Source organism: Pseudomonas typographi, assembly GCF_014694385.1.
Taxonomy (GTDB): domain Bacteria; phylum Pseudomonadota; class Gammaproteobacteria; order Pseudomonadales; family Pseudomonadaceae; genus Aquipseudomonas; species Aquipseudomonas typographi.
The window spans coordinates 115,344-160,270 of the sequence record NZ_JAAOCA010000012.1; the positions used below are offsets into that span (position 1 = coordinate 115,344).

At 63.6% G+C, this 44,927-nt stretch carries 40 protein-coding genes (1 of these 40 only partly in view); 14 read left to right on the forward strand and 26 right to left on the reverse strand.

Annotated features, from left to right (window positions below):
* Positions 1–963, forward strand: the 3' portion of a protein-coding gene (locus tag HAQ05_RS11410) for a phytoene desaturase (RefSeq protein WP_190420505.1). 519 nt of this gene lie to the left of the window's left edge; 963 of the gene's 1,482 nt are visible here — the last part of the coding sequence; its start codon lies off the left edge, out of view; the stop codon is at positions 961–963.
* Positions 960–1,886: a 15-cis-phytoene synthase CrtB gene (gene crtB / locus HAQ05_RS11415; protein ID WP_190420507.1), complete on the forward strand. Its 927-nt coding sequence runs from the start codon at positions 960–962 to the stop codon at positions 1,884–1,886. The genes HAQ05_RS11410 and crtB overlap by 4 nt, the downstream gene beginning before the upstream one ends.
* Here crtB and HAQ05_RS11420 read toward each other — a convergent pair.
* From HAQ05_RS11420 to HAQ05_RS11450, 7 genes are all read right to left on the reverse strand, one after another.
* The gene (locus HAQ05_RS11420; protein ID WP_190420510.1) at positions 1,883–2,389 is read right to left on the reverse strand and encodes a hypothetical protein; all 507 of its coding nucleotides are present in this window, start codon (positions 2,387–2,389) and stop codon (positions 1,883–1,885) included. The genes crtB and HAQ05_RS11420 overlap by 4 nt on opposite strands.
* A gap of 46 nt (positions 2,390–2,435) precedes the next feature.
* Positions 2,436–2,696 (reverse strand): hypothetical protein, encoded by a 261-nt coding sequence (locus tag HAQ05_RS11425; RefSeq protein ID WP_190420512.1) that lies wholly within the window; start codon positions 2,694–2,696, stop codon positions 2,436–2,438.
* Between the two features lie 74 nt (positions 2,697–2,770).
* The gene (locus HAQ05_RS11430) at positions 2,771–3,265 is read right to left on the reverse strand and encodes a sterol desaturase family protein (protein WP_190420519.1); all 495 of its coding nucleotides are present in this window, start codon (positions 3,263–3,265) and stop codon (positions 2,771–2,773) included.
* 62 nt (positions 3,266–3,327) lie between these two features.
* A complete protein-coding gene (locus tag HAQ05_RS11435) occupies positions 3,328–3,969 on the reverse strand; it encodes a hypothetical protein (RefSeq protein ID WP_190420521.1) in 642 nt (213 codons plus the stop codon).
* A gap of 6 nt (positions 3,970–3,975) precedes the next feature.
* Entirely contained in the window at positions 3,976–5,067 is a 1,092-nt protein-coding gene (locus HAQ05_RS11440; protein WP_190420523.1) for an HBL/NHE enterotoxin family protein, read from the reverse strand.
* 2 nt (positions 5,068–5,069) lie between these two features.
* Positions 5,070–6,110: a hypothetical protein gene (locus HAQ05_RS11445; protein ID WP_190420525.1), complete on the reverse strand. Its 1,041-nt coding sequence runs from the start codon at positions 6,108–6,110 to the stop codon at positions 5,070–5,072.
* Positions 6,111–6,189: 79 nt separating this feature from the next.
* Positions 6,190–6,813, reverse strand: a complete 624-nt coding sequence (locus HAQ05_RS11450) for a hypothetical protein (protein ID WP_190420527.1) — start codon at positions 6,811–6,813, stop codon at positions 6,190–6,192.
* A gap of 91 nt (positions 6,814–6,904) precedes the next feature.
* Between HAQ05_RS11450 and crcB the strand changes: the two genes are divergently transcribed.
* The gene (gene crcB / locus HAQ05_RS11455; protein WP_190420529.1) at positions 6,905–7,282 is read left to right on the forward strand and encodes a fluoride efflux transporter CrcB; all 378 of its coding nucleotides are present in this window, start codon (positions 6,905–6,907) and stop codon (positions 7,280–7,282) included.
* Positions 7,283–7,289: 7 nt separating this feature from the next.
* Here the strand turns inward: crcB and HAQ05_RS11460 are convergent, their stop codons facing one another.
* A complete protein-coding gene (locus HAQ05_RS11460; RefSeq protein WP_190420531.1) occupies positions 7,290–8,198 on the reverse strand; it encodes a helix-turn-helix transcriptional regulator in 909 nt (302 codons plus the stop codon).
* A gap of 415 nt (positions 8,199–8,613) precedes the next feature.
* On the opposite strand from HAQ05_RS11460, the gene HAQ05_RS11465 reads away from it, so the two are divergent.
* From HAQ05_RS11465 to HAQ05_RS11480, 4 genes are all read left to right on the forward strand, one after another.
* Positions 8,614–9,948 carry an MFS transporter gene (locus tag HAQ05_RS11465; protein ID WP_190420533.1) on the forward strand — a complete coding sequence of 445 codons (1,335 nt, stop codon included), beginning with the start codon at positions 8,614–8,616 and terminating at the stop codon, positions 9,946–9,948.
* An 80-nt stretch (positions 9,949–10,028) separates the two neighbouring features.
* A complete protein-coding gene (locus tag HAQ05_RS11470; protein ID WP_190420535.1) occupies positions 10,029–10,280 on the forward strand; it encodes a PepSY domain-containing protein in 252 nt (83 codons plus the stop codon).
* 171 nt (positions 10,281–10,451) lie between these two features.
* Entirely contained in the window at positions 10,452–11,024 is a 573-nt protein-coding gene (locus HAQ05_RS11475; protein WP_190420537.1) for a type 1 glutamine amidotransferase domain-containing protein, read from the forward strand.
* A gap of 384 nt (positions 11,025–11,408) precedes the next feature.
* On the forward strand, positions 11,409–15,995 hold the full coding sequence (locus HAQ05_RS11480; protein ID WP_190420542.1) for an autotransporter outer membrane beta-barrel domain-containing protein: 4,587 nt from the start codon (positions 11,409–11,411) through the stop codon (positions 15,993–15,995).
* Positions 15,996–16,038: 43 nt separating this feature from the next.
* Here the strand turns inward: HAQ05_RS11480 and HAQ05_RS11485 are convergent, their stop codons facing one another.
* The 5 genes from HAQ05_RS11485 to HAQ05_RS11505 form a co-directional block, all read right to left on the reverse strand.
* Positions 16,039–16,443: a response regulator gene (locus HAQ05_RS11485; RefSeq protein ID WP_190420544.1), complete on the reverse strand. Its 405-nt coding sequence runs from the start codon at positions 16,441–16,443 to the stop codon at positions 16,039–16,041.
* A 320-nt stretch (positions 16,444–16,763) separates the two neighbouring features.
* Positions 16,764–17,648, reverse strand: coding sequence for a DMT family transporter (locus HAQ05_RS11490; protein ID WP_190420546.1), 885 nt, complete (start codon positions 17,646–17,648; stop codon positions 16,764–16,766).
* A 131-nt stretch (positions 17,649–17,779) separates the two neighbouring features.
* A complete protein-coding gene (locus HAQ05_RS11495; RefSeq protein WP_190420548.1) occupies positions 17,780–18,799 on the reverse strand; it encodes a helix-turn-helix domain-containing protein in 1,020 nt (339 codons plus the stop codon).
* 3 nt (positions 18,800–18,802) lie between these two features.
* Complete coding sequence (locus HAQ05_RS11500) at positions 18,803–19,345, reverse strand: cysteine hydrolase family protein (protein ID WP_190420550.1); 543 nt, start codon at positions 19,343–19,345, stop codon at positions 18,803–18,805.
* 151 nt (positions 19,346–19,496) lie between these two features.
* Positions 19,497–20,396 (reverse strand): LysR substrate-binding domain-containing protein, encoded by a 900-nt coding sequence (locus HAQ05_RS11505; RefSeq protein ID WP_190420552.1) that lies wholly within the window; start codon positions 20,394–20,396, stop codon positions 19,497–19,499.
* A 106-nt stretch (positions 20,397–20,502) separates the two neighbouring features.
* Here HAQ05_RS11505 and HAQ05_RS11510 point away from each other — a divergent pair, with 106 nt between their 5' ends.
* Positions 20,503–21,291: a HalD/BesD family halogenase gene (locus HAQ05_RS11510; protein ID WP_190420554.1), complete on the forward strand. Its 789-nt coding sequence runs from the start codon at positions 20,503–20,505 to the stop codon at positions 21,289–21,291.
* A 99-nt stretch (positions 21,292–21,390) separates the two neighbouring features.
* Positions 21,391–22,248 (forward strand): transporter substrate-binding domain-containing protein, encoded by an 858-nt coding sequence (locus tag HAQ05_RS11515; protein ID WP_190420556.1) that lies wholly within the window; start codon positions 21,391–21,393, stop codon positions 22,246–22,248.
* 83 nt (positions 22,249–22,331) lie between these two features.
* Here HAQ05_RS11515 and hutG read toward each other — a convergent pair whose 3' ends face one another.
* The 10 genes from hutG to HAQ05_RS11565 form a co-directional block, all read right to left on the reverse strand.
* Positions 22,332–23,135, reverse strand: coding sequence for an N-formylglutamate deformylase (hutG, locus tag HAQ05_RS11520; RefSeq protein ID WP_190420558.1), 804 nt, complete (start codon positions 23,133–23,135; stop codon positions 22,332–22,334).
* Positions 23,128–24,351 (reverse strand): imidazolonepropionase, encoded by a 1,224-nt coding sequence (hutI, locus tag HAQ05_RS11525; RefSeq protein ID WP_190420560.1) that lies wholly within the window; start codon positions 24,349–24,351, stop codon positions 23,128–23,130. Before hutI ends, hutG begins: the two co-directional genes overlap by 8 nt.
* A gap of 9 nt (positions 24,352–24,360) precedes the next feature.
* Positions 24,361–25,884 (reverse strand): histidine ammonia-lyase, encoded by a 1,524-nt coding sequence (gene hutH / locus HAQ05_RS11530; RefSeq protein ID WP_190420562.1) that lies wholly within the window; start codon positions 25,882–25,884, stop codon positions 24,361–24,363.
* Positions 25,871–27,325, reverse strand: a complete 1,455-nt coding sequence (locus tag HAQ05_RS11535) for a purine-cytosine permease family protein (protein ID WP_190420565.1) — start codon at positions 27,323–27,325, stop codon at positions 25,871–25,873. Before HAQ05_RS11535 ends, hutH begins: the two co-directional genes overlap by 14 nt.
* Positions 27,326–27,407: 82 nt before the next feature.
* Positions 27,408–28,199 carry an ABC transporter ATP-binding protein gene (locus tag HAQ05_RS11540; protein ID WP_190420567.1) on the reverse strand — a complete coding sequence of 264 codons (792 nt, stop codon included), beginning with the start codon at positions 28,197–28,199 and terminating at the stop codon, positions 27,408–27,410.
* A 16-nt stretch (positions 28,200–28,215) separates the two neighbouring features.
* Complete coding sequence (locus HAQ05_RS11545; protein ID WP_190420569.1) at positions 28,216–28,953, reverse strand: ABC transporter permease; 738 nt, start codon at positions 28,951–28,953, stop codon at positions 28,216–28,218.
* A 15-nt stretch (positions 28,954–28,968) separates the two neighbouring features.
* Positions 28,969–29,691 (reverse strand): ABC transporter permease, encoded by a 723-nt coding sequence (locus HAQ05_RS11550; RefSeq protein ID WP_190420571.1) that lies wholly within the window; start codon positions 29,689–29,691, stop codon positions 28,969–28,971.
* Positions 29,692–29,753: 62 nt separating this feature from the next.
* Positions 29,754–30,611, reverse strand: a complete 858-nt coding sequence (locus tag HAQ05_RS11555; RefSeq protein ID WP_190420573.1) for a transporter substrate-binding domain-containing protein — start codon at positions 30,609–30,611, stop codon at positions 29,754–29,756.
* A gap of 131 nt (positions 30,612–30,742) precedes the next feature.
* Positions 30,743–32,422, reverse strand: a complete 1,680-nt coding sequence (hutU, locus tag HAQ05_RS11560) for a urocanate hydratase (protein WP_190420575.1) — start codon at positions 32,420–32,422, stop codon at positions 30,743–30,745.
* A gap of 363 nt (positions 32,423–32,785) precedes the next feature.
* A complete protein-coding gene (locus tag HAQ05_RS11565; RefSeq protein ID WP_190420577.1) occupies positions 32,786–33,364 on the reverse strand; it encodes a HutD/Ves family protein in 579 nt (192 codons plus the stop codon).
* Between the two features lie 262 nt (positions 33,365–33,626).
* Here HAQ05_RS11565 and HAQ05_RS11570 point away from each other — a divergent pair, with 262 nt between their 5' ends.
* The gene (locus HAQ05_RS11570) at positions 33,627–34,991 is read left to right on the forward strand and encodes a formimidoylglutamate deiminase (RefSeq protein WP_190420579.1); all 1,365 of its coding nucleotides are present in this window, start codon (positions 33,627–33,629) and stop codon (positions 34,989–34,991) included.
* A 141-nt stretch (positions 34,992–35,132) separates the two neighbouring features.
* Entirely contained in the window at positions 35,133–35,459 is a 327-nt protein-coding gene (locus HAQ05_RS11575) for an NIPSNAP family protein (protein ID WP_190420581.1), read from the forward strand.
* A gap of 89 nt (positions 35,460–35,548) precedes the next feature.
* On the opposite strand, the gene HAQ05_RS11580 is transcribed toward HAQ05_RS11575, so the two are convergent.
* A complete protein-coding gene (locus HAQ05_RS11580; protein WP_190420583.1) occupies positions 35,549–37,255 on the reverse strand; it encodes an amidase in 1,707 nt (568 codons plus the stop codon).
* Positions 37,256–37,549: 294 nt separating this feature from the next.
* Complete coding sequence (locus tag HAQ05_RS11585) at positions 37,550–38,851, reverse strand: hypothetical protein (protein WP_190420585.1); 1,302 nt, start codon at positions 38,849–38,851, stop codon at positions 37,550–37,552.
* A gap of 626 nt (positions 38,852–39,477) precedes the next feature.
* Here HAQ05_RS11585 and HAQ05_RS11590 point away from each other — a divergent pair.
* Both HAQ05_RS11590 and cobF read left to right on the forward strand, forming a co-directional pair.
* Entirely contained in the window at positions 39,478–39,780 is a 303-nt protein-coding gene (locus tag HAQ05_RS11590; RefSeq protein ID WP_238935108.1) for a con-10 family general stress protein, read from the forward strand.
* Between the two features lie 245 nt (positions 39,781–40,025).
* Positions 40,026–40,790 (forward strand): precorrin-6A synthase (deacetylating), encoded by a 765-nt coding sequence (cobF, locus tag HAQ05_RS11595; protein ID WP_190420587.1) that lies wholly within the window; start codon positions 40,026–40,028, stop codon positions 40,788–40,790.
* 76 nt (positions 40,791–40,866) lie between these two features.
* On the opposite strand, the gene HAQ05_RS29070 is transcribed toward cobF, so the two are convergent.
* Positions 40,867–41,001, reverse strand: a complete 135-nt coding sequence (locus HAQ05_RS29070) for a hypothetical protein (protein WP_274601964.1) — start codon at positions 40,999–41,001, stop codon at positions 40,867–40,869.
* A 231-nt stretch (positions 41,002–41,232) separates the two neighbouring features.
* Between HAQ05_RS29070 and HAQ05_RS11600 the strand changes: the two genes are divergently transcribed.
* Positions 41,233–44,927 (forward strand): glycosyltransferase family protein (locus HAQ05_RS11600; protein ID WP_476705387.1); only part of this gene is annotated, 3,695 nt, incomplete at its 3' end.

Below are 44,927 nucleotides of genomic sequence, written 5' to 3' on the forward strand. Positions count from 1 at the left end.
ATCGAAGAAGACCATTTGCGCCAAGCATTTTCGTTTCACTCACTGTTGGTGGGTGGCAACCCCTTCGCCACCTCATCGATCTACACGCTGATCCACGCGCTGGAACGGGCTTGGGGGGTGTGGTTCCCGCGTGGGGGCACCGGTGCGCTGGTCCAGGCTTTGGTGCGCTTGTTCACCGACTTGGGCGGGCAACTGCAGCTCAACGCCAAGGTCGAGCGGCTGGAACTCGACGAGGGCCGCGTGTGCACCGCGCACGTGGTCGGTGGGCAGCGCATCGATGTAGAGGCGGTGGCATCCAATGCCGATGTGGTGCACACCTATGCCACCTTGCTTGGGCACCACCGCCGCGGTGCGGCGCAGGCTGCCGCGCTCAAGCGCAAGCGTTCGAGCAACTCGCTGTTCGTGTTGTACTTCGGCCTTAACCAGCGGCACGAGCAATTGGCCCACCATACGGTGTGTTTCGGCCCGCGCTATCGTGGGCTGGTCCACGACATTTTCCACCGCGACCGGTTGCCGGAGGACTTTTCGTTGTACCTGCATGCGCCCTGCGTAACCGACCCGTCGCTGGCACCGCCGGGGTGTGGGGCCCATTATGTGCTTGCGCCGGTACCGCACCTGGGCAACGCGCCGCTGGATTGGGCCGAACAGGGCCCGCGCCTGCGCGAGCGTATCTTCGATTACTTGGAGCAACGCTACATGCCCGGGCTGCGCCAACAGTTGGTGACCCAGCGGATGTTCACCCCGTTCGACTTTCGCGACCAGCTCGGCGCCCACCTTGGCTCTGCCTTTTCACTGGAGCCGATTCTCACCCAGAGCGCCTGGTTCCGCCCGCACAACCGCGACCGTGACATCCCCAACCTGTACCTGGTGGGCGCCGGCACCCACCCGGGCGCCGGCGTGCCTGGGGTGATCGGCTCCGCCAAGGCCACTGCGGGCTTGATGCTGGAGGCACTGCTGCGATGAACCCTGCTTTGCTCGAACACGCCACCCATACCATGGCCGTGGGCTCGAAGAGCTTTGCCAGCGCCGCGAAACTGTTCGCCCCGGCAACCCGCCGCAGTGCGCTATTGCTCTATGCGTGGTGCCGGCACTGTGACGACGTGGTGGATGGCCAGGTGCTGGGCGTGGCCGCTGCCAGTACCGATGCGCGCACCCCGCAGCAGCGCTTGGCATACCTGGAACGGCAAACACGCTTGGCCTATACCGGGGCGCCGATGGCCGAGCCTGCCTTCGCCGCCTTGCAGGCAGTGGCGAAGGCCCACCAGATTCCCCTGCAGTTGGCATTGGACCACTTGGAAGGCTTCGCCATGGATGTGCGCGGCGAGCACTACCCGCGTTTGCACGACACCCTGCGCTACTGTTACCACGTTGCCGGCGTGGTGGGGCTGATGATGGCGCAAGTGATGGGGGTTCGCGAACAGGCCGTGCTTGACCGTGCCTGTGACCTGGGGCTGGCGTTCCAGCTCACTAACATGGCCCGGGACATCGTCGAAGATGCCGAGGCCGGGCGTTGCTACCTGCCACGCTGCTGGCTGGCCGAGGCAGGGATCGACCCAACGCGCCTGGCCGACCCTACCCAGCGGGCGGCGCTGGCCCAGGTGGCAGCACGCCTGGTGAGCGAGGCCGAACCCTACTACGCCTCGGCACTCGCTGGCCTGCCGGCGTTGCCGCTGCGCTCGGCATGGGCGATTGCCAGCGCCCGGGGCATTTACCGGAAGATCGGTATCAAGGTACGAAACGCCGGCGCCCAGGCGTGGGATGGGCGCCAGCGCACCAGCGGGCTTGAAAAGCTCGGCCTGCTGGTGCGGGGGGCTGGGGTGGTGGTGAGCGCCCGGTTTGCAACGGCGCCGCCGCGCCCGCCAGGGCTATGGCCGCGGCCGCGTTAAGCCGCCGAGTCGACGCTACCGATCAGCTTGCGCAGGTAGTCACGGGCGCAGCCCAGGTAAAACGCCGCCAAGACAGGCTCCAGCGGGGTGGGCTGATCGGCCAGCATGTGCAAGAACCCCCTGGCAAAGCTGACGGTATTGATTAACCCTTGCAGGTCGTAGGCCAGCCCTTGAACAGGCGTGTGTACGGCGGTGACGTTCGCCAATAACCGCTCGGTGCGGGCGGCGTAGCGCTTCATCTGGTTCAGCTCCCTCACCCGTTTGGGCACACCCATGGCTGCCGTGAGGGCGATCACCAGCGCGTCCAAGGGCCGCAGCCCTGGCACCTTGGTGCGCAGTCGGTTCAACTCATGCAGGCGGATTTGCAGCCCGGCGCGGTAGCTGTCCAGGGCAGCGGCACTGGCGCTGACAGCGTCCCGCTCGCCCACCAGTACACGGGTTACCTGCACGGCGCGTAGCTCATGGGCCGACCATTGGCTGCTGGCGGCCCGGAACCGTGCCATGCTATTACCGAGCTGCGCGGCATCGGCAGCACCGAGCCAGCCGAGCTCATGGTGCGCATCGCGTGATACCTGCTGGGCAAAACTGCCAGCCGATCAACCGGTACATCGTTTGGGTAAGGTACAGCTTCGCGTGGTCCCGGCAGCTTGCCTGAATGTCGCCTACCTGGCTGGCGACGGTGTGAGCGAACCACCCGCCGGCGGGCATCATCCGCTGCAACAAAAAGGCACGGGCCTGGGCCGTCATGCATGTGGTCGAGAGTGTATCGATGGCCGCCAAAAGCGGCTTGACGCTGATTAACTGCGGCATGGTCACCTCCTGTGTAGAGTGACCATCAACGTATCCGCCCGCCGTAGGAAGCCCGCGTTACTTATGTACAAGCGTTAGGCACCGCCCTTCTTTTTAAGGTCGGGGCCCTGCTGGCGGCGCAGTTGTTGGCGCAACCGTGCCAGCGGTGGGGCATACAGAAAGCCGAACGACACGCAGCCCACGCGCCCCTTAACCACGTGGTGCAGCCGATGCGCCTGGTATAGCCGCTTGAGATAACCCTGGCGCGGTACGTAGCGAAAGGGCCAACGCTGATGCACCAAGCCGTCATGAACCATGAAGTACAGTGCGCCATAAACTGCCATGCCGGTGCCCACCCACTGCAATGGCCAGGCGCCCGCATTGCCCCATGCAATTAACACGATCGCGACGCCGGCAAACACCACCGCGTAGAGGTCGTTTTTCTCAAACCAGCCAAGCCGCGGTTCATGGTGCGAACGATGCCAGGCCCAACCGGGGCCGTGCATCAGGTAACGGTGGGCGATGATCGCCACGCCTTCCATGGCGGCCACCGACAACACAACGACGGACAGGTTGAACAACGCGTGCATAGAACCCTCCCAGGCTTTGCTTGGGACGTGTCCGAGGCAAAGCCGGTTCCCTTGCGCTGCGATTATTCCAGCGCCCGGCGCAGGGCGGCAATATGGCCCACCACCACGCATGGCGCTCCCACCTGGCGGGCCGTATCGACGTCCTGGATGAGCCTGTCCAGCACGTCTGCCACGGTGTACAACTGGTTGAGTAACGACTGCAACGCCGCAGCAATGGCTGGCAATACATGATGCAGTGTCCGGTAATGCCGCAACGTTGCCCTGGCGAACTCAGCCCAGGTGCCAGAGACCGGCACGCCGACCCTGACCGGTAACCCGGTAAGCCGCGACCATCGCTCACGGGGCTGGGCCACCGCGGCGGAAAGGGCTTCGACCCTGGTGTGCAACCAGTTCAGCGTATCGGCCTTGGGCAGGCGATCACGGCCGGCCTGGACATCCTTGATCAGCAGTTCCAAGCCGTCGCGAAGCCACCTCCATTCACGCTCGCTGGGGTGGCGTTGGTGGGCGTCGTTCGGCTGCGGCAATTGCGTTTCAAACGCCTGTAACGTGTTTTCGACGGCAACGGGCCAGGTGCGCGCGCTGGGCCAGGGCTGGGGAACCCATGCGTCCCCCAGCGTGAACCCTTGGCCCGAATGGCTTAACGCTAAATAGGCGGTGTCCCATTGCCCGAGCAATTGATCACACGCCATGGCATTAGCTTTCATGTAACCCTAGGCTGCCAGCGCGGTTTCCATGGCTTGTTCGAGGGTCTGCCCACTGGGCGCAACGATCTTGGCCCCGCTCATTTGCGCGCGCAGGGTCTTGATGTCGTTCTCGATGGTGCTGATGCCGCCTCGAGCTTGAGCAATGATCGCCTCCCTGAGCACGTCCACATACTGTTTGCCGGCGGCCATGTCATTTTTAAGCTCCGCCAACGAACCTTGCAGCAGGGTCCAGCCATTGAGCATCGCCTGGGAGGCATCCACCGCGCTGCTGGCTTCATCAGCGATCGCAACCATCGAAGCGCTCATGTTCGACAACAACAAAATCCCGCTCTCGGTTTGGTGGATGTGGCCCAACACATTACTTTTGTGCCGCATCGCTTCTCGGTAGCCCGTGATGCCACCGGCGGTGGCATCGACACCTTTACCGATCATCGCCATGCCGCCACTGATTACCAACGGCGTCGCGGCACCCGCGGTGAGTAAACTGCCCAAGGCGATGACTATCGCACCGCTGACGATGGCGAAAATCCCCAAAATCCTTTTACGGTGCATCGCCTGCAATTGCTTCTCGGCCTCTTCCAATTGCAACTGCAGCTCGGTCAATACCCCTTGCTGAGCCTCTTTGAGTACCGTGGCGTCGTAAGCGACCGAACGAAAGGCACGTTGGTCTTGAGAAAACGCATCACGCACCTGGGTCACTTCTACCACCACGTCTTTGGCGGCATCGATGTAACCGTCCAACTTATGCGCCAATAAGTCCAACACTTTGATGGCTTCGGTGTTGGCCATGGTGCTGCTCAGCACTTTGCCGAATTCAAGCTGCGACTTGAAATAGTGTTCCATGTCATCCAACGTGACGATGATCATGCGTTGGGTACGGTCAAGGTAGTTCGCCGCGTTAGCCTGCGCTTTTAGCAAGTGGGTGTTGGCGCGTTTACCGAGGGCGTCGATGTCTTTGTTGGTGGGGTAACGAGGAATGGGCGGCTGCTTTTGCACGCTCAGCGCATAACCCTGCATCACCATGGCGACGGAGCCTTGCTGGCCCAGTGAGGCCCGATAGTTTTCTAGCTCTCGGTTGACATAGGAATGATCCTTCATAGTCATGCCTCCTGGGTATGGACGATGCTTACGGGCACCTGGCGATTGACGAAACCGCTGCCGCTCAGTTCTTTACCAATAGCTTCGATTCGCTGCAGGCCGGTCACCAGCGCCGTGCGTTCTGCCAGCAGTTGCTGGAAGGATTTTTCCGACCAGCCCTCGGCCAGCTCACGCCAGAGGGTGTCCAGCGCGTTGGTTTTATCCAATGACCGGCCCAGCGAAGCGGCGAGATCCTTGATGCTTTGAAACAAAGCCAGCGTGACGGCAATGCTTGCCTTTTGCTCGAACAGCGATACGTAAAGCCCGGCCAGGCGCTTGAACACACGGTCGGACTCGGCCTTCAGGGCTTGGGCCTGGGCGCTCGCTTCGGCAAAGGCATTAACGTCTACTTCGATACGTTCGATCACCATACCCTCGTCGCCCTTGCCTGGGGGGCCAGCGACGGCCTTCACCGGCGGTAAAATCTTCACGGTATGCGTAACCCAGCCGCCAATCAGGCTGCCTTGGCTGCGTGCCAGTTCGATCAGTTGAAGGTTGATCTCGTGCAAGCGCTTACTGAGCGCCTCGATGTCGCGCTTGAGCGTGTCGACCTTGACGCTGCCACTGGCCACGGCGCCTTGCTCGCCATGCACCAGCGCATCAAGCTGCGGGAGCAAGGTATCGACTTGGTCTTTGATGAGGGCAACCGTTGAGCTTAATTCGGTGGCGTGAGCACTGGCCCGCGCTACGTTCGATTGCAACAGCGCTGCCAGCGCGGCGGTGTCGCCGAGCGAAGCACCGATATGACTGAGGCTGGTCAACAAGCCCTGGTTGGCCTTGACCGTAGTGATCAGCGCTGCGATGCCTTTATCCAGCACCTGCGTAGCCGAGGCCCAGGCACTTTTTTGCGTCGCCTCGAATGGCGCAATTTGCTGGGGCTCCAGCCAGTGATAGGCCGGCGCCTGGCGTTTAACCAGCAGGGCGCGGCTTTGGCAGGTGTACAACGCGTTAGCCGCGGCTTCGAGCGCCTGAATGTAGGCACTGATGAGTATGGGTTGGGACATTCGGTATCCTCCATGATGGATTCACCGATGATCCCTACCGCTGCACCTGCCGGTGCGTTAGCCAACTACCGCCTTTCGTTTACATCGGTGGCGTAAGCCCACCGACCCCCACGGCGATGGACTGCGCCTGTGGCTGGCCATCCTCGCCGGGCGCTGCGACCACGATCGCTTTCGCGCCGGGCAGCAACAATGCCGGGGTGCCCGGATCCAGGCGCACTACCGGCACCCCTGCCGGTACACGCACGGTTTGCTCGCCATTGGCATAGCGCACCACCAACTGCCGGCCATCCTGGCCTTGTAACTGGCCCACCGTGCCGTTGGTCATGGTCGCCTGGTTGCCGTCGCTGCCCTGCCACGGCCGGTGGCCATCGCCACTGCCGCGCAGGCTGGGGGCGAAAATGTGCACCTCGATCGCTTGCAACGTGCCGTCAGGCTGGGTGGCGGCGGCGGTGCCGATGTAGCTGTCGGGGTGGATATCGGCAAAGGTCGCCGCCGATACCGCATTGATGCGCGTGGCGGGCGTGACCCGGGCGTTGAGCACTTCGCCACTGGCGGTGCGCAAGGTCACCGCCTCGGCGCTGCCAGAGACCAGCGTACCGCGGACTTTTTCGGTCATGCCGGGCGGCGCGTCGGCAGCCTGCACGGCGAAGGCGTGCAAAGTGGTAATGGCGAACACGGCAGGCAAAACGTGGTGCAGCTTCATTACGGGCCCCTTTGGGTTTTGTTTCGCAGCACATTGCAGCGCCGCCATAGGGTGGTTAGCATAGGCCGCTTTACAGTAGACCTGAACCTTCATGTACAACGGATTATTCGCAGTGATCATCGGCGGTTCGGCCGGGTGCGTACTGCGCTGGTTCATGGGCCTGCGCTTCAACGCGCTGTTCCCCCAACTGCCACTGGGCACTTTGCTGGTCAACCTGATCGGCGGTTTTATCATTGGCTGCGCCATGGCTTTCTTCAGCCGCTACCCCAACCTGGACCCTGCCTGGCGGGTGCTGATCACCACGGGTTTCTGCGGCGGGCTGACCACCTTCTCGACGTTTTCCGCCGAGGTCGTCAGCATGCTGCAGCAGGGCCGTTATGGCTGGGCGTTGGCCACGGTGGCGGTGCATGTACTGGGTTCGCTGGCAATGACCATCGCCGGCTTCGCCTTGGTCCAGCGGCTCGGCTGAGCCCGGCTCAGCCGTCGCCCTGCTGGCCCCGCCGGAATTGTGAAGGTGCCATGCCATGGGCTTGGCGAAAGCGCCGGGAAAAGTACGCCTCGTCGGCGAAACCGCACAGCCCGGCGATGTCACCGATCGAGCGTTCGCTGCCCAACAGCAGGCTGCGGGCCAAATGCATGCGCCGCTCCAGCACCAGTTCGCTAAAGGTTTTTCCGGTTTCCTTGCGCAACCAGTGGGTCAAGTAATTGGGCGACAGGTAAGTGGCCGCGGCTACCGTTTTCAGGTCCAGCGCGGGGTCGGCCAAGTGTTTGCGCACGTAGTCGGTCATGCGCGCCAGGGCGTCACGGCGGCTGAGGGTGGTCGCATTGGTGGCCGCCAAGGCCTTGAGCGGTTGGGCGTATGCCCGGCACACCAGCGCGATCAATTGCAGCAGGCAGCCTTTGAGGTACTCACGGGTGCCAAATTCGCGGTCTTGGTCCAGCCCACGCATGCGTGCCAGCAAGGCCAGGGCATCGGCCCAGTCCGCATCGCCCAGCACGAAATCCAAGTGTTGCTGAAACCGAAACGGCGCCAATTCCGGGGCCCGCGCCAGTGGCACGTCTTCGAGGTCCAGCGGTGAGCAGTCCAAGTGCGGCAGCAACAGGTGTTGGTCGAAATTGATCAACAGGCAATGGCCTTGGCCCATGGGGGGAATGTAGTGAATACGGTGCGGCAATATGAACGCCAGCGCCTGCGCGGCAAACGGCCGCTCGACATTGCCGATACGCTGGGTGGTCGGCGCGCCGAGGTTAACCTGGATCTGGAAATACTCATGCCGGTGGGCGCCGCCCTCGGCATTACCCAGGCTCTTTTCGCGAATGTGGAAATCGGTACGGTCACTGCGCTGGCGCATGCCATAAGTGGGAACCCGGGCGGTGGAAGCCATGCTCACTCCTTTCAGCCTGTACGATGACTAAAACGCCTCATCGGGCGTTTTTTCTACCCTGCGCGCGAATCCAAATGCCGGTCGCCTTCGGCGCTTGCCACGACCGCTCTAGCTCAAGCATTACCACGCTAAACCCGCGGGCCATGCCAGCCCCTGGCAGGGGGCCGCGCTTGGACAAAAATAAGCACTTGCATACGGGTAGGTTTGTCGGGGGGTATAAGCGGTTGATCTTTGTGCCTTGTACGATAACCTAACACCATCGTTAACAGCATCCCTCAACAATAAATAACCGGTGCTTGCCCAATGATGCCCCCTACCGCTCACCCGCGTTCGCCTCCACCCATGGCTACCCGCCGGACCCCGGCTTTGCACAGCCCCATGCTACAACCTATCCAACAATAAAAGAGGCATTCGCATGTCAACCCTTTCCCAGCCCCACCAGGCCGCTGCGGCTCGTGATGCCGCCCCCACTCGGCGCCTGCCTACCCGGCGGCGCTGGTTCATGCTCTCGTTGCTGCTGATTGCAACCATCATCAACTATGTTGACCGGGTGAACCTCTCGATCGCCGCCCCGTTCATGTCCAAAGACCTGGGCTTGGACAAAATCCAGATGGGTTTGGTCTTCTCCGCGTTCGCCTGGACTTACGCCTTTGCCCTGGTACCGGCGGGCTTCGTCGCTGACCGCCTAGGCTCGCGCTTGGCCTATGGGGCGTCGTTGGTCACCTGGTCGTTGGCCACCGTTGGCCAAGGCCTGGTCGGTGGCTTCGCCTCGCTGTTCGGCCTGCGCTTGCTGGTAGGGGCGCTGGAAGCCCCGGCATTCCCGGCCAACAGCCGGGCAGTCACAGTGTGGTTCCCGGCCCGTGAGCGCGGTATCGCCAGCAGCATATACGTGTGCGGCCAATACCTGGGCACCGCCCTGTTCACCGGTGCCTTGATGTGGTTGGCCACGAGCTGGGGCTGGCGCCACGTGTTCTACAGCACCGGTGTGGTAGGCGTAGTGTTCGGCCTGGCATGGCTGTATCTATACCGCGACCCTGGCACCTGCAAGAAGGTGAGCGCCGAGGAGCTTGCTTACATCGAAGAAGGCGGTGCGCTGGTCAAGAGCAGCGAGCAACGCACCCGCTTCAGTTGGCGCCAGGTCGGTGAACTGATGAGCTATCGGCAGGTGTGGGCCATATGCCTGGGCAAGTTCGCCAGCACGTCGGCACTGTATTTTTTCCTCACCTGGTTCCCCACCTACCTGATCGAAGAACGGCATATGAGCACGATCAAGGCCGGGATTTTCGCCGTGCTGCCATTCATTGGCGCCACGGTGGGCATCCTGCTGGCCGGGGTGGTGTCTGACCTGTTGATTCGCCGTGGCTACTCACTGTCGTTCGCCCGCAAGTTGCCCTTGGTCGTTGGCTCGGCACTGGGCATGTCGATCGTGCTGGTGAACTTCACGGACTCAAACTTGGTGTGCATCGCCGTGCTCACCTGCGCCTTCTTTGCCCAGGGCATTGCCTCGGCGTCCTGGGCGGCCGTGTCAGAAATCGCGCCCAAAGAGCTGATCGGCCTGACCGGCGGTATCACCAGCCTTGCGGCCAATATTGGCGGGATCGTGACACCCATCGCCATCGGCGCCATCGTGCAAACCACCCATTCGTTCGCCAACGCGTTCTGGTTCATCGGTGCGGTAGCGTTGATCGGCACGCTGTCGTATTCGTTCCTGCTCGGGCGCTTGTACCGCATTGAATTGAAGGCCCACTAAGGCCTCCCCGCGCCCCGGTGGCCGGCCCCCCCGGCCACCGTTTAAACTCCTAGGCTCACCACCCACAAGGAGTTTGCCCCATGAAACGCATCGCCCTGTTCGCCCTCGGCGCGGCGCTGGCCATCAACGCCTACGCCGACCAGCCCGGCCCAGACTGGATCTCCGAGGCCCAGGCCAGGGACCTGCTCAAAGCCGCCGGCTACACCCAGGTGACCAAAATCGAGGCCGACGACGGGTACTGGGAAGGTGAAGGGATAAAAACCGACGGCATGCCATACGATTTCAAGGTGGACCCGCACAGCAAGCAGATCACTGAAGAAATGGACATGTAGTGCGGGGCAAGCAGCTACGCCCCCCTCGGCGGGGCCCCTCGGCCGGCTTGCCGCTGGCCCCGTGCGCCCACGCCGAATCACCTTGAACCTTTGCCCGCCCATTCCCCTCCACTGTTGTGTACCCCTGGCCTGCCAGGCCTGTCCATTCAACTGCAGAACAGAGGAAACCCAATGAGCAATCGACTACAAGGCAAGAAAGTACTGGTCATTACTTCAGACACCGGTATTGAACGCGACGAACTGATCAAACCGGTTCAGGCGTTGCAAGCCGAGGGCGCAAGCGTGGTGCATGCCTCAAGCGGCGGCGGCACTACCCAGACGTTCGTCGGTGACACCGAAAAAGACACCACGGTTAAATCCACGCAAAAGCTGGCACAAGTTAACGCGGCCGATTACGACGCACTGGTGATCCCCGGCGGCACCGTCAATGCCGATACCTTGCGCCAGGACAGCGACGCGCAAGCGCTGGTCAAGGCGTTCGCCGACGCGGGCAAAACCGTTGCCGCCATTTGCCACGGCCCTTGGCTGTTGATCAATGCCGGGGTGGTGGAAGGTAAAACGCTGACGTCCTACCCTAGCGTCAGTACCGACTTGAAAAACGCCAAGGCGGCCGCCTGGGTGGATGCCGAAGTAAAACAGTGTGGCGCCAACGGCTGGACGCTGATCACCTCGCGCAACCCTAACGACCTGCCGGCCTTCAACGAAGCCATTACCCAGGCGCTCGAGGCGCGCAAAGCTGCTTGATTCTTCTGCCAACGTAGCCAGGGTGTGGGGTGCAGCTGTTGCCCACGCGCCCTGGCGTGCTGTTCGAGGAGGGGGTACCCCCTGGGTGGCGCCCCCTTCTGCCAGGCCACAATGCCCTCCTCTGCGTGGCCCTGCCGCCACTCCGCCAAGCCGCCTTGGGCGGCAACGATATTCACGCTTCGAGGCTTTTACGAGGGGCTGCGGCCTCACCCAAGCCTCACCCCCGCCCGCCGCCGACATCTTGGCTGCCATGGCCGATTCACGAGCGTTGGTAGCGTAATCAGCGTTTCGTCGGAAAACCTGACTCGCCTAGTGCACCGCTTTGACACCCCCCGCTCGGCCACCTATACCCAATCCACTTTCCCCCGCGCACAGGGTGCCAATATGGACACAAGCAACCCTGGTCAGTCTATGCCGTCGGCCGCTTTTCCCAGGGTTACACCCTTCGCCCCCCATCGCTTGGCCCTGGCCGTGATGCTGGCTGCCGGGCTGCTCAGCGCCGAGGGCAGCCGTGCCGCCACCTGTGCCTCAGGCACCAGCACTTGCAACCTTGGCGCCGGTGCCAGCGTGAACATCCCGGCCAGCACCCAGATCACCGTCATTGACGGCCCAGTCCTCAGCATCGATGGCGTACTGGCGCGGCGAATCGTCAACAGCGGCCAACTCACCGGCAGCACGGCTGGCATTGTCATCAGTGGTGGTGGCCTCACGGGCAGGCTCTATAACGGCGCCGAGGGCCGCATCGAAGGCAGTGGTGCGGCGATTGCGGTCAGCAACGCCACCCTGGCCGCAGGGCTTGCCAATGCGGGCACGCTCACCGGCAACAGCCTGATCGCCATCGACCACAGCACCGTGCAGGGCGACCTGGCCAACAGTGCGAACCTCAGCGGCTTCAGTGATTTCGGCATTGGCTTGGTGGGCAGCACATTGATCGGCGATCTGCTCAACAGCGGCAACCTGGACGGCGGCGGCGCCAGCCTGCTGCTCGACAGTACGCGCGTGCAAGGTTCGCTGCGCAATTCCGGGGTGCTCTCTGGCGGCGATACCCCCCTGTTACTGACTAACGGCACGGTCGTAACTGGCGACGTGGTCAACACCGGTACGGTGAACGGTAATAGCTTTTTTGAAAATGCCACGATCGAAGGCCGCTTCATCAATGGCAATGCCGGGGTGTTATTCGCAGGCCTTACCGCGCTGCGCTTGCGCAATACCGTGATCGCCGGCGGGCTGGTCAATAACGGCCTGATCAATTCCGGCGAAGGCGTGTGGATCGAAGGCGGCCAGTTGGGTGGGCTGACCAACACCGGCACGATCTATCTCAGCAGCGGCCAACTGTCGGTGGAGGGCACCCGCATCGACGGCGACATCCGCAACAGCGGCTCGATCCTCAGCAGCGGCAGTGGCGCCGGTGGGCTGGGCTTGTACGCCGGGCGGGTGACCGGCGATGTAGTGAACAGCGGTACCCTCTATGGCGGCAACTTCGGCTCGGCGCTGCTGGTGAGCAATGGTGAGCGCATCGACGGCGATATCGATAACTCCGGGCAGATCACCGGGGCCATCGGTATCGAGTTCAACGGCGGGGTGTTGCAAGGTAGCCTGATCAACACCGGCACTGTCGACGGCGAAGACGTGCAGTTCAATAACAACGGCATCGGCGTGCAGGTAGTCGACAGCCGCCTGGGTAGCAGCCTAGATAATCGCGGCAGCATCAGCGGCTTGACCGCTGGCGTGCGGCTGCAAGGCAGCACCCTGCATGGCGCATTACTCAACTCGGGCGATATCACGTCACCGGGCCAGGCACTGGAGATCACCGGCAGCACCCTGGATGCACGGTTACAGAACGACGGCTACATCGGCATTGGCGCTGCCCCAGACGACCCCGGCCTGCTCGACCCCGCCAGCGCCGTGGGCATCTACGATTCGAGCCTGCGCGGGCTGAGCAACAATGGCCAAGTGGAGGGCAGCGCCTACGGTATCGACATTCAGAACAGCCACCTCAGCGGCCGCCTGGCCAACAGCGCCGGTGCCTCGGTCAGCGGCAGCGTGGCGGCTATCCGCATCAGCGCCAGCCAAGTGGACGGCGGTGTAGCCAACGCCGGCACCCTCGCGGCCAGTGGGGCCGAAAGCACCGGCTTGCTGATCGAAGACAGCGAGGTGGGTAGCTTGCGCAACAGTGGGCGCATCGAGGGGGCCGACTATGGCATCGCCGTGCATGGCAGTACGGTGCTGGGTGATGTCATCAACAGCGGTGAACTGGTCGGTGGGGTGAGCCCGATCTGGCTGGATAACAGCCGCATCGAGGGGGATGTACGCAATAGCGCTGACCTCACCGGCGAGTCGCCGCTGGCGCTGACCAATGGCACCGTGGTCACTGGCGACGTGGTCAATACCGGTACCCTGAGCGGCAATACTTTTTTCGAAAACGCCACGATCGAGGGCCGCTTTATCAATAGCAGTACCGGGGTGCTATTCGAAGGCCTTACCGCGCTGCGCTTGCGCGATAGCGTGATCGCCGGGGGGCTGATCAATAATGGTTTGATCAATTCTGGCGAGGGCGTGTGGATCGAGGGCGGCAGCTTAGGTGGGTTGACCAACACCGGCACGATCTATGTGAGCAGCGGCCAACTGTCGGTGGAGGGCACCCGCATCGACGGCGACATCCGCAACAGCGGCTCGATCCTCAACAGCGGCAGTGGTGCCGGTGGCTTGGGCTTGTATGCCGGGCGCGTGACCGGCGATGTGGTCAACAGCGGCACCCTCTACGGCGGGAATTTCGGCTCAGCGCTGTTGGTCAGCAATGGCGAGCGCATCGACGGCGATATCGATAACTCCGGGCAGATCACCGGGGCCGTCGGTATCGAGTTCGACAATGGGGTGCTGCAAGGTAGCCTGGTCAACACCGGCACTGTGCGCGGCGAAGACATTCAGTTCAATAACGACGGCAGTGGTGTACGGGTGAACGCCAGCGAAATTGACCAGGGGGTGGATAACCGCGGCTTGATCAGTGGCTTGATCTATGGCGCCCTATTCACCGGCAGCACCGTGGGCGGCAGTTTCGACAACCGCGGCCAAATCGTCTCCGCGCAACAAGCGCTGGCCCTCGACAGCACGACCGTGGCTGGCGACCTGCGCAACAGCGGCTATATCGGCACGGATACCGGCGCAGACCCCGACACCGTAGATCCCAACAGCAGCGCCATCCGCCTGGCAGGCAGCACCGTGGACGGGCAGATCGTTAACAGCGGCACCGTCAGCGGCCAACGCGTCGGCCTTGAAATCGACAACAGTACGATCAGCGGTGGCCTGGTCAACAGCGGCACCCTCAGTGGCAGTGAGTACAGCCTGTTCGTGGACGACGACAGCGCCCTTGAGGCGCTGTACATCGCTGGCGATAACGCACGCTTCACCGGCGATGTATACGCCCCGAACACCACCGCCTACGTCTACAGCAACGCCCATTTCACCCTGGCCGACGCCACCACCTGGCAGGTCGAGGGCCTGGTTAACCGTGGCACACTGCGCCTGCAAGCCCCGCTGCAGGCGGGCGGTGACGCGGCGACCCTGGTGGGCGACTATACGCAAAAAACCGGCGCTGTACTGCAAGTGGCCGTCAGCGACAGCGAACGCTATGGTCGCCTGCAGGTCACCGGCACGGCGAGTTTGCCGAGCGATGCCAGCATCGACGTAGACGTGGCCCAGGCCACCCAGCCGTTTACCGCGGATCGCCTGGAATATGTGCTGAGCGCCGGCACCTTGGTATCCGACGGCACGTTTGCCGTCACCACTAACTCGGCGCTGTTCGACTTCAATGCGCAGAAAGTCGACAACCACGTAGACCTCACCCTCAGCGCGAAAACGAGCACCAGCGCCAGCGCGACGGTCGCGAGCATCGGGCTGGAACAGGCCGCCGGTGTTGCGCGGGTGCTCGATGCCCAGTTCGCCCAAGGCAGCAGCAGCGCGTTGGCGCCGTATTTCGTAGCGGCTACCTCATCGGCCGAGGTAGCGCATGACCTTGCCCAAACGCTGCCCAGTGGCAATGCCAACCTGCGCGCCAGCCAGGCGGCGCTGGGGGCAATCAGCGACGCCCTGCAAGCCCGGCTGGTGCCGGCAAGCGACCCGGGCATCGGCCTGCGGCAAAGCCTGGCGCCCAGTTACTGGAGCCAACCCTTCAATACCTTGGGCAGCAGCAAGGGTAGCGCCAGCGGCAGCTCCGGCCAGGTGATGGGCTTCGATACGCGCATCTCGCCCAGCCAACGCATCGGCATGGCCTTCGCCTACGCCCGTGGCGACACGGCGGGCGATAGCGTCAACCCTGCACAAAACAGCCGCCTGGACCTTTGGCAGTTCACCGGCTACAGCGCCTACACCTTGGCCCCAGACACCGAACTACTGGTATATGCCGGGGCCGGCCACAATCGGGTAGATGCGCAGCGCGACCTCGCCCTCAGCGGCGCCAGTGGCGCCGCCAAAGCTCAATACGACAGCCTGTTCGCGACCTTTGGCGCCAGCGCGGGCCACGCCTATGCGTTAAGCCCGGCCACCCGCCTGACGCCTTCGTTACGGCTGGACTATAGCCACATACGAGACGACGGCTACAAGGAAGACGGCGGCAGCGACATCGCCCCGCTGCTATTGACGGTCCAGGCCCGGCAAACCGACCAACTGATCGCAGGCCTCGACGGGCGCCTTGAGCATACCTTCAGCCCGGGTGGCGCTGCGTTGCGGTTGAACCTGGGGGTTGGCTATGACGTGATCAACCAAGACCCGGCGCTGAGCGCAAGCTTTGCCGGCGCGCCAGGGCAACGCTTCAGCACCCGCGGTAGCGACCCCAGCCCCTGGTTGGTGCGTGGTGGCGTAGGCCTGGTGGCGCCATTGTCGGGCGATGCCCAGCTAACCGTGAATTACTCGGTGCAGCAGCGCAGCGACTACACCGACCAAGGCGCCAGCGTCGCGGTGAACTGGGCTTTCTAGCGGCCCATGGACGCGCCCCGCTGCTGGCCGCGCTAGCCGCGCCTCAAGCGCTGGCAGCGCAGGCGCCCAACAAGCTCAGTACCAGGGTCGCCAGTAACTCCACCGACCAGGGTTTGGGCAAAAACGTGACCCCTGGCGCCGCCTGCTCGGCAGCGTAACCATAGCCGCTGGTCAGGATCACCGGCAGCCCCGGGCGTTGCTGCACCAATAGCATGGCTAATTCACCGCCGGTCAGTTGCCCGGGCATGCTGTGGTCGGTGATCACCAGGCCCGCCGCGCCGCCGCCGCTGATATAAGCCATGGCTTCGTCGGCGTTGGTGAAGCCCACCACGGGTAAGCCCAGTTCCAGCACCACTTCCATGGTCAATAGGCGCAGGATGTCGTCATCCTCGACCACCAGGACACACGATGAAGGCTGCAAGGCGATGCAAGGCTGCAAGTTACTCATCAATCAGTCTGCTGCGGTAACGGGTTGCAAGGGGTGTTCCAGCGGTCGGCCATACCCTGTTGGTGATAACCGTCGTACAAGATTGCCACCTGAATTTTATTGCCGGGCAAGGCGCCGTCTTGCCATAGCAGCGCTATGGCAAGGAGCGGCAATGCCGCCCGGCACAGCACAAGGCACCGTCAAAATTGTGCAGCCAACGTCTCAGACACCACACTAGCTTATCGGACCCCTGCCGGGGGAAATTCGTTCCCTCCCGTGACTGCCTGGGATGCGCTGAAGTGCCCTGGGGGAACGCGGGTAGCCAGCGGTGCCTATACCGTTCAATTCGTAAGCCTGAGCGGGCGCTGGGCACGGCGCGGGGGCGTACGCAATTCACTGGCGACGATACCCACTAAAACCAAGGTCGCGCCAATCGCCTTGCCGGTAGTTAAGCGGTCCCCGGCCAGCAAGTACCCAAACACCCCGCTGAAGACCGGTTCGCACATCAACACCCACGCCACCTGTTGTGGGGGTATAACAGCCTGCGCGCGGGTTTGGATGTAGAAACCCAGCGCGGTGCCCAGTAGCGCTATCACCAGCAGGGTGAGGGTTGCCGACATCGAGCGCGGTAGCGAGCATTCGCCCATGGCTACACTCCACCCCAGCGATAGCAGGCCTGCGGTGGCCAACTGTAAAAAGGCCGATACCTGCGGGGGGGCCTCTGCGGCGAATGCCGAGAGCACCACGACATGCACCGCGAAGGCTACTGCGCAGCCGAGGATAAGCAGGTCACCGATGTGCAAGGTGAACCCCTCCAGGCTCAGAAAACCCAGCCCGCATAGCGCGATGAGCATTCCGATAAGCTGCCGGGCTCGCGGGCGCCCGCGGCCTGCCAAACACAATATGAGGGGCACGAACACGCTGCACAACCCGGTAATGAACCCTGCATTGGAGGCCGTGGTGTACGCCATGCCGCTGGTTTGCAGCAGGAACGCGATAAACAGCACCGCCCCGGCCGAGATGCCACAGGCCCAGCCCCGCGCTGGCAATCGGAGTAACGAGCGCTTGGCGAAGGGGAACAAGGCCACAGCGGCGACAATAAACAGCCAGGCATTGAGGGCCGAGGCGCTGAGACCCGCCAGGCTTTCGTGCTTGGCGACAAAGCTCCAACCCCACACCGCCGTGACGGCGATAAGCGCCAGCAACCAGAAGCTGCGTTGAGACATAACTCACTCCCAGGCAGGCGTTTATACCGAACGCCTGGCCAGAAGTGGTGCATCAGCGGTACCCAGGAACCCAAAACATAGTGCCGCGCGGCTGCGTTTGCAAGGCGCAGCGCAAGCCACGGCGGCGCACCTCAGGGGGGTGAGGCGCCGTGGCTCGGCCGCGAGCGGCTGTATGAGGGCGGTGCCGGTTCATATTTGTTCCAGATCCGCCGCAGGTGGCGGGCCGAACCAAAGCCTGCGCGCTGCGCGACCGTTTCCAGGTCCAGGGTCGACTGGGCAAGCAATTCCCGGACAAGGGCCACCCGCAGCCGGTGCAGGTAGTCGAGCGGGCTGCTGCCTGCATGTTGGTGAAACAGCCGGCCCAGGTGCCGGCTGCTGGTGCAGGCAATGCGCGCCATGCGCTCGACGCTCCAGTCACCGCTGGGGGCCGCCGCCACGGCGTCCTGGACCCGGTGCAGCGCCGGGTGCAGGTGATTGCGCCCGCTGATCCACGGTGATAACTGCGGGTCAGCGCCCGCCCGGCGCATGTACACCACCATCTCCCGTGCAACCGCACAGGCGAGCCGCGGCCCGGCCAACTCGGCGAGCAGGTGCAGCATCAAGTCGATACCGGCGGTGATGCCAGCACTGCTGCTGACCCGGCCGTCTGTTACGTACAGCCGGTTCTGCACCACCAAGGCCGCAGGGGCGATGGCCTGTAACGTGGCACACAGCGTGTGGTGGGTGGTGCACTGGCGGCCATCGAGCAGCCCGGCCCGGGCGGCGCTCAACGCCCCGGCGCACACGCACAACAAGCGCGTGCTGCTCGGCGCCAGCACACGCCGCAGCCAGCCGGTGAGCACGCTGCTGGCCGCCTCGAATTCGCGCTGCTGCGCCGCCGTAACCTTGGACGTGGAGCCGACCAACACCACCAGGGTGCCCGGTGCCAGTGCCTCGGGCAGAGGCGCCAACCCAGACAGGGGCAAACCGAGCGAGGTTTGCACCGCTGCCACTGGGCTAACGTACCGCAAGTCGAAGGCTACGCTGGGTTCTCCCCTAAGTTGCGCCTCGGCTGCCGCCATGTGGGAGGCCAACCGCAGTACTTCGGCCGGCCCCACCAGGTCAAGCATCAGCACATTGGGCAGCAACACGAACAGCACCGGGGTCGCCACCGCCTAGCCCTCAAGCGCCTGGGCGACCGTGGCAATGCGCGCGAAGCGCCCCTGCAACACCAACTCGGTGCGTTCGCGAATGTCAGCGGGGCTGTAGGTGCGCCCGCTACCGGCGTGGACCATGGCAAAGGTCAAGGTCGCTTCGCTCACGTAGTCCACGGCAAACCCGCTGTCCGATGCGTGGCGTGCAGTGGTTTCACAGCACTGCTCGGTGCGAATGCCGCTGATGATCAGCTTGCTGATACCGCGCGCCGCCAGCCAGGCTGCCAACGGCGTGCCGGCCAATGCGCTGTGGTAACGTTTATGAAAGGCGACGTTAGGGCTGATCGACAGTTCGTTCAAGGCTTTGACCTGGCCGGACGCCAGGGAGAACGGCCCCTGCTCCTGCAGGTGGAAAATCTGCACCACCGGTATGGCCCGCTCGGCGCAACCGCTGATCAGCGCTTGCTGTTTTTCCAGGTAATCGGGCAGGTCACTTTCGGACCAGTAAGGGGCATGGCGGAAAGACTCTTGTGCATCGATGACGATAAGGGCGCTGAGGGCCATGGGGTTTCCTTGGGCATTGCCATACAGTGGATGGTGGACGCAGCATACGGCGTGCGCAAGGGCACGGAACAGTGACCTATGGGACCAACCGAGGACGGTTTCGGACATCCACCCAAACATTAACCTGGCAGCCTTGCCGGGCAGCGCCCAATCAGCCCAAGCGCCTCAATAAGCCAATCAGCCTCTGCACGTCCGCCCGGCTCTGCTTGGCCCCTGGCACAAAGCCGCAATAGCCATGGCCGAGCTTCAACTCCCGCGCCGAAAGCGCGATCAAGCGGCCAGCGTCCAAATGCCGCTGCACAATCGCCTTTTGCCCCAACGCGACGCCCATCCCGAGGGTGGCGAGGGTCACCGACAAGCTCGATAAGCCCGAGCGGCGGCCACGGGCCGGGTCCGGCGAGTGATGCCCCGGCTCGCTGCTGAACCAGTCACTCCAGGTCGGATGCGACGCATAGTTAGGGCCCCACTGGGTATGGATAAACAAGCTTTCGTGAAGCTGCGCGAGGTCAAAATGCTTGTTGCCGTGGCGGTACCAGAGCTCGGGCGCGCATACGGGCAGCACTTCGTCGTGAAACAAAGCGATAGCCTCACAGGAGGGGTAGTGATAATCCCCATAACTGACACGCAGGTCCACGTCATGCCGGGCGAGGTCGACCGGGTCGTCTTCCACCCGCACATCGACCGACAGTTGCGGGTAGGTCTCCAGCAACTCCGACAACCTCGGCGCGAGCCAGCATTCAGCCAGGGAAAACGGCACGCTCACGATCAGCCGCGTGCGCATTTCGCCTTCCAGTAGGCGAACGGTCATTGCCGCAATGTCACCCAGTGCCCGCGAGGTTTGCGGGTAAATCCCATGGCCGGCATCGGTCAGGCTTAGGCGGTTACCGTTACGCACGAACAGTTTCTTGCCAAAGTAACCCTCCAAGTGGCGAACCTGCTGGCTCACCGCCGCGGATGACACGCCCAGCTCGGCCGCCGCCAGCACGAAGCTGCCAAGGCGTGCAGCGGCTTCGAACGTGCGAACCGCATTAAGAGGAGGTAACCGGTGCATGCGGGGGCGCCCCGTAAGTTTTATTAGGGGCAGCCTAACAATTTATGCCGTTGTTGCGCAGGTTTTCCTCGGGTACGTTGCAGCTATCTACACCAAGAGGGCCATCATGGACAGCATCATAGACCTGCACCGTTACCCCCTCGATCGCCAAGGCAGCGCGGCGTGGAACCGTTTGGTTGCGCAGGCGCGCGAGGCGTTGCAGCGCAACGGCATGTTCAACCTGGAAGGTTTTATCCAGGAAGGCGACGTGCGCCGGGCGGCCGCGCAAATTGAGCCGGCCATGGCCACTGATTCCCATACCCACAGGCGCACGCACAATATTTATTTTAAAACCCACATCGAGGGCTTGCCGGCAAACCACCCGGCCTTGCGCACCGTCGAGACGGTGAGCCACACCCTGTGCGCGGACCAACTTCAGGGCAACCTGGTCAGCGAGGTGTATGAGTACCCGCCGCTGCTGGTATTTCTGGCCGCGGCAATGGAGAAGCCGACACTGCATGTGATGGCCGACCCCTTGGCACGGGTTAACGTGATGAGTTACCGCGAAGGCGAAACCTTGAATTGGCACTTCGATCGCTCTGAGTTCACCACCACGCTCATGCTGCAGGCCCCTGACGAAGGCGGCGAATTCCAGTACCGCAGCAACCTGCGCAGCGAGGATGACCCTAATTACCCGGGTGTTGCCCGGTTACTGGAGCAATGCGACCCACAGGTGCGAACGCTCAAGCTGCGCGCCGGAACACTCAATGTGTTTAGAGGTAAAAATACCGCCCACCGCGTCACCCCGGTTCGCGGCCACCGCGAACGCATCGTCGCCGTGTTCTCGTACTACGAAAAACCCGGCGTGCTGTTCAGCGCCGAAGAACAACTTGGCTTTTACGGCCGAACCGCCTGACCTTCCCCCAGCCTACGCATAAAACAATAATTACCGACGCGGTTTTATCGCAGTCATGCCTTGCCCCTGCCGATCCTTTTCACCTTTTTGGGGAAACCTATGCGATCGTTCACTCGCTTCAGCCGCGACCTGCTCACCTATACCGTACTGGGGGGCAGCTTGATGTTTACCGGCCCGGCCACCGCCAAGGGCTGGACAACCGTTCGCGTGGCGACCGAAGGCGCTTACGAGCCGTGGAACATGACGTTGCCAAACGGCGAAATCGCCGGTTTCGAACCTGAGCTGCTAAAAGACCTGTGCGCCAGGCTCAAGCTCGTTTGCACACTACAAGCCCAGGACTGGGACGGGATGATCGCCGGCCTTAATGCCGGCAAATTCGACATGATGATGGATGCCATCATGATCACCCCGGAGCGCCAGGCGGTCGTCGACTTTTCAAGGCCGTATGCAGCCACCCAAGCCGTGTTCGTCAGCACCGACCCGGCAATGATTGCAAACGCGCCAAGCGACCACACGGTAAAGCTCAGCGGCGATCCAACCGAGGACCAAGCCACCCTGGCCCAACTGCAGGCGCTGGTCAAAGGCAAGACCATCGGCATTCAGTCCGGTACGGCTTATACCGACTTCATAGAGAAAAACTTCAAAAGCGTGGCCACCATTCGCGTCTATAAAACCTCCGGCGAGCACCTGATGGACCTGAACGCGGGCCGCATAGACGTCGCTTTCGACGACGTCACGTTTTTTTCTTCTGCGCTACAGAACCCGGAAAACAAAGCCGTGCACATGGTCGGCCCGAAGCTTGGCGGGCCGATCTGGGGACCGGGCGAAGCACTGGCCTTCAGGAAGACTGACGCGGATTTGAAGGCCCCGTTCAACGAGGCCCTGAGCGCGGCCCTGGCCGACGGCACCGTCAAACGGCTCGCCGAAAAATGGTTCAAGGCCGATATTGCGCCCTAAGCCTGCTGGCCAATGCCCCGCCCCCGGCGCCCCCATGGCCTGAAAAAGGGCGCCTTGGCGCCCTGGCTGCAGCGCCGGCTGGGTCAGCGGCCGTAACGCGCCCTGCCCCATTCCAGCACGCTGCGCAAGAGCTGCTGCAGCACCTGTTGCGTCGGGCCTGCCAAGCCTTCGCGATAGGTGAACGGTTCGAACTCGTCCATATAGGTACGCTGGGCAAGCTCCAATTGCACCGCATGGATGTGTTGCGCCGGGGCGCCGTAATGGCGGGTGATGTGGCCGCCTTTGAAGCGGCCGTTCAACACATGGGTATAGCCTTCGGCCTGCGCGCAGATGGCCTCCAGGCGCGCCGCCAATTCAGGGTCGCAACTGGCGCCATTGAACGTGCCCAGGTTGAAATCCGCAAGCCGGCCTTCGAACAGGTGCGGCACCTCGGCCCGAATCGAGTGCGCATCCCACAGCAAGGCGTAACCGAAGGTGTGTTTCAGCCGCGCGAGTTCTTGTTCGAGGGTGTGGTGATACGGCTTCCAGATGTGCTCCAGGTAGCGTTCACGTTCGGCGGCCGAAGGCGCCTGCTCGGCCTCGAACAGCGGCGTGCCGTCGAACAACGTTTGCGGATACAGCCCCGTGGTGGCGCCGGCGTACAGCGGGGTGTTGTCGGCCGGGCGGTTCAGGTCGATGACGAAACGCGAGTACTGCGCGGCCACTACGCTGGCGCCCAGGGCATCGGCAAATTCGTACAGCCGTGGAATGTGCCAGTCGGTGTCCGGCAGGCTTCGCGCCGGGTCGATCAGGCCGTTTTCCACCGCTGGCGTCAGGCGCAGCCCTGGGTGGGGCATGCTGATCAGCAGGGGCACGTGGCCGCGCTTGAAGCTGAGGACGTTATCCATCAAGGTGCTCCCAGTTAGACAATTCGACGCCATGGCGCACGATGCGTTTGCTCAGGTCGCCGCCCAGGTAGTAAGCGAGGTCGGCCGGGCGATCGATCTGCCAGGCTATGAAATCGGCGACCTTACCGGCTTCCAGGGAGCCATGGCTGTGGCCCAGCCCGAGGGCTTTGGCGGCGTTCAGGGTCACCCCCGCCAGGGCTTCTTCGGGGGTCATGCGGAACAAGGTGCAGGCCATGTTCAGCATCAAGCGAAGCGACAGCACCGGGGATGTGCCAGGGTTCAGGTCACTGGCGATGGCGATGGCTACGCCCTGTTGGCGCAACGCATCCAGCGGCGGCAACTGGGTTTCGCGCAAAAAGTAAAATGCCCCCGGCAGCAGCACGGCCACCGTGCCTGCGGCAGCCATGGCGCGGGCGTCGGTGTCGGTCATGAACTCCAAGTGGTCGGCCGACAACGCCTGGTAGCGTGCCGCCAGGCTCGACCCGCCCAGCGACGACAGTTGCTCTGCGTGCAGCTTGACCGGCAAGCCCAGCGCCTGTGCCTTGATGAACACCTTTTCGATCTGCGCGGGCGAGAACGCCAGGTATTCGCAAAACCCATCCACCGCGTCCACCAGGCCCTCGGCAGCCAACGCCGGAAGCATCACGTCGCACAGGTGGGCGATGTAGTCGTCGGCGCGGCCTGCATACTCCGGCGGCAGCGCGTGGGCGGCCAGGCATGTGGCCCGCACGCTGATCGGTAAGACTTCGCCCAGGCGCCGGATCACCTGGAGTAACTTGCGTTCGTTGGGTAAGTCCAGCCCGTACCCGGATTTGATCTCTACGGTGGTGACACCCTCGCGCATCAGGCTGATCAAGCGCCGCCGCGCACTGGCGAACAGTTCGTCTTCCGTAGCGGCGCGCGTAGCGCGCACCGTGCTGGCGATGCCGCCACCGGCGGCGGCGATCTCGGCGTAGCTAACGCCGTGCAGGCGCTGTTCGAACTCACCGCTGCGGTTGCCGCCGAACACGCTGTGGGTATGGCAATCGATCAAGCCCGGGGTGACCCAGGCGCCAGCTAAATCGACCACCGCCGCGCCCTCTACGGCCGGCGCTTCGGCCAGCGGGCCGACCCATTCCAACAGGGTACCCGCACTGAGGATTGCCGCGTCCTCGATGATCGAATACCTGCCGCCGGCCATGGTGGCGACGTGGCAGTTGTGCCAAAGGGTTTTCATGGGGCGCTCCTAACGCAAGTCCGGAAAAGTCTGGCCCAGTAATACTGAGTCTTTGAGGAGTGCTGCGCTGGCGGTGATGTCTGGCGCCAGCCAGCGGTCTTGATCATAAGGGGGGATACGCTCACGCAACAGCTGCCAGGCTTTGCCGGTACCGGCGCCGAACCGTTGCTGCTTGAGAAACTCGAACGCCTGGGCGGCGAGCAGGTATTCGATAGCCAGGATATGCGTGCAGTTTTCCAACGCACGGTGCAGCTTCAACGAGGCATTGGTGCCCATGCTCAGGTGGTCTTCCTGCAAGCCGGAGGTTACGTAGTTATCCACCACCGCGGGCTGCGCCAACTGGCGATTTTCGGCACACAGGGACGCGGCCACGTATTGCACGATCATCATCCCCGAGTTCACCCCGGGCTGGCTGACCAAAAACGCCGGCAAGCCACTGACCAGGGGGTTGATCATGCGGTCCAGGCGGCGTTCGGCGATCGCACCGATCTCGGCCACGGTAATCGCCAGCAAGTCGGCCGCCATGGCCACCGACTGGCCGTGGGGGTTGGCTTGCGACACTACCCGGTAAGCCTGCGGCGTGCCGAGCACCAATGGGTTGTCCGTGGCCGAATTCAACTCGATTTCGATTTGCTGCGTCACATGGTTCAATTGGTCACGCGAGGCGCCGTGTACCTGGGGGATCGAGCGGATGCTCAAGGCATCTTGGGTGCGGATGCCACGGCTGCTGGCGATGACCTCACTGCCTTCGAGCAGGGTGCGCAGGTTCGCCGCCACCACCGCCATGCCCGGGTGCGGCTTGAGCGCAATGACTGCAGGGTCGAAGGCGTCGATCTGGCCCCGCAGTGCTTCGAAGCTCATGGCACCGATCACATCCGCCCAGCGCACCAAGCGCCAAGCGTCGTCCAAGGCCAGGCAACTGAGGCCGGTCATGCAGGGCGTGCCGTTGACCAGGCACAGCCCGTCCTTGGCCCCCAGTTGCACCGGCTGCAGGCCCTCGGCGGCGAAGGCCTGGCTGGCATCGATAACCTGCCCGCGATAACTCACCGGGCCAATACCCAGCAACCCCACACCGATATGCGCCATATGGGTCAAGTAGCCCACCGAGCCCTGGGACGGCACTTGCGGGGTGATCCCGGTGTTAAGCAGCGCGAGCAGGCCTTCGACCACTTGGCGATGCAAGCCGGATTTGCCCTGGCAGAAGTTGATCACCGCCGCGCACATGATCGCGCGGGTTTGTTCGTCGGTCAGGGGCTTGCCGACGCCACAGGCATGGCTGAGCAAGGTATTGCTGGACAACTGGCTAAGCTGTTCGCCCTGCAGCGAAACGTTGCACAACGCGCCCAGCCCGGTGTTCACACCGTAAGCGCGCTCACCGCTGGCAACGATGCGTTGGACGATGGCTTGGGCGTTGTCGATACGCGCCCAGGCCTGCTCCGATACATGCAGGCGCGCACCGCGGCGGGCGACCGCCACCACGTCTTGCCAACGCAGGTTGGCATCAGCGATGACCACGTTCTCAACCAGCAACATCGCTAACGCTCCTTACCCCTACCTCGGGCAGCATGGCCGAATCATCGTGCGGCCGGATCAACCGGTCCGGGATCGGTGTGTGAAAGCGCTTGGCGGCCCAGTAGTAAACCAGCGCCGGCACCACCAGGCCGATGATCCAGGAAATATCGGTATCACCCAGGCTGGCCACCAGCGGGCCGGTGTAGAACTGCGTGGAGATGAACGGCAGTTGGATCAGCACCCCGAAGATGTAAATGCCGATGCCTGTGAAGTTCCAGCGCCCGTAACGGCCGTTGGGGTCCGACAGCGCCGGAATGTCGTAGCGCTCTTGGGTGATGCAGTAGAAGTCGACCAGGTTGATCGCGCTCCAGGGGGTAAAAAACGCCAGCAGGAACAGAATGAACGCGGAGAAGTCCTTGAGGAAGGAGTCCTTGCCCAACAGCGCCAGCAGCGTCGCGATGCCCACCATGGCAAAAATGTACAGCAAGCGCAGCGCGCCGGGGATGTGCCGGTTGCCGCGCAACCCGCTGACGATGGTGGCCATGGACATGAAGCTGCCGTAGGCGTTGAGCGTGGTGATGGTCAGTTTGCCGAAGGCAATGCTGAAGTACAGCCAGGCGGCGACGATACCGGTGCCGCCCAGCCCAACGATGAACGACACCTCGTGGTGGGCGAACTGCTTGCCGGCCAAGGCAGCGGCGAACACACCGAACACCATCGATGCTTGGGCACCGATCACCGAGCCCAAGCCCACCGCCCAAAAAGTCGCCGGCGCCGAGGTGTTGCTCGGCAGGTAACGCGAATAATCCGCTACATAGGGGCCGAACGCGATTTGCCACGAGGCCGAAAGGGACATCGCCAGCAGGAAGCTGCTCAGCGAGAAGTGCTTGTTACCCAGCAACGCGCCAACGTCGTTGCCCGCCAGCAGCGCATAGAACAGGTAAACGAACGCGACGACCCCCAGCACGCTGGCGACCCGGCCCAACAGGTGGATCACCCGATAACCGAAGATCGTCAGCACAACGATCAGCGCCGCGAAGATCACGATGCCCTGCCAATCGCTGACCTTGACCAACTGCGCGATGGCCTGCCCGGCGAGCAGCGAGCCGCTGGCGGAAAAGCCGATGTACATCAAGCACACCAACACCAGCGGGATCACCGCCCCATATACGCCGAACTGGACCCGGCTGGAAATCATCTGTGGCAGCCCGAGCCGTGGCCCTTGGGCCGCGTGCAGGGCCATCACCGCGCCGCCGAGCAACTGGCCGATGAGCAAGCCCACCAGCGACCAGAACACATCGCCACCGAGCACCACGGCCAGCGCCCCGGTCACGATGGCGGTGATTTGCAAGTTGGCGCCCAACCAGAGGGTGAACTGGCTGAAGGGCCGACCATGGCGCTCAGCCTCGGGGATGTAATCGATCGAACGTTTTTCTACCCATGATGCAGTGGAATGTGCCATACAACGACCCCCGACGGCCCTGCCCTGTGCAGCGGCCTAACTTGATGGATGACGACGATGTGTGCTACCGGGCGCTACCGGGTCATTCGTGATTGCGTTGCTGGTGGCTGGATACGAACTGCCGAAAGCGTTCCGTTGGCAACCCCTCGAACAGTTCGCTGGGCGTGCCTTCGCAGTCGATTTGCCCGCCCTGCATGAACACCACCCGGTTGGACACGTGCCGGGCGAACCCCATCTCATGGGTGACCACCAGCATGGTGCGCCCCTCTTCAGCCAACGCGCGCATCACCCGCAGCACTTCGCCGACCAACTCCGGGTCCAGGGCCGAGGTGGGCTCATCGAACAGCATCACCTGCGGGTTCATGGCCAGCGCCCGGGCAATCGCCACGCGCTGTTGTTGGCCACCGGACAGGTGGGCCGGGTAGTAATCGCGGTGGTCGTATAAGCCCACTTTGTGCAGCAGGTGCTCGGCCTCTTCCACGCATTCGGCGCGCGCGCGCTTGAGTACCCGCATAGGGCCTTCGATGACGTTTTGCAGCACGGTCATGTGCGACCACAGGTTAAAGCTCTGGAACACCATGCCCAGCTTGCTGCGCATGGCTTCGACTTGGCGGTTACTGCCCGGTAGCAGGCGCCCGTCACGGTGGCGCTTCATTTCGATGGTTTCGCCATCCAGCACGATGCGGCCTTCGTCCGGGGTTTCCAGCAGGTTTATGCAGCGCAGGAACGTGCTTTTGCCCGAACCGCTGGCGCCGAGAATGGAGATAACGTCGCCTTTGTGGGCGTCCAGCGAAATGCCCTTGAGCACCTGGGCCGCACCGAAGGCTTTATGAATATTGGCGACCGACAGCGCGGCCTGAACGTGAGTACTCATGGCAAGCTCCGTGGCATCAGGAATGGGGGGCGGTTTCGGGGGTAGGTTTGCCGGGCGCACCCAGCGGTCGCTCGCGCAGGTGTGGCGACAGCCGATGCTCGACCCAGGCCACCGCACGCACCACCAAAAAGTTCAGCACCAGGTAGATCAGCGCCGCGCAGATGAACACTTCCATGGTGCGGTAGGTGCGTTGGATGATCTGCTGGGCTACGCCGGTGACGTCCCAGACTGTGACCAAGCTCGCCAGGGCCGTAGACTTGACCAGCAGCACCGCTTCGGTGGAATACGCTGGCAGCGCTTGGCGCAAGGTGATTGGGCCTATCACCCGCCATAGCAGTGTCCAGCGGCTCATCCCCACCGCCTGCCCGGCTTCGATTTGGCCCCGGGGCACGCTTTGCAGGCCGCCGCGAATGATCTCGGCGGTGTAGCCGGCGGTACACAGCGCCAGCGAGATCACGGCGCAGCCGTAGGGCGATTTCAGTACCACCCACAGAACACTGTGGCGAACCGCCGGAAACTGCCCCAAGCCGTAATAGATCAGGAACATCTGGATCAGCAGGGGCGTACCGCGAAACAGCATGATGTAAAAACGCGCCGGATAACTGAGCAACGGCCACCGGCTCACCCGCATGGCCACCACCACCAACGCGAGCAGCAAGCCCAGCGCCAGAGATGAAAAGAACAGCGTCAAGGTGGTGGGCAAGGCGCCGAGCAACTTGAGCAGGGTATCGCTCATAAAGGCAAAGTCGATCATCGTAGGCTCGCCGTCTCAAGACTGTGCAGGGTTGCGCCGCTGCGTGCGTTGCACGCGCGCTTCGGCGAAGTTGAACACGCGGCCCGAGAGCCCGGTGAGGATCAGGTAACAGGCCCCGCCCACGATGTAGAAGGTGAAATACTGGTGCGTAGAGCCGGCCGCCACCTGGCTGGCCCGCATCAGCTCCACCAACCCGATCACCGAAATCAGCGCAGAGTCCTTCAGGCTCATCTGCCACACGTTACCCAAACCCGGCAGTGCATAGCGCCAGATTTGCGGCATCAGTACCCGGCGAATGCGCATGGCACGGCCCATGCCGATGGCCAATGCGGCTTCCAACTCGCCCTTGGCGACGGCGATGAAAGCGCCACGGTAGACCTCGGCTTGGTAAGACGCGGAAATCAACCCCACGGCAATGGCACCGACCAGGAACGGTGGCACGTCGACGTAACCGTCACCGCCCAGCCAGTGATGGGCGGCAGACACCACGCTGGCGCCGCCGAAGTAGAACAGGTAGATCAACAGCAGCTCAGGTATCCCCCTGAACAGGATCGAGTAGGCGTCGCCCAGCCAGCGCCATACTCGGCGGCGCGAAAGCTTGGCCGCGGCGATCACGCTGCCCACCAGGGCGCCGATCAGCAGCGCGGCCAGGGTCAACAGCAGCGTCATCAGGGCAGCCTTGAGCAAGGCCATTCCCCAACCGGTGTCGGCAAAACTGAGCATCTGCAAGAGCGTCATGAATCGTTCCTAGCGCAAACACGTGGAAAACCCAGCGCCTGGCGGCACTGGGCTGGCCCACCTCAGGACTTGGGCGTCAAGTCCAACTTGAACCACTTCTCACTGAGCTTTTTCACCGTGCCGTCGGCCAGGGCTTGCTTGAGCGCGGCATCGAACATCGCCTTGAGGTCACCATCCGTTTGGCGAAAGGCCAGCGCTTCACCGTCGCCCCAGATCGGGCCACCGATCTGGGGGCCGGTGTAGGCCAGGTTCTGCCCGTCGGGTTTGGCCTTGAGCGAATCGAGGAAGGTCACATCGTCGAATGCCACGTCGATCCGGCCGGCCTGCAAATCCAGGATGGTATCGGCCGAGGCGTTGTATTCACGGATCGTGGCGACGTCCTTGAAATGATCGTCGATGAACGGCGTGTAGATCGTGCCCGAGGCAATGCCGATGGTTTTGCCCTTCAGTGCCTCGCGCAGCGGGGCAATGGCGGTACTGACCTGCTGTTCGTCCATGCCAAGGGTGATTTCGTTGGCCGGGCCAGGCTTGCCTGGCAGCAAGTTGGCGTCCAGGGCAACGAAGCTGGCCGGGGTGCGGGCGTAGGGCACCGAGAAGGCGATCACTTTCTTGCGATCTTCGGTGACCACGATCGCATCCATCAGCATGTCGAACTTGCCCGCGTTGAGGCTGGCTATCATGCCGTCCCAGTTCTGCACCACCAGGTTGCAGGTGAGCTTCATGCGCTCGCACAGGGTTTGTATCAGTTCCGGCTCGAAGCCGCTGATTTTGCCCCCGGGCAGGGTCAGGTTCCAGGGCTCATAAGAGCCCTCGGTGGCGATGTTCACCGTTGTCCAGTCTTTGGCCTGAGCCAGGGGTGCGCATGCCAGCATGGCCGCAGCCACCATCCATGAACCGAGCGATCCGAATTTCTGCGCCATCGTGAGAATTCCTGCCAGTCGAATAAGATTAGGGCTACAAGGGTTTACTTAGAGGCCATAGCTTGTACATACAACCACAAGCAAATTAGGCGCCAACCTCCGGCAGGGGCGGCGCCGCAGGCTATTGGGTTTCAGCGGGTGACCATCGGCAGGTTCAGGCCCTGCTCTGCCGCGCAGTCGATTGCGATTTGGTAGCCCGCATCGGCGTGGCGCATCACCCCGGTGGCCGGGTCGTTGTGCAGTACCCGGGCGATGCGCTCGGCCGCTTGGTCGGTGCCGTCGCACACGATCACCATGCCCGAATGCTGGGAGTAGCCCATGCCCACCCCACCGCCGTGGTGCAATGACACCCAGGTGGCGCCGCTGGCGGTATTGAGCAGTGCGTTGAGCAACGGCCAATCGGACACCGCGTCGGAGCCGTCCTGCATGGCTTCGGTTTCGCGGTTCGGGCTCGCCACGGAGCCTGAATCCAAGTGGTCGCGGCCAATTACCACCGGTGCCGAGAGTTCGCCACTGCGGACCATCTCGTTGAATGCCAAGCCCAACTTGGCGCGCTGGCCCAGGCCGACCCAGCAGATACGTGCCGGCAAGCCTTGAAAGCTGATGCGCTCACGGGCCATGTCGAGCCAGGTGTGCAAGTGCGCATCGTCCGGGATCAGTTCCTTGACCTTGGCATCGGTTTTGTAAATGTCTTCGGCGTCACCCGACAGCGCGGCCCAGCGGAACGGCCCGACGCCCCGGCAGAACAATGGGCGGATATAGGCCGGCACGAAGCCTGGGAAGTCGAACGCCTCGACAACACCCTCTTCCTTGGCCATCTGGCGGATGTTGTTACCATAATCGAAGGTGGGGATGCCCTGGCGCTGGAACTCCAGCATGGCGCGCACGTGCACCGCCATCGATTGCTTGGCGGCCTTGACCACCGCGGCGGGGTCGGTTTTTGCGCGGTCACGGTATTGCGCCCAGGTCCAGCCGGCGGGCAGGTAGCCGTTCAGCGGGTCGTGGGCGCTGGTTTGGTCGGTGACCATGTCTGGGCGCACGCCACGCTTGAGCAGCTCAGGGAGGATTTCAGCGGCGTTGCCCAGCAAGGCGATGGAAATGGCCTTGCCCTGCTCGGTGTACCGGGCAATGCGCGCCAAGGCGTCGTCCAGGTCCTCGGCCTGTTCGTCGACGTAGCGGCTGCTCAAGCGAAAATCGATGCGGCTTTGCTGGCATTCGATGTTGAGCGAACAGGCGCCGGCCAGGGTCGCCGCCAAGGGTTGTGCCCCGCCCATGCCACCCAGGCCGGCGGTGAGTACCCATTTGCCGCGCAGGTTGCCAGCATAATGCTGGCGGCCGGCTTCGACGAACGTTTCATAAGTGCCCTGCACGATGCCTTGGCTGCCGATGTAGATCCAACTGCCGGCGGTCATCTGCCCATACATGGCCAGGCCCTTGGCATCCAACTCGTTGAAATGCTCCCAGGTGGCCCAGTGGGGCACCAGGTTGGAGTTGGCCAGCAGTACCCGCGGTGCATTGCTGTGGGTTTTGAATACCCCCACCGGCTTGCCAGACTGTATCAGCAGGGTTTCATCGTCGTTCAGCGCCCGCAGGCTTTCGACGATCTTGTCGTAGCAGGCCCAGTTACGCGCCGCCCGGCCGATGCCGCCGTACACCACAAGCTCCTTGGGGTTCTCGGCCACTTGCGGGTCGAGGTTGTTCATCAGCATGCGCAACGGCGCTTCGGTCAGCCAGCTTTTTGCGGTCAGTTGGTTACCGCGTGGGGCACGAATTTCGACATCACGAAATGTGTTATGGGCATTGTCAGTCACGAATCAAACTCCTCTGCGGTCAAATTCAAGCCGCCCCACACCTGGGGCCAGCCGGCCCGCACGGGTAGCGGCGCGGGCAGCCAGGTCACTTCTTGTGGGCTGCAGGCGCGCCAAATGCACGCACGTCTTTACTTGTACATACAGGCACATGCAATTCGATTGCCAAGTTTGGCACTTGGGCGGTTTGCAGGCGTTCAATACGTGGGGATACCCATAGCGTGCAGGGTAGCCACGGGAATGCAGTTGGCAAGGGAGGGCGCCGGGCGGCGGGCCAAGCGTTACCGGGCCGGCACGCCTGCCCCTTAACGGGGCAAACGGTAACGGTTTGGCAGAAGTTGGTGCACGGGATTGCCGGCCGGGGAATTACCGCGGCGAAAGCTCGACCACGCAGCAATGGCCCTCAAGGGTAAGCTCCACCAGCCCGCCGCTGGGGCGCATCTGTGCGCAGTCATACAGGCCCAGCAACTGAGGCGCTTGCTCGCCCTGGCTGACCTTCAGCGCATCGGCGGCACTGAATACCAGCACGTGGGCCGCGGCGCTGAACAGCCGCTGGGGTGTGGCGTGCTCGAACCATTGCAGCCTCGCCCGATAGCGGCTGGGCGCATAAATCAGGTTGAAATCGCGGATGGGCCCGCCCAGCAGTTGGCAGGCCACATCGCTGTCGCCATTGAACGCGAACGCATCGAAAGGCCGCAGTACCCGGCTGGGCGCGCCGTCTACCATGAGTTGCATTCCCTGCCCTTGCAACACGGTAATCACCCGCTGGTAGCCGGCGAAACGGGAAAAACCACCCGACGCCGCGATATCCGCGATCGACAAGCGCCAGCCAAAACCGTCCAGGCCGGCGCCGCCGTCACGGGTGATTTCTTGCGTGCTTCCGCCGCCGTTCTTCCAGGGCATGCAAGGGTAATCGCCAGCGCGCAGCACGGTCAGTGGGTTCATTTACCGCGCCCCCCTTGTAGGCATTGCCCAGTGCCAGGATGGCCCAGCGACGCTGCCGCCACTGGCGGCCGGCCGGGCCACGTGCGCCGGCCAACCCATAGGCACAGCCGGCAGGCTTCGACCTGCATAGGCACTGGGCACGAAGTAGGCATGAGGTTCCCTTTTTAGGTCGTTCAACGAAGTGGCAGCGTGATGGGCCGCAGTTTACCGGCCCGGAAAACAGCTGTATATGTATATACAAATTTCTCCGAGGTGGATGGTAATGCCCGCTTTCTTTGCCGAACGCGCCCTGCTGCCGCAAGGTTGGTGCCGGGATGTGCGCATCGAGGTCGACGCCCACGGTTCGATTTCCCAGGTACAGCCCAATGCGCGCCGCGACGGCGCCGAAACTGTACAAGGCCCGCTGTTGCCGGGAATGCCTAACGTCCATTCCCACGCGTTCCAGCGGGCGATGGCCGGCTTGGCGGAGGTGGCCGGCAACCCCAACGACAGCTTCTGGACCTGGCGCGAGCTGATGTACCGCTTGGTCGGCAAAATCAACCCTGAACAACTGGGTATCATCGCCCGCCAGCTGTACATCGAAATGCTCAAGGCGGGCTACACCTCGGTGGCCGAGTTTCATTATGTCCACCATGACTTGGCCGGCGAGCCCTATAGCGACCCCGCCGAGCTGTCGCGCCAGGTCAGCCAGGCGGCCGCCGAGGCCGGAATCGGCCTCACCCTGCTGCCGGTGCTATACACCCATTCGGGCTTCGGCGGCCAAGCGCCCAACGCGGGCCAGCGCCGCTTCATCAACAGCACCGAGCAGTACCTGGCGTTGCAGCAACGGCTGGCGCCACTGCTGGCCCAGCAGCCGGCACAACAATTAGGCGTGTGTTTTCATTCCCTGCGGGCGGTTACCCCCGTGCAGATCGCCGACGTGCTGGCGGCCAGTGACCCGGCCTGCCCGGTTCACTTGCACATCGCCGAGCAGCAGCGGGAAGTCGACGATTGCCTGGCCTGGAGTGGCGAACGCCCGCTGCAATGGCTGTTTAACCACGTGGCGGTGGACCGGCGCTGGTGCCTGGTGCATGCGACCCATGCCAACCCCGAGGAAATCCGCGCGATGGCCCGCAGCGGGGCCGTGGCGGGCCTGTGCCTGACCACCGAAGCCAACCTGGGCGATGGGATCTTCCCTGCCGTCGATTACCTGGCCCAAGGCGGGGCATTCGGCATCGGCTCAGACAGCCATGTGTCGTTGAGCGTGGTAGAAGAACTGCGCTGGTTGGAATACGGGCAACGCTTGCGTGACCAACGCCGTAACCGCTTGCACAGCGAGCGGCAACCTGGCGTTGGCCGCAGCGTATTCGATGCGGCCCTGGGCGGCGGCGCCCAAGCCCTGGGCCAAGCGGTGGGCGCGCTGGCCGCTGGGCGCCGGGCCGATTGGCTGGTGCTCGACGGTGCCGACCCCTACCTTGCCACCGCCCACGAGGATGCGATCCTCAACCGCTGGCTGTTCGCCGGCGGCGACCACCAGGTACGCGACGTGATGGTCAACGGCCGTTGGGTGGTGCGCGAAGGCCGCCACGCCGCGCAAGTGCATAGCGCGCGGGCGTTCACCGAGGTGCTGCGGCAATTGCTGGGTTAGCCACTCACGGGTTTTTTGCCCAGCCTTCGATGCTGCGCACCACCGCGGTCATGTCCTGCCGGTCGCCGCCTCGGGCTTGGCAGGTATCCACCGCCGCCGCCATCAGGCTATGCTAAAACACCTTCACCACGGAGCATCGCCATGATCGTCGAGATGCGCACCTACCATTGCGCACCAGGCCGCCTGCCGGCGCTGAACGAGCGTTTCACCCAAACCACATTGGGCTTTTTCGAGAAGTACGGCATTCGCCAGATTGGCTTCTGGACTACCCTGGCCGGGCCGTCCAACCATACACTGACCTACTTGCTGCAGTGGGAAAGCCTGGCCGAACGTGAGCAAAAATGGAACGCGTTTCAGGCCGACCCGCAATGGATCGCCAAGCGCGCCGAAAGCGAGGCGGAAAAACCCATCGTTGAGCGTATCGAAAACCAGTTCTTGCAACCCACGGCGTATTCCGCGCTGAAATAAGCCGCGCGGGTACCGCCACGGCCCGTGATGGCGCCGCATGTCGGCCCCGGCAGCAGGGCGGGCGCGCGCTGTGCCGTGGTACCCGGCCACTACTGGCCAAGGGGTGGCGTGCGCGGCGGTATCACACGCTTGCTGCCTAGCGATTCGAATGCCGAGCCCAAGCGAAGCAGCGCCGAGTCGTCGTAGGCACGGCCAGCAAAAGTCAGGCCCACCGGCATGCCAGTATCTGCCATCAGGCCCATCGGCACCGTCACCGTGGGTACCCCCAGGTGGCGGATGGCAAGGTTGCCATTGGCCACCCAAACGCCGTTACTCCAGGCGATATCCGCCGCCTGCGGGTCGACGTCGGCATTGGCCGGGGCGACGTCGGCCACCGTCGGGAACACCACCGCATCCAGCCCCAGCCGGTCCATCCAATCCTCCAGGTCGAGGCGGCGGGTATGTTCAAGGCTACGCAAACCGGCCGCCAGGGTGGGAATCTCCTGCCACGGCGTGAGGCCACGTTGCGCCATCCTCACGTATTCGTCCATGCCGGCGGCCAGGTCCCCTTCGCGGTTGGGCAGGGTGCCGGGGTCATGGGGGAAAATCAGCGCGCCCTCGACATCGGCCAGGCGGTTCAAGGCAGGGTCGCCGTTGGCCCGCAGAAAATCATCGAATGCCCAGGCCGTGAGCTCCCACAGTTCATGGTGAAGGAACTCAGTAGACACCAGGCCCCGGTTGAAGACCGTCGGCGCCCCTGGGCGGTCACCCTCGCAGTTGCTCACCAGGGGGAAATCGACCTCGACCACGTCCGCGCCACAAGCTTGCAACGCTTGGCGCGCCGCTTGCCACAGGGCGATCACCGAGGGCCGGGTGATGATGCGCTGCCCGGTTGGCCCGCCGATACCCGGCGCCGCGGCGGTGCCGGCGTCGGGGTCTGCGTTGATGTACATCCGTGGCACGCCGAAGCGCTTGCCCGTCAAGGCTTCGGCCGTTGCCGCAAGCGCTGGGTAGCTGGCCGGGCGCACCGAGGCGACACCTGGCAGCGGCACCCACGGCTGCATCCGCCATAAATCGCCCCGGGTGTCCGGGTCGTCGGCCACCACCACGTCGAGCACCTCGAGCAGATCGGCCATGGTTCTGGCATAAGGCACCACGACGTCCATGGTGGGGGTCAACGGCCAGTTGCCGCGCACCGAGATCACCCCACGCGACGGCGTATAGGCACACAGGCCATTGTTCGAGGCAGGCCCACGCCCGCTCGACCAGGTTTCTTCCGCCAGGCCAAACGCCGCGAAACTGGCAGCGGTGGCCGTACCTGCGCCGTTCGAAGAACCCGAGGCGAACGGCGCGGTGAGGTAGCCTGCGTTGTATGGGCTTTCCGCCCGGCCGTACAGCCCTCGCTGCATGCCACCGTTGGCCATCGGCGGCATGTTGGTCTTGCCCAGGCAGATCGCGCCCCCGGCGCGTAGCCGCTCGACCGTGAAGGCATCGCGGTAGGCCACCAGTTTGGCAAAGGCGGGGCTTCCGCAGGCGGCAGTAAGCCCCTTCACCAGGTAACTGTCCTTGGCCGTATACGGGATGCCGTCCAGTGGCCCCAGTGGCTTGCCCTTGGCGCGGCGGGCGTCAGAAGCTTGCGCCTCTTTCAGCGCATCGGGGTTTCGCACTACCACCGCGTTCAAGGCGGTGGGCGTGCCGGGGGCATCGTAGGCATCGACCCTGGCAAGGTAAGCGTGCACCAGCTCCACCGCGGTGGTTGTGCCTGTTTCGAGCGCGGCCCGCAATTGGGCAATGGGCACCTCGGTGACCTCGATCATGCGCGGACCTCCGGTGGCAGGCCGGTAACGCCCGCAAAGGCAGGGTTTGTCTGAATGTTCATAGGGGGTACTCGTAGGGCGCGCGGCAGGGCCGGCTTGGCAACGTTGTGCGCCTATTTAACACCAAGCGCGGCGCGGCGGCACCCGTGCCGTCACGGCGCCGAGCTGAAGTGGCTCAGAAGTTGGCTACACCGTTTGCCGATGGCTTTTGCTGCGGGCTGTTTTTTACCGGCAGCACCCTTCATCTACCAATGCTCCTGCGCACAGCCAGAACGCCACAGGCGTGCTCAGCGCTCAGCCCCCCTGCCCTTCAACCACGTTGCATCGGTAGCCTTTCGCCCGTTCCCGGTTGACCTGGGCACGTGCCTTGGCCTCGCACGCCTCAGGGTTTTGCCGGGCGTTCCACAGCACCGTTTGGGTGCTGCCCACCCGGTAAAGGGTACGGCATACGTAACCGCCACGGCTGTTTCCCGGCACCACCCAGATCGCGCGGGTGTCACCGCCGCGCGCACAGACATAACGCGGCTGCACAGGCCCTGGCAGCGGCGCAGGGTTGGCCGAAGAGGCCGCGCCGGGCTGGCGCGTGAGCACCACCAGCGGGTACAACAGGCCGCGCTCGATGCCTTGAGGTATGTACCAGTTCATCGTCCAACCCTGCCCGAGCGACAGCGAGCCGTGGGGGCGCGGCATGGCCGCGGTTGCCGCAGGGCTGTGCGCCGGTGCATCGGGAAAAGCCACGCCGGCCTGCGCGGCCACTGGCGTTAACCGGTCCACCGCCCAGCCGGCGAAGCGCCCGCCCCGGTAAAGCGCCGCCGTGGCCGGTAGCGGCTGGCATTGCACAGTGGCCGACAGGCAGTACACCTGCGAACCTTGCTGTAGCAGCGCCGCCGCGCCCACCCCGAAAAACACCTCGCGCAGCGCCTGTTCATCACCGCCCGCCGCGGCCACCGCCAAGCCACCGAGGGCGGCGGCCAGGCTGGTACGCTGGATCACCGGCGCGGCCACCGCCGTGCCGTTATCGCCTAGCTGCGCAGCCCACAGCCCGGCACCGGCGAGCAACCCCACCCGCAGCGCCTGCGCGGGCGTCGCCCCGGGTTGCCGGTAAGCCCACCAGGCCGCATAGGCCGCCGCGCCCGGCGGGCCGCCGTAAACGCTGCGGCCCAACTGCAGCGCGGCATTGCCGAGGGTAAAGGCCTGGGAGATGCGGTCTGCGGCGCCGCCCCCGGCCACCGCGCTGGATACGTTGGCCTGCCACAACGGGTTTATCAGCGTGGTTACCCAGGCATTGGCCTGCCGGCCCGGGGCGGCCGCGTTGGGGGCCTTGAGGAACGCCTCGATAACCGCCTTGGCCAGCCCGGCGTCGCTGCCCAGGTTCGAGGCAGGCACCGCCCCGCCTGGCATTTGCAGCGCCACGGCACGGATATCACCCAGCGCCTGCTCGGCCGTCGCCTGCCAGCCAGGCTGCAATAGGCCCCCGGTTAAGGGCGCGGGCGCGCCACCCTCGGGCAAGGGTTGGATCGTGGCAGCCTGGCTGGGTACAGGGTAGGCCGTAAGCAGAATGAATGTTTGCAACAGCAGCAGTAAGCGTGTGGGCATGGGCGGGCCTTGGCGCGCAAAGGGGCGTCATCGACCGCAGCCTGAAGACGGGAAATCTGCGACAGCATAGCGCCCTTTAGCCTGTGGGCAACCACCTGCCCCGGCCTAGGGGATCGCCAGCGCAGCGTCTCGAACGTTCGCCCCCGCCCTGATGCGGGTAACTGTACCGTGGGCCTTGCCGCTTCGGGGCCGGCCCTCATGCGCAGTTGCCACACCACGTTCGCCGGTAATAAACCGGCGTTGCAGCAGCGGCTTTTTTAATAGGTAGCGCAAACTTTATTGACCGGGCACACCCCCCAGGCCCTCACATTATCAATAGCGCCACGGTAAACAGGCCATGGCAATGGGGATAAAAGCCAATAGTCACACCGCCGCGATATAGCGACTTTAACGGCGACCGCTTAACTATATTTTTAATATTCACAGTAGCCCGGCGCCCACTGCACCATCAACGCCCCACGCGGTGCCTAGGTGACCGGCAACAGGCCGGCGGCCGGGCATTCGACCCTGTCGCCAACCTTTGCCGCGCCAGGTATTGGGGCGCCTCCGTCATGGGGGCCAATATAATGTTTAGAGGTGTTTAGATCCGCTCGTCGGGCCCTATAAGTTAGATCGAACTGCCCTAAATGGCGCCGCCTCAAAGGTATTACCTGATCCATTTCAGGTTCACCATAAGACGTACGGAGTTAAAAATGGCTAATACCGGAAGTAACAATCCAGGCAACTTCAATAACGATCACAAAAAAGCTTCTGAGGCGGGTAAAAAAGGGGGCTCCAGCAGCACCACCAGCACCCAGCACAAGGCGACCGAATCGGGTAAAGCAGGCGGCAACACTGGCAACTTCGCCCACGACAAAGAAAAAGCGTCGGAAGCCGGCAAAAAAGGCGGCGAGCACAGCCATAGCAGCAGCCACAGCGGCAAAAAATAAAGCGTTGTAGCGATATTCGGGGGCAGCATCTGCTGCCCCTGCCTGCCCAACACCCTCCAGCCTTACCCCAAACCATCGCCCTACGCGGCGCCTTCCCGAACCCCCACAGCGACAGACGGGCCGATCGCCGGCTATGCTCTTGGGCCCTGTGGCCGACTGCATGTAAAAGCCTGCATTGGGCTACCCGCCTTCATCGACCCACGGCATCCTTGTAGAAACCATTGCCAGCACCGAGGGGCCACGGCATGAAAACCCTACTGATCATCGGCATCGGCGCGGGCAACCCTGAGCACTTGACGGTCCAGGCGATCCACGCGCTGAACCGCACCGACGTGTTCTTCCTGCTCGACAAGGGCAGCGCCAAGCAAAAACTCATGCACCTGCGCCGGGCGATTTGCGAGCGGTACATCGACCACCGCCGCTACCGTTTTGTCGAGGCGGCCAGCCCCGAGCGCGACCGCGGCGGCGATTATACGGCCAGCGTGCACGCGTTGAACCAAGCGAAGCAGCGCCTGCTCGAGCGCCTGCTCGACGAGCAACTGGCGGACGGCGAATGCGGTGCGTTGCTGGTATGGGGCGACCCTTCCTTGTACGACAGCACCCTGCGCATCGTGCAGGCCATTGCAGCCGGCGGCCGCGAGTTGGAGTACGAGGTGATTCCCGGTATCAGCAGCATCCAAGCCCTCGCCGCCAGCCACAAGGTGGCGCTCAATCGCATTGGCGGCCCGGTCGAGATCACCACCGGCAGGCGGCTGGCCCAGGGGCAAGCGAACACCGCCGGCAGCGTGGTGGTGATGCTCGATGGCGAAAACGCCTACCAGCACCTGCAGGCGCCGGACGAACACATTTACTGGGGTGCCTACCTGGGTACGGAGGACGAAATCTTGATCGCCGGCAAGCTGGCCGATGTCGCCGAGCAGATCGAGCAAGTGCGCCAGGCGGCGCGCCGGGCCAATGGTTGGATCATGGACACCTACCTGCTGCAACCGCCGCCTGGCGACGAGGACTAACCGGCCACCACCCTACCGCCGTGGTGCCCCGCAAACCGCGCTGAACCTTCCCGCGCAGGCTCACGCAACAGCCGCCTCATCGCTTACCCCCAGCAGCTTGCAACGCCTCGGCCTGCCCCTTCTTGGCGACCACCAGGTTGCCGGCGGCCAGCGTTGCTGCGTACTCGCCGATCAAGCGCACTTGCAATAAGCGCCCGCAGCGCGTCGTCACCGGCGCCTGCAGCCACGCGGTCGTTGCCCGGGCACCTGGCAGACGCCTGGGCCATCACCGAATGGCCAGCCGATTAGGCGGCGCTACCCGCTATGTTCGCCAGCGAACAGACAACCCCCACCCCCGGCTATTACGCTGGCGGCTACGGCACACCGCCCATAGGCACCGCTCGGTGTTGGCACACTTCACAACCGTTCGGCATAGCGGGCGTGCGTGCCGGCCAGGGGGCTTATGATCAGCATATGGAAACGCGCGTGGGTGGCGGCTTCGCGGCCGGCTACGTTTTGGCGAATGGGCAAATTCTCCCAGCCCAGGTTCGAATATGAACCGATCTTGCGCTCGGAGCTGTTCAGCGCCGACCAAATGGCCAGCCACGGTATCATCCTGGCCGGGCAGCACCACCTCAGCGCGCGGCCCCCGCCCGACTCGCTGCTAGGCAGGCTGGCCGACAACGAAACCCTGCTCAATCGCAGTTGTACGGCCTTGGGCCAGGCACAGGTGGCCAGCCGCCGCGCCACCCCGGCAGCCGAGTGGTTGTTGGACAACTACGTCTTGGTCGAAGACCACATTCGCACCGCCAAAACACACTTGCCCAAAGGCTACAGCCGCGAATTGCCAGGGCTTACCACCGGCCCTTCGGCAGGCCTGCCGAGGGTCTATGACATCGCCCTAGAAACCATTTCCCACGGCGACGGTTGGGTGGATGAACAAAGCCTGAGCCGCTTTATTATTTCCTACCAAAGCGTCACGCCGCTGGCGCTGGGTGAACTGTGGGCCATCCCGATCATGTTGCGCCTGGCCCTGATCGAAAACCTGCGCCGGGTGGCGTCACGGGTAATGGCCCACTGGGACGACCGCAACCTGGCGGACGACTGGGCCGAGCGACTGATCGAGACTTCTGAGCTCGACGTTAAAAGCGTGGTGCTCACCGTGGCCGACATGGCACGTTCGGCCCCGCCGATGACCGCCGCCTTCGTTGCCGAACTCACCCGCCGCTTGCAGGGCCAAAGCGCCGCGCTGGCGCTGCCGCTGAACTGGATCGAGCAAATGCTCGGTGAAACCGGCTCCAGCATCGAGCGCCAGGTGCAACTGGACACCCAGCAACAAGCGGCCGACCAGGTGTCCATTGGCAACAGCATCGGCAGCCTACGCCTGGTAGCCACCACCAACTGGCGTGAGTTCGTCGAGTCGATGAGCCACGTCGAACAGCATTTGAATACCGACCCGGCAGCGGTTTACCCGGCCATGGACTTTGCCACCCGCGACCGATACCGGCACGTGGTCGAACGCCTGGGCAGGCGCAGCCAGCATTCGGAGATCCAGATCGCCGAGCATGCCATTGGCCTGTGCAACGCCGCACCGCCCGCCGCCGCGTTGGCCCGGCATGTGGGCTATTACCTGGTGGGTGCCGGCGTGCCCACCCTGGAGCGCGAGCTTAACGCCACGGTGCCGCTTCAAGAACGCTGGAAACGCCTGCTACAACAGTCACCGCTGGCTTTTTACCTGGCGCCGGTCGCCCTGCTCACGCTGCTGTTCGCCTGGCCGTTCCTGGCCTCGGTATACGGCGATGGGGTGCCCGACGCCGTGCTGCTGGCATTAGTGATCCCGTGCTTGATCATGACCAGCCGGCTGGCATTCAGCCTGGTCAACTGGCGGGTGACGTTTAGCCTGGCACCGGCGATTTTGCCCAAGATGGACTACGCCAATGGCATCCCCGACAGCGCCCGCACGCTGGTGGTGGTACCCACGCTGATCGCCACCGCAAGCGATGTGGAAGAGTTGGCCGAAGGCTTGGAGGTGCGCTTTTTGGCCAACCGCGATGCCAATGTGTTCTTCGCCTTGCTTAGCGATTTTCTCGATGCAGCCGAAGAGGTTCAAGCCCAGGACGCTGAGTTGCTGGCCCTGGCGACCCAGGCCATTGGCCGCCTGAACCAAAAATACGCAGCCGGCCTGGCCGACCGTTTCTTCTTGCTGCATCGCCCGCGCCGGTGGAACCCCGCAGAACAGGTGTGGATGGGCCACGAACGCAAACGCGGCAAGCTGATCGAACTCAATGCGCTGTTACGTGGCCAGGGCCGCGAGCGTTTTAACACCATTGTTGGGGATACCAGCCTGTTGCAGTCGGTACGCTACGTACTGACCCTCGATACCGACACGCTGTTGCCACGGGATGTTGCCCGCCAATGCGTGGCCGCGATGATGCACCCGTTGAACCACCCGGTGTTCGACGCCGGCGGTGAGCGGATCCTCTCCGGCTATGCTGTGCTGCAACCGCGCGTCAGCGTAAGCCTGACCAGCACCGCGCGCACGCTCTACGCCCGCCTGTTTGGCAGCGACGCCGGGGTAGACCCCTACACCCGCGCGGTGTCGGACGTGTATCAAGACCTGTTCCAGCAGGGCTCTTTCATTGGCAAAGGCATTTATGACGTTGATGCGTTCACCTGCGCCCTGCACGGCTGCCTGCCGGATAACCAGATCCTCAGCCATGACCTGATCGAGGGCTGTTACGCCCGCTCGGGCCTGCTGAGCGACGTGCAGCTTTACGAGCAATACCCTTCGCGCTATAGCGCCGACGTTAAACGCCGCCACCGCTGGATACGTGGCGACTGGCAGCTGTTGCCCTGGGCCCTGCCATGGGCGCGGGGTGCCGACGGCCGCTGGCAGCGTAACCGGCTTGGCGTGATGGCGCGCTGGAAGATTATCGACAACCTGCGCCGCAGCCTGGAGCCCTTGGCACTGTTGGTGATATTGGCCTGGGGCTGGTTCGGCAGCCGCGACCCCCTGGCCTGGACCCTGACGGTGGTCGGCTTGCTGGTGCTGCAGCCGCTGCTCAAGGCCATCACCGACCTGATGCATCCGCCGGCCGAGATGCCCTACCGGCACTACCTGGCCGCGCTGCTTGCCGGCTTGGCCCACGACTTGGCCCGCGCCGGCCTGGCCGTAGCCTGGCTGCCCTTCGAAATGTACTACAGCACCGATGCGATCGTGCGTTCGCTGTGGCGAGTGAGTGTGAGCAAGCGCCTGCTGTTGCAATGGCAACCCTCCCGCGAAGTGGAGCGCGCCACGGCCAACCGCCTGCCGGCAGTTTATCGGCACATGTGGGTCGGCCCGCTGTGTGCCCTGATCACGCTGCCGATATTGGCCTTCGACCCGGCGACCCTGGCCATCGCCAGCCCCCTATTGCTGGCGTGGCTGGCCGGCCCGTGGATTGCCTGGCGCCTAAGTTGCCCACCAGCACCGGCATTGTTCGAGCCCTCGGCCGAGGCGCTGCGTTTTCTACGGGTGCTGGCCCGCAGAACCTGGGGGTTTTTCGATGAATTCGTAGGCCCGCAAGGTAACTGGTTGCCACCAGACAACATCCAGGAAGCACCGAAGCCGGCCATCGCCTACCGGACCTCGCCCACCAACATGGGCATGGCGCTGCTTGCCCATCTGGCTGCCCACGACTTCGGCTACCTCAGCACCGAACGGCTGCTGCACCGGTTATCGGCGTCGCTTACCAGCATGAACGCCCTGGAGCGCCATCAGCAGCATTTCTACAATTGGTACGACACACAAACGCTCGAACCGCTGCACCCGCATTACATTTCGACCGTTGACAGCGGCAACCTCGCGGGGCTGTTGCTGACCCTGCGCTCGGGGCTGGCGCAGCTGCCCGACGCGCCGCAGTTCGGCCCCGCCATCATCAGCGGCCTGCGCGATACCGTCGATACGCTGGTTGAAACGCACGGCCCCGCCGACCCTAACCAACCGCTGTTGAAACAACTGCGCCAGGGCCTTGAACAAACCCCAGCGCAGCCCGATGCCGAAGCCTTATTGGCCCTGGTGCAGGCCACCGCCACCCTGGCCGCGGGCCTGCAAGTCGGCAGCGGCGATGAAACCCACTACTGGTACACCGCGTTGGCCGAGCAGTGCGCCGACTGGAT

What these genes read in the sequence shown, in the direction of transcription:
- crtB (WP_190420507.1), top strand. Translation starts at nt 960, where the DNA reads ATGAACCCTGCTTTGCTCGAACACGCCACCCATACCATGGCCGTGGGC.
- HAQ05_RS11420 (WP_190420510.1), bottom strand. Translation starts at nt 2,389, where the DNA reads ATGGCACGGTTCCGGGCCGCCAGCAGCCAATGGTCGGCCCATGAGCTA.
- HAQ05_RS11425 (WP_190420512.1), bottom strand. Translation starts at nt 2,696, where the DNA reads ATGCCGCAGTTAATCAGCGTCAAGCCGCTTTTGGCGGCCATCGATACA.
- HAQ05_RS11430 (WP_190420519.1), bottom strand. Translation starts at nt 3,265, where the DNA reads ATGCACGCGTTGTTCAACCTGTCCGTCGTTGTGTTGTCGGTGGCCGCC.
- HAQ05_RS11435 (WP_190420521.1), bottom strand. Translation starts at nt 3,969, where the DNA reads ATGAAAGCTAATGCCATGGCGTGTGATCAATTGCTCGGGCAATGGGAC.
- HAQ05_RS11440 (WP_190420523.1), bottom strand. Translation starts at nt 5,067, where the DNA reads ATGAAGGATCATTCCTATGTCAACCGAGAGCTAGAAAACTATCGGGCC.
- HAQ05_RS11445 (WP_190420525.1), bottom strand. Translation starts at nt 6,110, where the DNA reads ATGTCCCAACCCATACTCATCAGTGCCTACATTCAGGCGCTCGAAGCC.
- HAQ05_RS11450 (WP_190420527.1), bottom strand. Translation starts at nt 6,813, where the DNA reads ATGAAGCTGCACCACGTTTTGCCTGCCGTGTTCGCCATTACCACTTTG.
- crcB (WP_190420529.1), top strand. Translation starts at nt 6,905, where the DNA reads ATGTACAACGGATTATTCGCAGTGATCATCGGCGGTTCGGCCGGGTGC.
- HAQ05_RS11460 (WP_190420531.1), bottom strand. Translation starts at nt 8,198, where the DNA reads ATGGCTTCCACCGCCCGGGTTCCCACTTATGGCATGCGCCAGCGCAGT.
- HAQ05_RS11465 (WP_190420533.1), top strand. Translation starts at nt 8,614, where the DNA reads ATGTCAACCCTTTCCCAGCCCCACCAGGCCGCTGCGGCTCGTGATGCC.
- HAQ05_RS11470 (WP_190420535.1), top strand. Translation starts at nt 10,029, where the DNA reads ATGAAACGCATCGCCCTGTTCGCCCTCGGCGCGGCGCTGGCCATCAAC.
- HAQ05_RS11475 (WP_190420537.1), top strand. Translation starts at nt 10,452, where the DNA reads ATGAGCAATCGACTACAAGGCAAGAAAGTACTGGTCATTACTTCAGAC.
- HAQ05_RS11480 (WP_190420542.1), top strand. Translation starts at nt 11,409, where the DNA reads ATGGACACAAGCAACCCTGGTCAGTCTATGCCGTCGGCCGCTTTTCCC.
- HAQ05_RS11485 (WP_190420544.1), bottom strand. Translation starts at nt 16,443, where the DNA reads ATGAGTAACTTGCAGCCTTGCATCGCCTTGCAGCCTTCATCGTGTGTC.
- HAQ05_RS11490 (WP_190420546.1), bottom strand. Translation starts at nt 17,648, where the DNA reads ATGTCTCAACGCAGCTTCTGGTTGCTGGCGCTTATCGCCGTCACGGCG.
- HAQ05_RS11500 (WP_190420550.1), bottom strand. Translation starts at nt 19,345, where the DNA reads ATGGCCCTCAGCGCCCTTATCGTCATCGATGCACAAGAGTCTTTCCGC.
- HAQ05_RS11505 (WP_190420552.1), bottom strand. Translation starts at nt 20,396, where the DNA reads ATGCACCGGTTACCTCCTCTTAATGCGGTTCGCACGTTCGAAGCCGCT.
- HAQ05_RS11510 (WP_190420554.1), top strand. Translation starts at nt 20,503, where the DNA reads ATGGACAGCATCATAGACCTGCACCGTTACCCCCTCGATCGCCAAGGC.
- HAQ05_RS11515 (WP_190420556.1), top strand. Translation starts at nt 21,391, where the DNA reads ATGCGATCGTTCACTCGCTTCAGCCGCGACCTGCTCACCTATACCGTA.
- hutG (WP_190420558.1), bottom strand. Translation starts at nt 23,135, where the DNA reads ATGGATAACGTCCTCAGCTTCAAGCGCGGCCACGTGCCCCTGCTGATC.
- hutI (WP_190420560.1), bottom strand. Translation starts at nt 24,351, where the DNA reads ATGAAAACCCTTTGGCACAACTGCCACGTCGCCACCATGGCCGGCGGC.
- hutH (WP_190420562.1), bottom strand. Translation starts at nt 25,884, where the DNA reads ATGTTGCTGGTTGAGAACGTGGTCATCGCTGATGCCAACCTGCGTTGG.
- HAQ05_RS11535 (WP_190420565.1), bottom strand. Translation starts at nt 27,325, where the DNA reads ATGGCACATTCCACTGCATCATGGGTAGAAAAACGTTCGATCGATTAC.
- HAQ05_RS11540 (WP_190420567.1), bottom strand. Translation starts at nt 28,199, where the DNA reads ATGAGTACTCACGTTCAGGCCGCGCTGTCGGTCGCCAATATTCATAAA.
- HAQ05_RS11545 (WP_190420569.1), bottom strand. Translation starts at nt 28,953, where the DNA reads ATGATCGACTTTGCCTTTATGAGCGATACCCTGCTCAAGTTGCTCGGC.
- HAQ05_RS11550 (WP_190420571.1), bottom strand. Translation starts at nt 29,691, where the DNA reads ATGACGCTCTTGCAGATGCTCAGTTTTGCCGACACCGGTTGGGGAATG.
- HAQ05_RS11555 (WP_190420573.1), bottom strand. Translation starts at nt 30,611, where the DNA reads ATGGCGCAGAAATTCGGATCGCTCGGTTCATGGATGGTGGCTGCGGCC.
- HAQ05_RS11565 (WP_190420577.1), bottom strand. Translation starts at nt 33,364, where the DNA reads ATGAACCCACTGACCGTGCTGCGCGCTGGCGATTACCCTTGCATGCCC.
- HAQ05_RS11570 (WP_190420579.1), top strand. Translation starts at nt 33,627, where the DNA reads ATGCCCGCTTTCTTTGCCGAACGCGCCCTGCTGCCGCAAGGTTGGTGC.
- HAQ05_RS11575 (WP_190420581.1), top strand. Translation starts at nt 35,133, where the DNA reads ATGATCGTCGAGATGCGCACCTACCATTGCGCACCAGGCCGCCTGCCG.
- HAQ05_RS11580 (WP_190420583.1), bottom strand. Translation starts at nt 37,255, where the DNA reads ATGATCGAGGTCACCGAGGTGCCCATTGCCCAATTGCGGGCCGCGCTC.
- HAQ05_RS11585 (WP_190420585.1), bottom strand. Translation starts at nt 38,851, where the DNA reads ATGCCCACACGCTTACTGCTGCTGTTGCAAACATTCATTCTGCTTACG.
- HAQ05_RS11590 (WP_238935108.1), top strand. Translation starts at nt 39,478, where the DNA reads ATGGCGCCGCCTCAAAGGTATTACCTGATCCATTTCAGGTTCACCATA.
- cobF (WP_190420587.1), top strand. Translation starts at nt 40,026, where the DNA reads ATGAAAACCCTACTGATCATCGGCATCGGCGCGGGCAACCCTGAGCAC.